Origin of the sequence: Corynebacterium lehmanniae (assembly GCF_043161975.1) — a bacterium.
Classification (GTDB): Bacteria; Actinomycetota; Actinomycetes; order Mycobacteriales; family Mycobacteriaceae; genus Corynebacterium; species Corynebacterium lehmanniae.
Genome location: NZ_CP170998.1, coordinates 966,710 through 1,023,483, shown reverse-complemented (window position 1 = coordinate 1,023,483; position 56,774 = coordinate 966,710). Strand labels below are relative to the sequence as shown.

At 65.7% G+C, this 56,774-nt stretch carries 49 protein-coding genes, 3 tRNA genes and 3 pseudogenes (2 of these 55 running past the window's edge); 37 read left to right on the top strand and 18 right to left on the bottom strand.

Annotation, left to right across the window (positions count from 1 at the left end; genetic code table 11):
* From ACF3NP_RS04875 to ilvC, 3 genes are all read left to right on the top strand, one after another.
* On the top strand, positions 1–1,722 hold the 3' portion of the coding sequence (locus tag ACF3NP_RS04875; protein ID WP_236883469.1) for an acetolactate synthase large subunit. The gene continues 72 nt to the left of window position 1, outside the view; 1,722 of the gene's 1,794 nt are visible here — the last part of the coding sequence; its start codon lies beyond the left edge, outside the window; its stop codon occupies positions 1,720–1,722.
* A 2-nt stretch (positions 1,723–1,724) separates the two neighbouring features.
* Positions 1,725–2,243 carry an acetolactate synthase small subunit gene (ilvN, locus tag ACF3NP_RS04870; RefSeq protein WP_181888292.1) on the top strand — a complete coding sequence of 173 codons (519 nt, stop codon included), beginning with the start codon at positions 1,725–1,727 and terminating at the stop codon, positions 2,241–2,243.
* A gap of 73 nt (positions 2,244–2,316) precedes the next feature.
* Complete coding sequence (gene ilvC, locus ACF3NP_RS04865; protein ID WP_181888293.1) at positions 2,317–3,333, top strand: ketol-acid reductoisomerase; 1,017 nt, start codon at positions 2,317–2,319, stop codon at positions 3,331–3,333.
* Positions 3,334–3,396: 63 nt separating this feature from the next.
* Here ilvC and ACF3NP_RS04860 read toward each other — a convergent pair whose 3' ends face one another.
* Entirely contained in the window at positions 3,397–3,993 is a 597-nt protein-coding gene (locus ACF3NP_RS04860; RefSeq protein WP_181888294.1) for a hypothetical protein, read from the bottom strand.
* A 278-nt stretch (positions 3,994–4,271) separates the two neighbouring features.
* On the opposite strand from ACF3NP_RS04860, the gene ACF3NP_RS04855 reads away from it, so the two are divergent.
* From ACF3NP_RS04855 to ACF3NP_RS04820, 8 genes are read left to right on the top strand one after another with little or no spacing between them, the layout of a single operon-like run.
* On the top strand, positions 4,272–5,168 hold the full coding sequence (locus tag ACF3NP_RS04855; RefSeq protein WP_181888295.1) for a cation diffusion facilitator family transporter: 897 nt from the start codon (positions 4,272–4,274) through the stop codon (positions 5,166–5,168).
* Between the two features lie 22 nt (positions 5,169–5,190).
* Positions 5,191–6,960, top strand: a complete 1,770-nt coding sequence (locus ACF3NP_RS04850) for a DUF262 domain-containing protein (RefSeq protein WP_070474891.1) — start codon at positions 5,191–5,193, stop codon at positions 6,958–6,960.
* Positions 6,961–6,987: 27 nt separating this feature from the next.
* Positions 6,988–7,818, top strand: a complete 831-nt coding sequence (locus ACF3NP_RS04845) for a hypothetical protein (RefSeq protein ID WP_338026566.1) — start codon at positions 6,988–6,990, stop codon at positions 7,816–7,818.
* Between the two features lie 60 nt (positions 7,819–7,878).
* On the top strand, positions 7,879–8,895 hold the full coding sequence (locus ACF3NP_RS04840) for a 3-isopropylmalate dehydrogenase (protein ID WP_181888296.1): 1,017 nt from the start codon (positions 7,879–7,881) through the stop codon (positions 8,893–8,895).
* A gap of 10 nt (positions 8,896–8,905) precedes the next feature.
* Positions 8,906–10,354: a cell wall-binding repeat-containing protein gene (locus ACF3NP_RS04835; protein WP_181888297.1), complete on the top strand. Its 1,449-nt coding sequence runs from the start codon at positions 8,906–8,908 to the stop codon at positions 10,352–10,354.
* A 42-nt stretch (positions 10,355–10,396) separates the two neighbouring features.
* A complete protein-coding gene (locus ACF3NP_RS04830; protein ID WP_181888298.1) occupies positions 10,397–12,262 on the top strand; it encodes a DUF294 nucleotidyltransferase-like domain-containing protein in 1,866 nt (621 codons plus the stop codon).
* 1 nt (position 12,263) lies between these two features.
* On the top strand, positions 12,264–12,821 hold the full coding sequence (locus ACF3NP_RS04825) for a 3'-5' exonuclease (RefSeq protein ID WP_181888299.1): 558 nt from the start codon (positions 12,264–12,266) through the stop codon (positions 12,819–12,821).
* Between the two features lie 34 nt (positions 12,822–12,855).
* Positions 12,856–13,647, top strand: coding sequence for a fumarylacetoacetate hydrolase family protein (locus ACF3NP_RS04820; protein WP_181888300.1), 792 nt, complete (start codon positions 12,856–12,858; stop codon positions 13,645–13,647).
* On the opposite strand, the pseudogene ACF3NP_RS04815 reads toward ACF3NP_RS04820, so the two are convergent.
* Positions 13,648–14,762, bottom strand: a pseudogene (locus ACF3NP_RS04815) (isochorismate synthase). It lies immediately after the preceding gene.
* Between the two features lie 85 nt (positions 14,763–14,847).
* On the opposite strand from ACF3NP_RS04815, the gene ACF3NP_RS04810 reads away from it, so the two are divergent.
* Positions 14,848–15,906: a CE1 family esterase gene (locus ACF3NP_RS04810; protein ID WP_392399009.1), complete on the top strand. Its 1,059-nt coding sequence runs from the start codon at positions 14,848–14,850 to the stop codon at positions 15,904–15,906.
* A gap of 498 nt (positions 15,907–16,404) precedes the next feature.
* On the opposite strand, the gene ACF3NP_RS04805 is transcribed toward ACF3NP_RS04810, so the two are convergent.
* Positions 16,405–16,833 (bottom strand): hypothetical protein, encoded by a 429-nt coding sequence (locus tag ACF3NP_RS04805; RefSeq protein WP_083290308.1) that lies wholly within the window; start codon positions 16,831–16,833, stop codon positions 16,405–16,407.
* A 748-nt stretch (positions 16,834–17,581) separates the two neighbouring features.
* Here ACF3NP_RS04805 and gltX point away from each other — a divergent pair.
* From gltX to ACF3NP_RS04750, 11 genes are all read left to right on the top strand, one after another.
* Entirely contained in the window at positions 17,582–19,069 is a 1,488-nt protein-coding gene (gltX, locus tag ACF3NP_RS04800) for a glutamate--tRNA ligase (protein WP_181888304.1), read from the top strand.
* A 157-nt stretch (positions 19,070–19,226) separates the two neighbouring features.
* A tRNA-Gln gene (locus ACF3NP_RS04795) sits at positions 19,227–19,298 on the top strand.
* Positions 19,299–19,327: 29 nt separating this feature from the next.
* Positions 19,328–19,400: transfer RNA gene (locus tag ACF3NP_RS04790), tRNA-Glu, on the top strand.
* A gap of 63 nt (positions 19,401–19,463) precedes the next feature.
* On the top strand, positions 19,464–20,696 hold the full coding sequence (locus tag ACF3NP_RS04785; protein WP_181888305.1) for an alpha/beta hydrolase: 1,233 nt from the start codon (positions 19,464–19,466) through the stop codon (positions 20,694–20,696).
* A 201-nt stretch (positions 20,697–20,897) separates the two neighbouring features.
* A complete protein-coding gene (locus ACF3NP_RS04780) occupies positions 20,898–21,959 on the top strand; it encodes an ABC transporter substrate-binding protein (protein WP_181888306.1) in 1,062 nt (353 codons plus the stop codon).
* Positions 21,960–21,965: 6 nt separating this feature from the next.
* Positions 21,966–23,576, top strand: a complete 1,611-nt coding sequence (locus ACF3NP_RS04775; protein WP_181888307.1) for an ABC transporter permease — start codon at positions 21,966–21,968, stop codon at positions 23,574–23,576.
* The gene (locus ACF3NP_RS04770; RefSeq protein ID WP_181888308.1) at positions 23,576–24,625 is read left to right on the top strand and encodes an ABC transporter ATP-binding protein; all 1,050 of its coding nucleotides are present in this window, start codon (positions 23,576–23,578) and stop codon (positions 24,623–24,625) included. The genes ACF3NP_RS04775 and ACF3NP_RS04770 overlap by 1 nt, the downstream gene beginning before the upstream one ends.
* A gap of 76 nt (positions 24,626–24,701) precedes the next feature.
* A tRNA-Glu gene (locus ACF3NP_RS04765) sits at positions 24,702–24,774 on the top strand.
* 62 nt (positions 24,775–24,836) lie between these two features.
* Positions 24,837–25,658, top strand: a complete 822-nt coding sequence (locus ACF3NP_RS04760) for a PhzF family phenazine biosynthesis protein (RefSeq protein ID WP_338026568.1) — start codon at positions 24,837–24,839, stop codon at positions 25,656–25,658.
* A gap of 79 nt (positions 25,659–25,737) precedes the next feature.
* A complete protein-coding gene (locus tag ACF3NP_RS04755) occupies positions 25,738–26,313 on the top strand; it encodes an HD domain-containing protein (protein ID WP_181888309.1) in 576 nt (191 codons plus the stop codon).
* Between the two features lie 10 nt (positions 26,314–26,323).
* Positions 26,324–27,766, top strand: a complete 1,443-nt coding sequence (locus tag ACF3NP_RS04750) for an FAD/NAD(P)-binding protein (RefSeq protein ID WP_181888310.1) — start codon at positions 26,324–26,326, stop codon at positions 27,764–27,766.
* A gap of 72 nt (positions 27,767–27,838) precedes the next feature.
* Here the strand turns inward: ACF3NP_RS04750 and ACF3NP_RS04745 are convergent, their stop codons facing one another.
* Positions 27,839–29,830 (bottom strand): fibronectin type III domain-containing protein, encoded by a 1,992-nt coding sequence (locus tag ACF3NP_RS04745; protein ID WP_181888311.1) that lies wholly within the window; start codon positions 29,828–29,830, stop codon positions 27,839–27,841.
* Positions 29,831–29,966: 136 nt separating this feature from the next.
* Here ACF3NP_RS04745 and ACF3NP_RS04740 point away from each other — a divergent pair, with 136 nt between their 5' ends.
* Entirely contained in the window at positions 29,967–31,661 is a 1,695-nt protein-coding gene (locus tag ACF3NP_RS04740) for an alkaline phosphatase D family protein (protein WP_181888312.1), read from the top strand.
* Positions 31,662–31,749: 88 nt separating this feature from the next.
* Here the strand turns inward: ACF3NP_RS04740 and ACF3NP_RS04735 are convergent, their stop codons facing one another.
* A complete protein-coding gene (locus tag ACF3NP_RS04735; RefSeq protein WP_392399008.1) occupies positions 31,750–32,877 on the bottom strand; it encodes a YhgE/Pip family protein in 1,128 nt (375 codons plus the stop codon).
* Between the two features lie 150 nt (positions 32,878–33,027).
* Between ACF3NP_RS04735 and ACF3NP_RS04730 the strand changes: the two genes are divergently transcribed.
* Positions 33,028–33,390 carry a hypothetical protein gene (locus tag ACF3NP_RS04730; RefSeq protein WP_392399152.1) on the top strand — a complete coding sequence of 121 codons (363 nt, stop codon included), beginning with the start codon at positions 33,028–33,030 and terminating at the stop codon, positions 33,388–33,390.
* Between the two features lie 95 nt (positions 33,391–33,485).
* Here the strand turns inward: ACF3NP_RS04730 and ACF3NP_RS04725 are convergent.
* The 3 genes and pseudogenes from ACF3NP_RS04725 to ACF3NP_RS04715 form a co-directional block, all read right to left on the bottom strand.
* Positions 33,486–33,866 (bottom strand): annotated as a pseudogene (locus ACF3NP_RS04725) (YhgE/Pip domain-containing protein); the annotation flags it as partial.
* 68 nt (positions 33,867–33,934) lie between these two features.
* A complete protein-coding gene (locus ACF3NP_RS04720; RefSeq protein WP_181888314.1) occupies positions 33,935–36,526 on the bottom strand; it encodes a YhgE/Pip family protein in 2,592 nt (863 codons plus the stop codon).
* A 27-nt stretch (positions 36,527–36,553) separates the two neighbouring features.
* Positions 36,554–36,709, bottom strand: coding sequence for a hypothetical protein (locus ACF3NP_RS04715; protein ID WP_181888315.1), 156 nt, complete (start codon positions 36,707–36,709; stop codon positions 36,554–36,556).
* Here ACF3NP_RS04715 and ACF3NP_RS04710 point away from each other — a divergent pair.
* A pseudogene (locus ACF3NP_RS04710) lies at positions 36,678–37,172 on the top strand (hypothetical protein); the annotation flags it as partial. The gene ACF3NP_RS04715 and the pseudogene ACF3NP_RS04710 overlap by 32 nt on opposite strands.
* 37 nt (positions 37,173–37,209) lie before the next feature.
* Here ACF3NP_RS04710 and ACF3NP_RS04705 read toward each other — a convergent pair.
* Positions 37,210–37,863, bottom strand: coding sequence for an IclR family transcriptional regulator (locus ACF3NP_RS04705; protein WP_338026570.1), 654 nt, complete (start codon positions 37,861–37,863; stop codon positions 37,210–37,212).
* A 94-nt stretch (positions 37,864–37,957) separates the two neighbouring features.
* On the opposite strand from ACF3NP_RS04705, the gene leuC reads away from it, so the two are divergent.
* Both leuC and leuD read left to right on the top strand, forming a co-directional pair.
* Positions 37,958–39,379, top strand: a complete 1,422-nt coding sequence (leuC, locus tag ACF3NP_RS04700) for a 3-isopropylmalate dehydratase large subunit (RefSeq protein ID WP_181888317.1) — start codon at positions 37,958–37,960, stop codon at positions 39,377–39,379.
* 12 nt (positions 39,380–39,391) lie between these two features.
* Entirely contained in the window at positions 39,392–39,982 is a 591-nt protein-coding gene (leuD, locus tag ACF3NP_RS04695) for a 3-isopropylmalate dehydratase small subunit (protein ID WP_181888318.1), read from the top strand.
* Positions 39,983–39,985: 3 nt separating this feature from the next.
* Here the strand turns inward: leuD and ACF3NP_RS04690 are convergent, their stop codons facing one another.
* From ACF3NP_RS04690 to ACF3NP_RS04680, 3 genes are read right to left on the bottom strand one after another with little or no spacing between them, the layout of a single operon-like run.
* Positions 39,986–40,447, bottom strand: coding sequence for a hypothetical protein (locus tag ACF3NP_RS04690; protein WP_181888319.1), 462 nt, complete (start codon positions 40,445–40,447; stop codon positions 39,986–39,988).
* A 5-nt stretch (positions 40,448–40,452) separates the two neighbouring features.
* A complete protein-coding gene (locus tag ACF3NP_RS04685) occupies positions 40,453–40,917 on the bottom strand; it encodes a YbjN domain-containing protein (protein WP_181888320.1) in 465 nt (154 codons plus the stop codon).
* Positions 40,918–40,945: 28 nt separating this feature from the next.
* Positions 40,946–41,956 carry an NUDIX hydrolase gene (locus tag ACF3NP_RS04680; RefSeq protein WP_181888321.1) on the bottom strand — a complete coding sequence of 337 codons (1,011 nt, stop codon included), beginning with the start codon at positions 41,954–41,956 and terminating at the stop codon, positions 40,946–40,948.
* Positions 41,957–42,058: 102 nt separating this feature from the next.
* Between ACF3NP_RS04680 and ACF3NP_RS04675 the strand changes: the two genes are divergently transcribed.
* Positions 42,059–43,057 carry an NAD(P)H-dependent glycerol-3-phosphate dehydrogenase gene (locus ACF3NP_RS04675; RefSeq protein WP_181888322.1) on the top strand — a complete coding sequence of 333 codons (999 nt, stop codon included), beginning with the start codon at positions 42,059–42,061 and terminating at the stop codon, positions 43,055–43,057.
* A 51-nt stretch (positions 43,058–43,108) separates the two neighbouring features.
* Complete coding sequence (locus ACF3NP_RS04670; RefSeq protein ID WP_202032137.1) at positions 43,109–44,119, top strand: D-alanine--D-alanine ligase family protein; 1,011 nt, start codon at positions 43,109–43,111, stop codon at positions 44,117–44,119.
* Between the two features lie 11 nt (positions 44,120–44,130).
* Here the strand turns inward: ACF3NP_RS04670 and ACF3NP_RS04665 are convergent, their stop codons facing one another.
* Positions 44,131–45,066, bottom strand: coding sequence for a DUF3515 domain-containing protein (locus ACF3NP_RS04665; RefSeq protein ID WP_181888324.1), 936 nt, complete (start codon positions 45,064–45,066; stop codon positions 44,131–44,133).
* Between ACF3NP_RS04665 and ACF3NP_RS04660 the strand changes: the two genes are divergently transcribed.
* The 7 genes from ACF3NP_RS04660 to ACF3NP_RS04630 are packed head-to-tail and all read left to right on the top strand — an operon-like array spanning position 45,065 to position 52,181.
* Positions 45,065–46,063 carry a thiamine-phosphate kinase gene (locus ACF3NP_RS04660; protein ID WP_181888325.1) on the top strand — a complete coding sequence of 333 codons (999 nt, stop codon included), beginning with the start codon at positions 45,065–45,067 and terminating at the stop codon, positions 46,061–46,063. The two genes, ACF3NP_RS04665 and ACF3NP_RS04660, sit on opposite strands and share 2 nt — an antisense overlap.
* On the top strand, positions 46,063–46,704 hold the full coding sequence (locus tag ACF3NP_RS04655; protein WP_236883399.1) for a uracil-DNA glycosylase: 642 nt from the start codon (positions 46,063–46,065) through the stop codon (positions 46,702–46,704). The genes ACF3NP_RS04660 and ACF3NP_RS04655 overlap by 1 nt, the downstream gene beginning before the upstream one ends.
* 24 nt (positions 46,705–46,728) lie before the next feature.
* Entirely contained in the window at positions 46,729–48,261 is a 1,533-nt protein-coding gene (locus tag ACF3NP_RS04650; protein WP_181888327.1) for a DAK2 domain-containing protein, read from the top strand.
* Positions 48,262–50,364 carry an ATP-dependent DNA helicase RecG gene (locus ACF3NP_RS04645; RefSeq protein WP_181888328.1) on the top strand — a complete coding sequence of 701 codons (2,103 nt, stop codon included), beginning with the start codon at positions 48,262–48,264 and terminating at the stop codon, positions 50,362–50,364.
* A gap of 18 nt (positions 50,365–50,382) precedes the next feature.
* Positions 50,383–50,967 (top strand): 16S rRNA (guanine(966)-N(2))-methyltransferase RsmD, encoded by a 585-nt coding sequence (gene rsmD, locus ACF3NP_RS04640; protein WP_181888329.1) that lies wholly within the window; start codon positions 50,383–50,385, stop codon positions 50,965–50,967.
* Positions 50,968–51,444 (top strand): pantetheine-phosphate adenylyltransferase, encoded by a 477-nt coding sequence (coaD, locus tag ACF3NP_RS04635; RefSeq protein ID WP_181888330.1) that lies wholly within the window; start codon positions 50,968–50,970, stop codon positions 51,442–51,444.
* Positions 51,444–52,181, top strand: a complete 738-nt coding sequence (locus ACF3NP_RS04630; RefSeq protein WP_181888331.1) for a TSUP family transporter — start codon at positions 51,444–51,446, stop codon at positions 52,179–52,181. The genes coaD and ACF3NP_RS04630 overlap by 1 nt, the downstream gene beginning before the upstream one ends.
* 90 nt (positions 52,182–52,271) lie before the next feature.
* Here ACF3NP_RS04630 and ACF3NP_RS04625 read toward each other — a convergent pair whose 3' ends face one another.
* The 5 genes from ACF3NP_RS04625 to ACF3NP_RS04605 form a co-directional block, all read right to left on the bottom strand.
* Positions 52,272–53,045, bottom strand: a complete 774-nt coding sequence (locus ACF3NP_RS04625) for an amino acid ABC transporter ATP-binding protein (RefSeq protein WP_272899111.1) — start codon at positions 53,043–53,045, stop codon at positions 52,272–52,274.
* Positions 53,045–54,010: an amino acid ABC transporter permease gene (locus ACF3NP_RS04620; RefSeq protein ID WP_181888332.1), complete on the bottom strand. Its 966-nt coding sequence runs from the start codon at positions 54,008–54,010 to the stop codon at positions 53,045–53,047. Before ACF3NP_RS04620 ends, ACF3NP_RS04625 begins: the two co-directional genes overlap by 1 nt.
* Before the next feature lie 2 nt (positions 54,011–54,012).
* Positions 54,013–54,912, bottom strand: coding sequence for an ABC transporter substrate-binding protein (locus ACF3NP_RS04615; protein WP_181888333.1), 900 nt, complete (start codon positions 54,910–54,912; stop codon positions 54,013–54,015).
* A 115-nt stretch (positions 54,913–55,027) separates the two neighbouring features.
* A complete protein-coding gene (locus ACF3NP_RS04610) occupies positions 55,028–55,663 on the bottom strand; it encodes a hypothetical protein (RefSeq protein ID WP_181888334.1) in 636 nt (211 codons plus the stop codon).
* Positions 55,664–55,685: 22 nt separating this feature from the next.
* Positions 55,686–56,774, bottom strand: the 3' portion of a protein-coding gene (locus tag ACF3NP_RS04605) for an MFS transporter (RefSeq protein ID WP_202032078.1). The gene runs 81 nt beyond the window's last position; only the last 1,089 of its 1,170 coding nucleotides appear in the window; the start codon falls outside the window, past its right edge; its stop codon occupies positions 55,686–55,688.

The window sequence follows — 56,774 nt, the reverse complement described above, 5'->3', positions numbered from 1 at the left end:
GGTGCAGTGCTCCCGCTTTACGACGCGCTGTTCCGCGCCGAGAAACTGCGCCACGTGCTGGTGCGCCACGAGCAAGGCGCAGGACACGCCGCGGAAGGCTACGCGGTGGCCTCCGGCAATGTGGGCGTGTGCATCGCCACCTCCGGTCCGGGCGCGACCAACCTGGTCACCCCGATTGCGGATGCCTACCTTGATTCGGTGCCGATGGTGGCCATCACCGGCCAGGTCGGCTCGCCGCTTTTGGGTACCGACGCGTTCCAGGAGGCGGACATCCGCGGCGTGACCATGCCGATTACCAAGCACAACCTCATGGTGTCCAAGGCGGAGGAGATCCCCAGCGCAATCGCCGCGGCCTTTCATATCGCCTCCACCGGCCGCCCCGGCCCGGTGCTGGTGGACATCCCGAAAGACGTGCAAAACGCCGAGATCGAATTCGCGTGGCCGCCGAAGGTGGACCTGCCGGGCTACAAGCCGAACACGAAGCCGCACAACCGTCAGATCGCGCAGGCGGCGAAGATGATTGCCAAGGCGAAGCGCCCCGTGCTCTACATCGGCGGCGGCGTGGTCAAGGCGAACGCGCACAAGCAGCTGGCCAAGTTCGTGGAAGCCACCGGCATCCCGGTGGTGACCACCCTGATGGCGCTCGGGGCGTTCCCGCACGACCACCCGCTCTACCTGGGCATGCCCGGCATGCACGGCACCGTGCCCGCGGTGGGCGCGTTCCAAGAGTCCGACCTGCTCATCGCGATCGGCGCGCGTTTCGACGACCGCGTCACCGGCGACACCGACACCTTCGCGCCGCACGCGAAGGTCATCCACGCCGACATCGACCCGGCAGAGGTGGGCAAGATCCGCCCGGTTGATGTGCCGATCGTCGGCGACGCCAAGCGGGTGCTGTCCGAGCTCACCGACTACTTCGACGACAAAGGCAAAGTCAAGGCGCCCAGCATCGAGCCGTGGATCGACCGCCTGGCGGACTTGAAGAAGCGCTTCCCGCGCGGCTACGAAGAGCACACCGACGGCACCCTTGCACCCCAGTTCGTCCTGGAGACGCTGTCGAAGACCGCAGGCCCGGACGCGATCTACGTCTCGGGCGTGGGCCAGCACCAGATGTGGGCCGCCCAGTTCATCGACTACGACAAGCCGCGGCACTGGATCAACTCCGGCGGCGCCGGCACCATGGGCTTTTCCATCCCCGCCGCGCTGGGGGCGAAGGCCGCGATGCCGGACAAAGAGGTGTGGGCCATTGACGGCGACGGCTGCTTCCAGATGACCAACCAGGAGCTCACCACCGCCGCCCTCGAGGGGTTCCCGATCAAGGTGGCCCTGATCAACAACGGCAACCTGGGCATGGTGCGCCAGTGGCAGACCTTGTTCTACGACGGGCACTACTCGCACACCAAGCTCGGCGGCGAGGTCTACGTCCCCGACTTTGTGAAGTTGTCCGAGGCGCTCGGCGCGGTGTCGTTCCGCGTCACGTCCGCCGACGAGGTGGAAGAGGCGATCCAGCGCGCCCACGAGATCAACGACCGCCCGGTGGTGGTCGAGTTCGTTGTCGGCGAGGACGCGCAGGTGTGGCCGATGATCGCGGCGGGCACCTCCAACTCCGACATCGAGTACGCGCGCGGCATGCGCCCGTTCTTCGGCGAGGAGGAGTCTGCGGCGGAGTCGCCGGAGACCATCAACGACACCATCGAAGCGCTCGACCAGGAGGGAAACTAACCATGGCACAGCCCGAACCGATCACCCGCCACACGCTGTCGGTGCTCGTCGACGACGTCGACGGCATCATCACCCGCGTCACCGCGCTGTTTACCCGCCGCGGCTACAACCTGGTCTCCCTCGTCTCCGCAAAGACGGCGAAGGAGGGCATCAACCGCCTCACCGTCGTCGTCGACGCCACGCCGCACTCCGTCGAGCAGATCACCAAGCAGCTGTACAAGCTCATCCAGGTGCATAAGGTGCTCGAGCTTGACGACGCCACGTCTGTCGGCCGCCAGCTGCTCCTGGTGAAGGTCAACGCGGACAACCTGACCCGCCCGCAGGTGGTGGACGCCGCCAACCTGTTCCGCGCCCGCGTGATCGACGTGGCGGTGGACTCCGTGATCATCGAGGCCACGGGCAATTCCGCCAAGCTCAAAGCGTTTCTTGAGGTGATGGACTCCTTCGGCATCCGCGAATTGGCGCGCTCGGGCTCGGTGGCGCTCTCGCGCGGCGCAAAAACGATGGCAAAGTCCGAGTAAATCTTAAAAACCCGGGACGGTTGTGTCATAATGTGAAATGACCGTCTCACAGAATGAAGGAAGTGACGTACACATGGCAATCGACGTGCTCTACGACAACGACGCAGACCTGTCCCTGATCCAGGCGAAGAAGGTCGCCATCATCGGCTACGGCTCCCAGGGCCACGCGCACGCGCAGAACCTGCGCGAGTCCGGTGTCGAGGTGGTCGTCGGCCTGCGCGAAGGCTCCAAGTCCGCCGACAAGGCGCGCGAAGCCGGCTTCGAGGTCAAGACCAACGCGGAGGCCGCCGAGTGGGCCGACGTGATCATGCTGCTGGCCCCGGACACCTCCCAGGCCAAGATCTTCACCGAAGACATCGAGCCGAATCTCAAGGCTGGCGATGCGCTGTTCTTCGGCCACGGCCTGAACATCCACTTCGAACTGATCAAGCCGGCGGACAACATCACCGTCGTCATGGTCGCGCCGAAGGGCCCGGGCCACCTGGTCCGCCGCACGTTCGTCGACGGCAAGGGCGTGCCGGCGCTGATCGCTGTGGAGCAGGACCCGCAGGGCAACGGCAAGGAGCTCGCGCTGTCATACGCCGCGGCAATCGGCGGCGCCCGCGCGGGCGTCATCCCGACCACCTTCGAAGCGGAGACCGTTACCGACCTGTTCGGCGAGCAGGCCGTGCTCTGCGGCGGCCTGGAGAGCCTGATTATGTCGGGCTTCGAGGTGCTCACCGAGGCCGGCTACGAGCCCGAGATGGCCTACTTCGAGTGCCTGCACGAGATGAAGCTGATCGTGGATCTGATCTACGAAGGCGGCCTGGCCAACATGAACTACTCCATCTCCGACACTGCGGAGTTTGGCGGCTACCTGTCTGGCCCGCGCATCATCGACGAAGGTGCGAAGGACCGCATGCGCGAGGTGCTCAAGGACATTCAGTCCGGCAGCTTCACCAAGCGCCTCGTCGACAACGTCGAAGGCGGCAACAAGGAGTTGGAGGACCTGCGGGCGAAGGTCTCCGAGCACCCGATTGAAAAGACGGGCGCAGAGCTGCGCGACATGATGAGCTGGGTGAGAAATCCGCTCACCGACACCGCCCGATAGCTTGTAGGCAGCAAAAACCCCGCGCTCCCGATTGGGAGACGCGGGGTGAAGCTTTTTTGGCGACTAGTTGGTAGCCGCAGCACCCTCCGGAGCTTCCTCCGGTGCGAGGGTCTCGGTGGTCTCGTCAACGATGTTGGTCTCGGTGACCGTCTCGTCTGCCGGCTCAGCGGCGGACTCCTCGGCGCCCGCAGCAGCGGACTCCTCGGCGCCCTCGACGGTGGTGGTCTCGGAGACAACCTCGGTTGCGGCGGTGGTGGTGGAGGTAACGGTCTCGCCCTCGTCATTGTCGCCGGAGAACAGGGACCACAGCAGCCACAGCAGCAGCAGCGCGACGAACAGGCCGAGCAGCCACTTCCACCAGCCGCCACCAGAGTTGCCCTCTTCGGTCACAGCCGTGGAGCCAGAGGTGGAACGAGCCGGGGTGGATGCAGTGCCCTCAGTGGTGGTGCGCTCAACGCGGACATCCTTGTTCGGCTCAACGTTGGTGCGGTCGGTGTTGACGTCCTTAACGCGGTCGGCGCCTTCGCCGCCGCGGCCACGCAGGTCGTCCAGCTTGTCCTTGCCGAGATCCTTCGCGTCGCCGAGTTTGTCCTGGCCGAAGTCCTTAGCGTCCTTGGCGACGTCCTTCGGGTTGCGCTTCGGGTCGATGGGGTTGCTCATTGTAAATTCCTTTCGTGCTAACACAAGTGCTGGCATAACGTCTCCGTCGGACGCATGGCTGAACCAGCATCCGTGGCGAACGAACGCCCACTGTAACAAAACTTCCGCAAGCGGTGCCGCGAGATCCGTGCCACACGTCTCAACGTATTCGGCGTTTTCCCTGCGCTCCCAGGGTGGCCGCTGCCATATGGAACGATTTTCAATTAGTTGTCATTAAGGAATGCAGCGAGTACCGTAGGTCGTCGATAGGCAATGTGCAGAATGTGAAAGGGACCGAAATGCACGATCACCACAACCACAACCACGACCACGCCCACGGCGCTCCGAGACGCGCGCTCGCAGTCGCACTGGCGATCACCGGCACGGTTTTCGTCGCGGAAGTTGTCGGCGGATGGCTCTCTGGGTCGATGGCTCTACTCGCGGACGCGATGCACATGCTTTCCGACGCCGCGGGGCTGATCATCTCCCTTCTTGCCATCATCGTCGGACAAAAGGCCGCTTCCGCAACCGCGACGTACGGCTACCGGCGCGTGGAAGTGCTCGCTGCACTGATCAACGCGGCCACTGTGCTGGCAATTTCCATCTGGATCGTGGTCGAGGCGGTGCGCAGGTTGCGCGACCCGCAACCGGTGGAAACAGGACCGATGATGGTCATCGCGATGATTGGCCTGATCGCGAACGCTGCTTCGGCATGGGTGCTCTCGCGCCACCGGGAGGGCTCGATCAACGTGCAGGGCGCGTACTTACACGTGCTGGTGGATATGTTCGGCTCCGTCGCAGTGCTGGTGGCTGGCGCGGTGATTGCGTGGACCGGGTTTACCGGTGCTGACGTGGTTGCCTCCCTGGTTATTGCGGCACTGGTGCTGCCGCGGGCTTGGCAGCTGATGGTGCGCTCGGCCCGGGTGATGCTCGAACACGTCCCTGCGGGGTTCGATGCGGACGAAGTGGAGCGCGCACTACGGCAGGTCGAAGGGGCGACGGATACGCACGACCTGCACCTGTGGTCGCTGGACGGGGTGAGCGTATTAGCCACGGTGCACGTGGTGGCGGGCCCCGGGGTGGACCGCGACCAGCTGCTGGACCGGGTGCAGGACACGCTGGCGCACCTTGGGGTGGAGCACGCGACGGTGCAGATTGAACCTCCTGAGCACATCGGTCACGAGAAGGTGTGCTGAAACTGCACTACGCTTGGGAGACATGGGTTTCACCACGCCGAGCTACTCACTCAAAGACCTGTTTTCCCGCGCGGGGCGGGGAGAGCTGCAGCTGCCTGACTTTCAGCGGGAGTACCTATGGGACGTCGACAGGGTTCGCACCCTGGTGACTTCCGTGCTGCGCGGCTACCCGGTGGGCTCGTTCCTCGCCCTGGATACGCGCAACACGGAGCAGCGTTTCAAGCCGCGCCCGCTCGAAGGTGTAGTGGTGGAAGGCGTCGCCCCCGGGCTGTTGCTTCTGGACGGACAGCAGCGCCTGACCTCGCTCTACCAGGCGTTCAAGAACGACGGCGAGGTCCACACCGTGGACTACCTGGGCCGGCCGATCCGCCGGCGCTTCATGGTGGACGTGCGCGTAGCAGTGTCCGCAGACCCAATGCCAGTGGAGGCACTATTCGCGGTGGATGAGCAGGGCCAGGTGCGCTCCCACTTCGGGCCGGACGTCGACGGTGCGCTGAATTCGCGCGAGGCCTATATAAATAACGGTGTCATCCCGGTAAGCATGCTGCTGTGGACCGAGGGCAACGACTTGCTTGTGGACATGGCCGCGAGCACCGAAGACGAGCAGCTGCGCGACGCGGTCAAGCACTTTGTCAACCAAGTGATGCGTGGGCTTCCGGCGTACGACGTGCCGGTGATCCGCGTGGACCGCGAAACCACGCAGGCGGGCGTTGGTCAGATCTTCGCGTTCGCCAACTCTGCCGGCGTGCAGATGGACGTCTTCGAGCTGCTCACGGCGGTGTTCGCCTCCGAGGACCCGTCGTTTGTGCTGGCGGAGAACTGGCGGGATACGGAGCACAAGCTGCGCGAGCACCCCGTGCTGGACAGCGTGGGGCGAGTGGAGTTTCTGCGCGCGCTGTCGCTGCTGCTGACCAGCAGGAGGGGCTCCGCGCGGGGCCACCGCGGCGACATCCTGGACATTTCGCTGGAGCAGTACCGGACGCACGCAGGCGAAATGCTGGACGGTTTCCTCGCCGCCGCGAGGTTTTTGGAGGAGCGCCGCGTCGTTTACGCGGACCAGGTGCCGTATCCAGCCCAGCTGATCCCGCTCGCGGTGATCCTGGCGCGCCTGGCTGAGGATTCGGGCGCACTCGAGCGCGAAGGTGCGGCCGACCGGCTCAACCGCTGGTTCTGGTGCGGTGTGTTCGGCGAACTGTACGGTGCTCACGCGCCCACCATCCGGATTGGCTTGGACGTGACTGAGGTGACGCCGTGGGTGCGTGGAGATACAGACGAGCTGCCCCGCACGGTGGCCGAGGCGCGATTTTTTGAGTCCCGCCTGCGCACAGCCGGCCCGGACAGCGGCATCTACCGCGGCCTGTACTCGCTGCTCATGGCCCGCGGCGCACGTGATTGGCGCACCGCGGAACTGTTTACCGCGGAAACGGTGGAGCAGCTGCAGCCCCGCTTCCGCCAGGTGTTCCCGGCGGAATACCTGGCCGTCACCGGTGCGCTGGAGAAGGATCCGCAGCTGGTTGATTCGGTACTGAACCGCACGCCGATGGGCCGGCGCACTGACGTGGTCATTGAGCGCAACGAGCCGAAGCGCTACCTGCCCCGGCTGCAGTCGAAGTCCCTGCTGGAAGACGACGAGTTCGACGCCATGCTTGACGGCCACGAGATGGATCCAGAACTACTTCTGGCCTCTGACTGGGAGGGCTTCGTGGCTGACAGGCGCGAGCGTTTCGTGGGCATAATCGAGTACGCCATGGACCGTGCCGCCGAGCGCGACTGGGAGCCGGGCGAGGCGTAAGTGGCAAAAGCGACAATAATCACGGGGGTGGCAACCGTCGTCGTTGCCTCCGCGATGCTGACGTCCTGTGCTCCCGAGGCGCAGTTGAGTCCGCTCGAGCGTGCCCGCGGCGTGAACCAATCCAAGCACGTGGGGAAGCTGTTCGCGGGCGAGCCGGAGGTCGTCGATGACGTCCTCGGCATCAAAACCACCAAGCTGTTCTTCCCGACGTCTGAGACGCTTGTGCTCAGCGACACCTCCGTCGAAGCGCAGCTGCGCGCGGCGTCCATCGCGGTCACCACGAACGCGCCGATGATGGTGTACGACCCCACCCGTCACGCCGAGTACGTGCAGATGATTGCGGATATGCGCACTGTGAACGTGCTCACTGTGGGAGACGTGGCCATTGCGCCGTCGAAAGGTGCGGTGAGCGTGCAGCGCGACCCTGGCGGGCTGCGGGCATTAGAACAGATGACTGCGCTGCGCTACCGGGAGCACACCGTCGCCACGCCGCAGGAGGCGGTGCGTGAGGTTTCCAGCCTGCACCAGCGCGAGCCGATGTGGCTGCGTGCTCAATGGGCGGACCCGTCGGTGTTGCCCGCGGCGAATCCGGAACCCTTCCCCATTCAGTCCCGCCGCGATGCCAATATGGCACCGCGGGTGGTTGCCACCTGGGAGTCGTCCATCCCGTCAGTGGCAAACGCGCGTAGTTACGGCGCGGATGTGACCGTTGTGCCGTTGGCGGATCCGCGCAAGAGCGAGCAGACCCTGTTCGCCATGGCTGGGCTGGCTGAGCGCCCATTGGTCGCGCTGGGGAGCCAGTTCGGCACCTCCGCTCAGTTGATCGACCGGATCTGGGAGGCGGAAGCGGCCTACTAGCGTGGCGCGAGGTGATAGTCTGAGGCTGTTTTCTACTATGTGAGAAGAGGGTTTCAGAATATGAAAATTGCAGTGCTCGCTGGCGACGGTATCGGACAGGAAGTCATGGCGGAGGGGCTCAAGGTCCTGCGCACCGTGCGCGACGACGTGGAGACCACCGATTTCGACCTCGGCGCCCGACGCTACCTGCGAAACGGCGAGCTGCTCACGGATGCGGACCTTGACTCGCTGAAGGAACACGACGCAATCCTGCTCGGCGCCATCGGTGACCCGGAGCGCGTGCCGGCCGGCGTACTCGAGCGCGGCCTGCTGCTGCCGCTGCGTTTCAAGCTGGACCACTACGTCAACCTGCGCCCGTCGCGGCTGTACCCGTCGTCGGTGAGCCCGCTGGCCAACCCCGGCGACATCGACTTCGTGGTGGTGCGCGAGGGCACCGAGGGACTCTACGCCGGAAACGGCGGCACCTTGCGCCAGGGCACCGAACACGAGGTGGCCTCCGAGGTCTCCCAAAACACCTACCACGGCGTTTCGCGCGTGGTGCGCTACGCCTTCGAGCTGGCCATGACGCGCCGTAAGAAGCTCACACTGGTGCACAAGACCAACGTGCTGGTCAACGCAGGTGGGCTGTGGCAGCGCGCCGTCGACGAAATTGCGGCCGAGTTCCCAGAGGTTGAGGTGGACTACAACCACATCGACGCCGCGACGATTTACATGGTCCAGGACCCACAGCGCTACGACGTCATCGTCACCGACAACCTCTTTGGCGACATCCTCACTGACCTCGCTGGTGCCGTCGCCGGAGGTGTGGGCCTTGCAAACTCCGGCAACATCAACGCCGCCAAGGAGTTCCCCTCCATGTTCGAGCCGGTGCACGGCTCCGCACCGGACATCGCTGGCCAGGGCATTGCGGATCCCACCGCGATGATCTTGTCGGTGGCGATGATGCTTCGCTTCCTCGGCGACGAGGACAACGCCGCACGCATCGAAGAGGCCGTCGAGCGCGATGTAGCTGAGCGCGGCGACGCAAAGGTGCGAACCGCCGAAGTGGGTGACAGGATCGCCGCCGCCCTGAAGTAGGGTTGTGCGCATGCATGTGACCCGCACGATCCCCGCCGTTTTGACCGCAACCGCACTGGTGCTCACCAGCTGCAGCAGTACAGAAGGCGGGGTCGGCGCCCCGGCCGCGCTCGAAACTCACGGTGACGAGGTCATCCAGGACACAGACGGCACCGGTGTGGAGGTCTCCCAGCGCCTCTTCGATTCCTCGGAGACCGTTGTGGTCTCCGCCAAGGACCGCGACCAGCAGCTCAAGGCAGCGGCCATCGCGGTCAAGCTTGGGGCGCCGATGCTTGTGCGTCTCGACGGCACCGATTCCGCCGTCGACGCCGAAGTCGAGCGCCTGGGCGCCACGCGCGTGATCAACGTGCCGGGCGACGAGGAAGACACCGAGGCGGTCGCCTCCGCCGAGCCGGCTGGGGATGCCGCAGCCATCGCCGCGCTGGAGCCGGAGCACCCGAGCGAGCTGACCATGCCGCCGGTGTTCGCCACCGCGCTGTCCTCGCGCGCTTCCGTGGCCACCGCGCGGGCCGCCGGTGCGGACGTGCAGGTGCTGGCGGCACCGGACCCGCGCGCGACGGCGGACAGCATGCGCACGGTCACCGATCAGGACACCCTCGCGCTGGGCCGCCAGTGGGGAGACACCGAAAACTTCCAGGCGCGTGCGGCACTCGCGGAGGGCGGCGAGCTGCCGGGCGGCGGCGGCCTGGTCTTCCCGGGCCGCCGCATGGTGGCGCTGTACGGCCACCCCTACGGCCCAGACCTGGGCGTGATGGGGGAGCAGGACCCGGCGGCCGCGGTGGAGCTGGCGAAGAAGTACGCCGAGGACTACCAGCCGTTTAGCGATGCCCCTGTCATCCCCGCGTTCGAGGTCATCGCCACCGTTGCCTCCGGCGGCCCGGGCGACGACGGTAACTTCTCCAACGAGACGCCGATGGAAGACCTCGTGCCCTACGTCGACGCGATCGTGGACGCAGGCGGCTACGCCGTGATCGACCTGCAGCCCGGCCAGGGCAGCTTCGTCGAGCAGGCCAAGCTTTATGAGGAGCTGCTCAAGCGCCCGAACGTTGGCCTAGCGCTGGACGCCGAGTGGAAGCTCAACCCGGGCGAGCAGCCGCTGTCGCGCATCGGCAGCGCCACCTCGGGCGAGATCAACGAGGTCGCTGACTGGCTCGCGCAGCTCGTCCGCGACAACAACCTGCCGCAAAAGGCGATGATTTTGCACCAGTTCAACGTGGCTATGTACCCGGACCGCGAAAACATTGTCACCGGCCAGCCAGAGCTCGCCTGGGTCCTGCACGCCGACGGCCACGGCGGCCCGGACCAGAAGTTCGATACCTGGAACGTGCTGCGCGAAGGTCTGGACCCGAACTACTTCATGGCGTGGAAGAACTTCTTCGACGAGGATTTCCCGACCTTTACCCCGGAGCAGACCTACCGCGACGTCAACCCGCGTCCATGGTTTGTCAGCTACCAGTAAAAACTGCCGGTATCGGGCGCAGCCGCACGATACTCTTGCTCTATGAGTGTGGAGCTTGATGAGGTCTACGGTTTCCTCGCCCAGCACGAGCCCTTCTCGACGCTTCCCGAGGACACGCTGCGCGCACTGCCGGCGCAGATGGGCATCACTTATGTCCGCCGCGGCCAGACCGTGGTGGAGGTGGGCCAGCCCAACGACACGCTCTACGTCATCCGCTCCGGCGCGGTGGACATCGTCAGCGCGGACAACCTGCTGCTGGACCGGCGTGAGGCCGGGCTGAACTTCGGCTACTCCACGCTGGTGGGCGAGCGTGAGTCCGCCTACCTCATGCAGGCGGTGGAAGACAGCATCCTGCTCTTGCTACCGCGCGAGGCGTTCCTCGAGCTGCTTGCGCAATTCCCCGACATGGGCCGTTTCTTCCAAACCGCCTCGCGCCGCGTGCGTGCCGCCGCCGAGGAGGTGCGCGATGGCGGCGCCACCGACGTGCTGCGCACCCCGCTGCGCGAGATTTTCGCCGGCCGCGGGCCGGTCACCCGGGACAAGCACGTGAGTATCGCCGAGGCCGCTCGCGCGATGGGCGAAGAGGACATCAGCAGCCTGATCATCACCGACGGGCACGAGGTCGCCGGCATCATCACCGACGCCGACATGCGCTCGCGGGTGGTCGCAGGAGGGGTGGACACGTCCAGGCCCGTGGCGGATGTGATGACCAGCCCAGTGCGCACCATCGCTCCCAACGCGCTCGTGTTCGAGGCGATGCTGACCATGAGCGAGCTTGGCATCCACCACCTGCCGGTCGCCGGCCAAGGCCAGGTGGTTGGTGTGGTCACTGCCGCGGACATCATGCGCCAGCTGCAGGCGGACCCGATCTACCTCGCGGCGGACGTGGCGCGGGCGTCGCTGGAGGAGCTGGAGGGCGCCTACCGGGACGCGGCACGCGTCGCGGTACGGTTTTTCGAGCGCGGCGCCTCGGCGGCCGAGACGCAGCGGTTGCTCACCTCGATCGCGGATGCGGTGGCGAAGAGGTTGGGCACTTTAGCCGTCGAGAAGCTTGGGCTCCCGCCTGTGCGGTTCGCGTTTGTGGCGGTGGGCTCGCAGGCGCGCGGGGAGATGGGCCCGGCCAGCGACCAGGACAACGCGCTCGTGCTCGCCGATGACTACGACGCCGCGCGGCACGGCGAGTACTTCGCCGAGCTCAGCGCGTTCGTCTGCGAGGGGCTCGCCCGTGCCGGCCAGGCGTTGTGCCCGGGCGAGATGATGGCGTCTTCGCCGCAATGGCGGATGACGGAAAGCGATTGGGGCCGCACGTTCCATGGCTGGGTCACGGCACCGAAGCCGGACGCGCTGCTTCACGCGCAGGTCTTTTTCGATTTCCGCGCCGTCTTCGGCTTCGGCGAGGGCTGGCAGGACATGGCCGCGCGGGTGCGCTCTGGCGCGCTGGCGTCTGCGCACGGCTCGCGCCGCCTGCACACGCACCTGGCCGCGCTGGCCACGTTCCGCGAGCCGCCGGTGGGCTTCTTCCGCGGATTCGTGCTCGAGCGCAGCGGCGAGTACGCCCACACGCTGGACATCAAGCGCGGCGGCACCGCGGCGGTGGTGCAGATGGCGCGCCTGTACGCCATCGCGGCCGGGGTGGATGGCGTGGACACCATCGCGCGGCTGCGCGGCGCCGCCGGTGGGCCGGTTTCCGCGAAGGGGGCGGCGGATCTTCTGGACGCCTACGAGTACCTCGCCGACCTTGCCATGCGCCACCAGTGCGCCCAGGTGCGCGCGGGCGAGGCGCCGAACTACCGCATCGACCCGAAGCAGCTGCCGGAGCGCGACCGCGCGGCACTCCGCGACGCGTTCGGGGTGATCAAGTCCCTGCAGAACGCGCTGTCCACCGCGTATCCGACCAGGGCGGTGTGAGATGTTCGGGCCGAAGAAACGCCAGCTTATCGACGGCGCCCTGCTCGCCGTGGACGTCGAAACCACGGGGCTCAAGCCCGCACGCTCGCAGCTGGTGTCCGTGGGGTGGGTGCCGGTCAACGGCCGGGTGATCGACCTCTCCGGCGCGGAGTACTTCGTGCTGCGGGGCGCGGACGTGGGGGAGTCCGCCACCCTGCACGGGGTGACGGACGACGAGGTGGCGTCGCTGGGCCGGGAGCCCGCAGAGGTGCTCGAGGCGTTTCTGGCTGCGCTCGACGGGCGGAATTTGCTCGCGCACTTCGCGCAGATGGAAACCGGGTTTCTGGGTAAGCTGCACCAGGATGTGCGCGGGAGCAAGTGGCGGCTGCACGACAGCGAGGTGGTTGACACTTTCGCCATGGAGCGGCGCCACATGGAGCGCATGGGCACCTACCCGCGCGGGGAGGACCTGCGTTTGCCCAGGGTGCGGCAGCGTTATAACCTGCCGGCGTACGCGAACCACAACGCGTTGACCGACGCGGTGGCGTGCGCGGAGCTCTATCTCGCTCTAACCGGGTAACGCCACTTTTGTAATTGGTTGTATGCTCTGTCACATGCGTTTTGGACGAATTGCAACACCTGAAGGAATGACGTTCGCCGTCATCGACGACGAGGGCAAGACCGCGAAAGCCATCGCCGGCACCCCGTTCACCGACCCCGAATACACGGGCAAAGAGTACGCGCTCGAGGACGTCCGCCTGCTTGCCCCGACCCTGCCGTCGAAGGTGGTGGCCGTGGGCCGCAACTACGCCGACCACGTGGCGGAGGTGTTCAAGAAGTCCGCGGAGCACCTGCCGCCGACGATCTTTATCAAGCCGTCCACGGCAGTTGTGGGTCCCGGCGCCGCCATCAAGATCCCGGAGTACGCCACCGGCGTGGAGTTTGAGGGCGAGCTCGCGCTCGTTGTCGGCGTACCGTGCAAGAACGTCAAGGCTGCAGACTGGAAGTCCGTCATCCGCGGCGTGACCATCATCAACGACGTGTCCTCGCGCGACCTGCAGTTCGCCGACGGCCAGTGGGCCCGTGCCAAGGGCATCGACACCTTCGGCCCAATCGGCCCGTGGATTGAGACGGACCTGGAGAAGTTCGACTTTGCCAACCTCCCCATCAAGGCGCACCACACCCACAACGGCGTGACCGAGACCAAGCAGGACTCCAACTCCAACCAGATGATCAAGTCCGTCGGCGAGATGGTGGAGTGGGTCTCCGAGTCCTTCACGCTGCTGCCTGGCGACGTCATCGCCACCGGCTCGCCCGCCGGCACCGCAGAGATGGTGCCGGGCGACTACATCGAGGTGGAGATCCCAGGCATCGGCAAGCTGGGCAACCCGGTCGAGCGGGCGTAACTACAGGCCGAGCGCGCGCATGATGGTGCGCAGCTTGGCCGAGGTTTCGTCGAGCTCGGCCTGCGGGTCCGAGTAGGCGGTAAGGCCCCCGCCAGCCCAGGCGCGGGCCCGGGTGCCGTCCGCGTTGACCTCGGCGCAGCGGATGGCCACCATGTATTCGCCGTCGCCGGCGGCATCCGTGTAGCCCACCGCGCCGGCGTAGAAGCCGCGGTCCGATTCCGCGGTAGTGATCAACGCTTCCGCCGCCGCCTGCGGGGTGCCGCAGACCGCCGGGGTGGGGTACAGGCTCAGCGCGAGGTCGAGCGCGCTGGGGCGGGATCCTTCAGCACGCCCTCGATCGGTGTGGCCAGGTGCCACATCTCGCTGGTCTTTTCCAGCCGCGGGCGTTCCGGGACAGTGAGCTCGCTGCACAGAGGCGCGAGGATGCGCCGGATGTGGTCGACCACGAAGCGGTGCTCGTCCAAGTCTTTCGCAGAATCGCGCAGTGAGTTGGCCGCCGCCTGGTCTGCGTCCTGGTCGCCGGGGACGCGGGCGTCGGAACCTGCGAGGGGAAACGACCAGACGCGCCTGCCGCGCCGGCGCACCAGCACCTCTGGCGAGGACCCGACGAGGAAATGCCCCGAGCGCCCCGAGGGGGTGAGGTCCGCGATGAACCCGTCGTGCGTGTACGACAGGTCGATCAGCCGCGCTGCGACCAAGCGGGGGTCCACCGGCGGGTCAAAGGCGATGTCTACGGCACGCGCCAGCACTACTTTGTCCAGGGCGGAGCTTTGGATTGTCGAGATGGCGGCTTCGACTCGGCGCAGGTGTTCGGCCGGGGACGGGTCAACGTCGATAAGCATTGCGTTGAGCTTGGAACCCTCGCCGACGCGGTAGTACGGGTGCGGCTCGAGCGCACCCGGCTCCCGGATGATGTGCTCGGGGACCGTGAGTGCCGCTGGGCAGTCGTGATCGAAGGGGAGGGCGCCGACAACCATTTCTTCCTCGCCGCGCGCGATCGCGTCCGCAGCCTCCCACGCATCGTCGAAGGTGCGGAGTGCACCTTGGGTGCGCACGGAGCCGTCGCCACGCGAGAGCAGAAAGTCTGGGGCGCTATCGGGTCTGGAAGTGGGCATGTGACGATACTTTAACGAACCTCCATTTGTGCACGCACGTCTGTATTGCTTGCCGCTACATAAAAGTGGGGTTAGTGTGGCCGGTGTGAAAATTGTGAAAAGCCTTGCAGGTGGTCTCGCTGCCTTGCTCATCGCAGGTAGTGCGGTCGCCCCGGTGCAGGCTGGGGCCCAAGATATGTCGTCCCAAATCAACGGACAGGTAAACCGCGCGATCAACGACGCTAACCGCGCCGCCACCGACGCTGTGAACCAGGCCAACGCCGAGTGGAACAAGTTCGTCAAAATGGCCAACGACACCATCCCCGGCAGCTCGGCTCTTCCGCGCAATCCGCTGCCCGCGCCTGCGCCGGTGCCTGCCCCCGCGCCCTGGGCGCCCCAGGCCCCCGCGCCGGTGGCAAACGGCACCAACGGCGAGATCCATGCCGCCGGCCGCAGCTACCTGGTTTGGGTGCCGCGAGGCTACAACCCGGCGAACCCGACGCCGGTGATGGTGGGCTACTCCGCCTACCAAGATTCCACCGAAAACTTCCGCAACTACTCCCGCCTGCGCGAATCCTCTGTCGGGCGCGACGCCATCATCGTCTACCCCCGAGCCATCGGCGCATCCTGGGAAGGCTCGCCGACCGCCTCCACCCGGCCCGGCCAGGACATTGCCTTCGTGCGCGCGATGATCGACGACGTGCAGCGCTACTACAACATCGACCGCCGCCGCATCTACGCCACCGGCATGTCCACCGGCGGCGGCATGGCAGCAGTCTCCGCCTGCCACATGGCGGACCTCTTCGCCGGCGTCGCGGGTGTATCCGGTGCCTACTACGCGCCGGTGAACCGCGGCTGCCAGAACCTGCCCATCGCGTTTATGGCACTGCACGGCATGAACGACACGCTCACTCCGTACTACGGCACCACCCGCCGCGGCGAGCGCGTCCTGCCGGTGCCGGAAATGTTCGGCTCCTACGCCGCCCGCAACGGTTGCGGACCCGGCCTCGACCGCGCCCCGCTGTATAGCGCCACCCGCGTCTCCGCCCGCGGTTGCCGCAAGGGCGTCGAAGTGATCCAGGTGCACGGCTCCAACCATTACTGGTGGTACTCGCCGTCCGCCGCCGACGAAATGTGGGCGTTCCTCTCCCGCCACTCCAAATAGCGCACCACCTCATCGCCTCCCGGGGCGCGACCCGGGGCGCCTGTCAAGGCGCAGTTTTGTAAAACTCGGCCACAGTGGGGTGGAGGGAGCTGGGGGTATTGGGTTTTGGCCTTTGTTCTAGGCCGAGTTTTACAAAACCATGTTGTGCCGGTTCTGCGGTCGCAGAATGTTGTGCCGGTTCTGCGGTCGCAGAATGTTGTGCCGGTTCTGCGGTCGCAGAATGTTGTGCCGGTTCTGCGGTCGCAGAATGTTGTGCCGGTTCTGCGGTCGCAGAATGTTGTGCCGGTTCTGCGGTCGCAGAATGTTGTGCCGGTTCTGCGGTCGCAGAATGTTGTGCCGGTTCTGCGGTCGCAGAATGTTGTGCCGGTTCTGCGGTCGCAGAATGTTGTGCCGGTTCTGTCCCGGGGTGGTGTTTCTGCTTCTTACTTTCGACTCGGTGTAAAGCAGACGCAAAGTCTAGGGTGGCCAGCTTAGCAAGGTGAATAGGGGTGACTATCCCTATTGGTAGATGCACTGCTCAATTTCATGACCGGTTTCGCTGACACGAATACCGCGTGTGCGGCTTGGGAACTTCGCAGGGATCCCTGACTCGAAATCAATTTCAAGTTTTGCTGATAATAGTCGCACCGCATCATCGACTTCATTGGGATCACAGGGAACATCAGCAACAGTTACGAAGAAGAATACTGAGTACTCCGCTTCCTCTTCCGGGCTTAGCTTCTCGCTCGGTGGGATGATCTCTGACAGGAGGAGTTCAAAAGTTGGTTCACTGTGTCCAGCTTGGTATGCCTGTTCAGACGAGAAGTGCACTCTGTTTTTCTCGCGCACTACATCGACGCATCTTTGGTGCCTTGCTTTTGCTTCATCAAGTTGGTCGTACCGACACACGAATTTTGTGAAAAAACACCACGTAGATGTCTCATTCATAAAGTTTCCTTATCTGTACGTCGATTTATTTCGTGGCGTGGTCGTCTCTATCCGGCCACCTGAACTAGAAGCGTGTCCGAGGGTAACGTAGAGGGGGGATAAATAAATGTAGACAATGTATGTTTCATTGCTCGCCACTTTTCCGGAGGGTCTCCCTCGTTATATCCAATTGCAACTCGTGCTGGCACCATTCCCATCTCAGGTTTGTACAGGAAAGAGATTGACTCCAGCGACAACTATCGGGTCGCCCGCGCCTATTTCAAGCTGAGCATGTTACGGGACAGGTAGCCGAAACCGTAGATATCGAGCGGGCGTTTTTCGAAACGGTGACCATCTCGTCGAGTTCTTTCGGCATTCGCAGGGCTTTGGATTCTGACAGGCTGGCCGCCGAATCGGAATCGATTGCGTGCTCTTTGCGCGTGATCGGCGCTCGAGTAGTAAGGGAAGGATGGGCCGTGACGGAGTTTCGGCACCGCCACATCGATCGTCCGTGACAGGCTCTTGCGGTTGCGGTGGGGCACGCCCTAGAGAATGAGGCGTCGCCGTATTGGGCGTCGTTGGCAGGGTCAGTTTGGACGCAAGAGGATCTAGTTGAGTTGACTTGTCCAATCGGGGGGTCTCGAGCCAGTTGAACTTTCAAATACGTTGCCGGGAGGATAGGCGGCGCAGCGGTTATTGCCATGCTCCTTTCGGTGGTGCACCGGAGGACGTCGATAGGCGAGGGGCTCTGCGCGCTACGATTGCGCACATGACTGACTCTTCAATGCGCGTACGTTTTTGCCCGTCACCAACCGGAACCCCGCACGTGGGCATGGTGCGCACGGCACTGTTCAACTGGGCGCAGGCGCGCCACTCCGGCGGCACGTTTGTGTTCCGCATCGAGGACACGGATGCCGCGCGTGACTCGGAGGAGAGCTACCAGGCGATCATCGAGTCGCTGGAGTGGCTGGGCCTGACCTGGGACGAAGGTATCAACGTGGGTGGCCCGCACGAGCCGTACCGCCAGTCTCAGCGCTCCGAGATCTACACGGACGTGCTGAACAAACTCATCGAGGCTGGCGAGGTGTACCCGGCGTACTCCACGAACGAAGAGGTCCAGGAGCGCCACAAGGCTGCTGGCCGCGACCCGCAGCTGGGCTACGACAACTTCGACCGCGACCTGACGCAGGAGCAGATCGACGCGTTCGAGGCGGAAGGCCGCAAGCCGGTGTGGCGCCTGCGCATGCCGGACCAGGACTGGACCTGGAACGACTTGGTGCGTGGCGAGGTGACGTTCAAGTCCGAGACGCAGCCGGACTTCGTGGTCGCCCGCTCCAACGGCGCGCCGCTGTACACGCTGGTCAACCCTGTCGACGACGCGCTGATGGGCATTACCCACGTCCTGCGCGGCGAGGACCTGCTGTCGTCCACCCCACGCCAGATGGCGCTGTACGAGGCGCTCAAGCGCGTCGGCGTCGCAGAGTTCACCCCCGAGTTCGGCCACCTGCCGTTCGTGATGGGCCAGGGCAACAAGAAGCTGTCCAAGCGCGACCCGGAGTCCAACCTGTTCAACCACCGGGACAACGGCATTATCCCGGAGGGCATGATCAACTACCTGGCGCTTTTGGGATGGTCGCTGTCCGCGGACCAGGACATCTTCAGCGTCGACGAGTTTGTCAAGGCCTTCGACGTCAACGACGTGCTGGGCAACCCGGCCCGCTTCGACCAGAAGAAGCTTGAGGCCATCAACGCCGACCACATCCGCCTGCTGGAACCGGAGGACTTCCGCGACCGTCTGCGTGCCTACCTGACCGAGCACACCGACTTTCCGGAGGATTATCCGGCGGACAAGTTCGCCGTCGCTGCGGACCTGGTGCAGACGCGCATCAAGGTGCTGTCTGAGGGCTACAACCTGCTGAAGTTCCTCGTCACCGCAGACGAGGACCTGGAACTGGACGAGAAGAGCGCGAAGAAGAACCTCAAGGACACCGCCATCGAGCCGCTGGACGCCGGCATCGCCGCGCTGGAAGCGGTGGAGGAGTGGACCACCCCGAACATCGAGGCGGCGTTGAACAAGGCGCTTATCGACGACCTCGGCTTGAAGCCCCGCGTCGCGTTCGGTGCCCTGCGTGTCGGCGCGACCGGCGCAGCAGTGTCCCCGCCACTGTTCGAGTCTATGGAGTTGCTCGGCCGCGAATCCACGCTGAAGCGTCTGCGCGCGGCACGCGAGGTCACTCCGTACCAGGCAGCAGCGTAGTTACAACGCTGTTGTTATAACGCAACAAAGGCCGCCGCGATTTGCGCGGTGGCCTGCGGATTTGGTTGCTTTAGCTATCCATGGTTATAGTAATCCACGTTGTTCAGCAGACAGGCGCAACACCGAAAGGGAAAGCGCAGGTCAGACTGGAAAACGATGGCCTATGGTGTAATTGGCAACACTACGGTTTCTGGTACCGTCATTCTAGGTTCGAGTCCTGGTAGGCCAGCTGCAGAGCTTTAAGTTCTGTGTCCTAATGCCCCGTTCGTCTAGCGGCCTAGGACGTCGCCCTCTCACGGCGGTAACACGGGTTCAAATCCCGTACGGGGTACAACGCAAAACCTCCGGTCCAGTTTTTGGGTCGGAGGTTTTTCGCGTCCGGTACTGTGAGCGCATGGTGTGGAAGTTGTCGTCGCTGTTCAGCGGTGAAATTCGTCAAAGTGGATCCAGTCTCATCGACGCGTTTAGTGTGCCGGCGGCAGCGTCGAGCCTGTCGTCTTCGATTCCACTGCTCGCAGTGCCGGCGCTGTTCCTCGCGACGCTGGGCGGGGGTGTCTTCGGCGCGCCGCTCTATGAGGAGTCGACGGCAAGCGGGTCGTCGATAGGCGATGGCTCCAGCAACGTCGCCGAGACGTTCCCGGAACCGGACGCCAAGCCCGCGACCCTGAAATCAGTGACGCACATTGAAAACGACGTCTACGAGGTCGTCGTGTACTCGCCATCGATGGATAGAGAGGTCAAAAACGAGGTAATCCTGCCCGGCGGGCCGGATAACGACACTCCGCGGCCCACGTTTTACCTGCTGATGGGTGCGGACGGTGCCGCCAACGGCTGGTCCTGGCGCAACTCGTCCGATTATCAGGAGTTCTTCCAGGACAAACTGGTCAATGTGGTCACTCCGATCGGCTCAGTCTCCTCAATGCAGGCTGATTGGTACCGCGAGGACGATGCGACGGGGCGCAACAAGTGGCTCACGTACTTCACCAAAGAGCTGCCTCCGCTTATGGACGAGCAGTTCCACGACACCGGCACCGACGCCATCGCGGGCATTTCCATGTCTGGCGGGCCGGCACTCAATATTGCGTCGTTGGAACCGGAGCGGTTTGCCGCCGCGGCGTCGTACTCCGGGTGCCCGGCCACCTCCGGTGTTCTCGGCGACACATACGTGCGCCAGGCCTTGAAGCTCAACGGGGCGGATCCCCGCAAGATGTGGGGCATGTCCTCCAACCCGGCGTGGATGGCGCACTCACCCGTGCTGCACCTCGATGCGCTGGAAAACACGAAGTTGTTCATTTCCGCCGCGCAGGGAGTGCCCGGTGCGATCGACGACACAAAGACGTCCTCCGAACGCATAGGTCCGCCCGTGGCGATTGAGTCGGCGTCGTACGCGTGCTCTGAATACTTCGTGGAGAGGGCGCAGCGCGCCGGCTTGGACGTGCAGTGGTACCCGCAGGTGGAAGGCACGCACAGCTGGGGCCTGTTTGAGAAGTCCATGCGCAAAAGTTGGGACGTGATCGGGCCGGCAATCGACGCGCAACCTTTTGAACGCGGGGCGCCGGTGACGAAGGCGCCGCTTCCGGACGAGGCGCCGCAGCCCGTCGGCGGGTCTGCAGGGTCGAGCAAGTGATGGGTGTTCAGCTACAGTTTCGGATGTGAAAGTTTGATCGCCTCGCGCGGACTGCCGTCAAAGTAGGACGTGCTGGTAGAAGATTTTGGGCAACGTTGGGCCCGGCGCTGGGCGCAGAATAGAGCAATTTCATCGGCGAGCGGGCACGCAAATCTGGTGTTAAGGTGAGCCAGGTTTTTACCTTGCATAAAGGAGTCGCTCATGAAACTCACAAAGAAGTCCCTTTCAGTTGTTGCAGCAGCAGGCGTTGCAATGCTCGCTCTTGCGGGTTGCTCCGAACCCTCCGAGAACGCTGGCTCCAACACCGCGTCGTCTGGTGTTAAAGACGGCGCGACGGACTCTGCCGCCGGTTCTCTGACTCTCTACACCTCGGAGCCAGAGGACAAGGTTGACCAGGTTGTCGCGGCCTTCAACGAGGAACACCCGGATGTCGACGTGGAAGTGTACCGAGCTGGCACCGGCGATCTGAAGGCTCGAATTGAGGCTGAAAAGACCTCCGGAGCAGTGGAGGCAGACCTGATTTGGGCAGCGGACGCTCCGACGTTTGAGGACTTCAAGTCCGATGATCTCCTGGCGAAACTGGAGAACGTCGAAACCGGTGATGTGATGGACGGTGCCGTTGATTCTGAGGGCTACTACGTCGGGACCCGAATTATTCCCACTGTCATCGCTTACAACACTTCCGTGATCGATGAATCTGAAGCACCGAAGTCTTGGACTGACCTGACGGATGCACGCTTCCGCGACAAGATTGTCATGCCGGACCCGGCAGTTTCCGGGGCAGCCGCATACAACGCGACAGTGTGGATGAACAACGAGCAGCTGGGTGAGGATTGGATGACCGCTCTCGGTGAGAACGCTCCGATGATTGCCGCATCCAATGGCCCCACCTCGCAGGAAATTGCTGGCGGCGGCCACCCAGTTGGTGTGGTTGTGGATTATCTCGTTCGCGACCTCGCCGCGCAGGGTTCTCCGATTAAGGAGGTGTACGCCACCGAAGGTTCGCCGTACATTACCGAGCCGATCGCGGTGTTTGGGGATTCCAAGAACCCGACTGCAGCAGAGTTGTTCATTACTTTCCTGTTGTCCAAGAAGGGGCAAGAGCTCGCCGTGGAACAAAACTACCTGCCCGTCATCGACGGGGTAGGCACCCCTGGCGATGCCCCGGCACTCGATGACATTGCCCTGATGGATGCAGACCTGAAGACTCTCACCGATGATCGCGCACGTTCCGTAGAGTTCTTCCAGAGCGCGATGAACTAGGTGGCAATGCAACGCGTTTCTTCGCCGGGGCTCAACCTCGCTCGCCTAGGGGTGTGGTTGGTTGCCGCGGCGATTTTCATTGTTCCTCTCGCGATGGTGGTCTCACTCGCGCTCGGGGGAAATCAGTTTCCGGTACTTGTGGAACAAGGCTTGGCGCGCGCCACTTGGAATTCCGTGATTACCACCGTGCTGTCTTCTATGGGCGCGGTACTAATCGGTGGCACGATTGCGATTGTTTTGGAGCGCACCGATGTTGGTGGAGCAACGGGATTACGCTTATTTCTGCTCTCGCCGCTGTTAGTCCCACCGTTCGTCGGTGCCATTTCCTGGCTGCAGCTGTTTGGCCGAAACCAGGGGCTCAATGCGCTGTTCGACCGGCCGCTGTGGGACCTGTACGGAGCCGACGGCATTGTCTTTCTGATGACGTTGCACTCGTACCCGGTTGTGTACGTCATTGTGGCCGCAGCGTTGCGCCAGATCCCCTCTGATCTCGAACTGGCTGCACGCGTTAGTGGCGCGGGCAGTGGCACGGTGCTGCGCACTGTGACCATCCCGCTGTTGGGGCCCGCATTCTTGAGCGCCTTCACCCTGACGGCAGTGTCGAACCTCGCCGACTTCGGTATTCCATCGATTCTGGGGTCGCCGGTGCAGTTCGAGACATTAGCGACAATGTGTTACCGGTTTATGGAATCAGGCACGGTAAGCAACCCGCTGCAGGTCGTGTCCACAGTTGGAGCAGTGTTGATGCTGCTGGGCATTATCGCCGTGGTGGCAGATTACGCGGTGTCGCGCCGAGCCTCCTCGCAAGTCAGTGGTGCCAGCACGATGAAACTTTCACTCGGTGTGGCGAGAGTTCCTGTCACCGTGGTGTCCTGGGTCCTTGCACTCGCGGTTACCCTCGGTCCGATCTTAGGGCTCGCTCACCGTGCGTTGCTTCCGGCCCCGGGTGTGCCGTTTACGTTGGAGACCATCTCGCTGTCGAATTTTCAGCGCACCCTGAGTAACCCGCGGGTGGTTGATGGTTTCACTAACTCGGTCGCTCTCGCAGGCGGTGCCGCACTACTGTGCGGTCTGCTGGGTTGGGCGATCGGCATTTTGGTCACCCGCACCCGCGCGCGTACTAACACGCCGCTATCTCTGGCTACATTGCTTCCGGCTGCACTCCCTGGGCTGATCATTGGCGTCGGATGGCTCATTGTGGGCAGGTACACGGGGCTCTACAACACCCGTTGGGTGATCCTGTTGGCATACGTCTGCGCCTTCACAGCCTTGGTGCTGCAGGCTGTGCGCGCACCGATGAGCAAGATTCCGGTTGCAGTGGAAGAAGCGGCACGAATTTCTGGCGCGGGTAGGGTGCGCTCAATCGTGGATACCTCGGGGCGAATGGCTGTACCAGCGGCGTTCTCCGGGGCAGTTCTCGTTGCAGTCACCGCGGTGCGCGAGCTCACCGTGTCAATTCTGCTCGTTGCTCCGGGCACCACAACAATTGGTGTGCAACTATTCAACCTCCAACAGTCCGGAAACTACAACCAAGCTTCAGCGCTTGCATTGATGTTTGCAGTAATCGGTATTGCCGCCCTGGCACTGACCGTGCGCACCCCTGACAAGGAGTCCTGATGAGTGACATTGCGATTGACGGCCTCAGCGTCGTATTCCCAGACGGTGCCGTTGGGTTGGACGACATCAACCTACGCGTTGGTAGCGGCGAGTTCGTAGCGCTAGTCGGCCCGTCCGGCTCGGGCAAAACCACGCTGCTGCGCACTCTCGCCGGGTTTGTGCAGCCCTCCACAGGCACGGTCTCCCTCGACGGCACAAACGTGACTCGCACACCGCCAGAAAAGCGGCGGATGGGCATGGTGTTTCAGCAGCACGCAGTCTGGCCGCACATGAGTGTTGCGGATAATGTCGCCTACCCGCTCAAACGCGCAGGTACGAGCAAGAAGCAACAACAACAGCTCGTCGAATCGACGTTGCGCACCGTTGGGTTGGAGAGCTACGGAGACCGGAAACCTTCAACGTTGTCTGGCGGTCAGCGGCAGCGAGTCGCACTCGCGCGCGCGATTGTGGCCAAGCCTCAAGTGCTGCTTCTCGACGAAGCTTTGTCGGCTCTCGACGAACCACTGCGAGACAGTCTTCGCCGAGAGCTTGTTGCACTGACTAAGCGGTCTTCCCTAACTACAGTGCACGTGACCCACGACCGCAAGGAAGCGATTGCCATCGCCGATCGCATCGCATTGCTGCGAGACGGAAAGCTCGAGCAGTTTGCCTCGCCGAGGGATATCGTCGCTCAACCAGCTTCGCCGTGGGTGGCCTCCTTTATCGCTGACGCGACGCTGTTAGAGGGACAAATTGTCGACGGCCGCGTGGTCGTCACAGCGCCTGCCATGGAATGGCCGGCTGCGCATGTGGAGATGGTTGGCGCATCAGGCCATAGAGGTGCTGTCACCGTTGCGGTGTTGCCTGAGGCGGTAGAAGTGGCAGCGCCAGGGGAGCGGGACGTACTAAACGGCCGGGTCACCTCCTCGCTTTTTGAGGTGTCCGGCTACTCGCTCACCATCGATGTGGACGGTGTGGAGTTTCGCGCACGCACTTCGGCCCGCACCACCCCAGAAGTTGGCGAAACGGTCGGCGTCAACGTCCACGCCCCGTTGGTCTACACCACATAAAAACGACCCTAACCTGCCGATTTGTTGGTGGACAATAGCGTCCTTTATTGTTAACAAGTCGCAAACAAGCGAGCGCGCCCCGTTCGTCTAGCGGCCTAGGACGTCGCCCTCTCACGGCGGTAACACGGGTTCAAATCCCGTACGGGGTACAAAGTACAACTCCCGATCCGGACTCCGGGTCGGGAGTTTTCGCATTGGTAGCCTTGGCCGGGTGACTACCCTGGAATACTTTGAAATCGACGTCTTCGCCACCGGCGCGTTCACCGGCAACCCACTCGCCGTTGTTTGCGGCGCCGACAACCTCAGCGACGAGCAGATGCAGCAGATTGCGTCCTGGACCAACTTCTCGGAAACCACGTTTCTGCTCGAGCCGACCAGCGAAGAGGCGGACTACCGCGTGCGCATCTTCACGCCGGTGGAGGAATACGCCTTCGCCGGGCACCCCACCCTCGGCACGGCGCGTGCGTGGCTGGAGCTCGGCAACACGCCGCGCAACCAGGGCTGCGTGGTTCAGGAGTGCGGGGTTGGCAACGTCGAAGTGCGTATCCAGGGCGACTCGCTCGCGTTCGCCACCCCGCCACTCAAGCGCGACGGCCAGCTCTCGCCGGAGGAAAAGGATGAGGTGTGCGAGACCTTTGGCGTCGAGAAGCAATTGCTTGTCAGCGCCGCCTTCGGTGACAACGGCCCCGGCTGGAAGCTGGCGCTCCTGGATGGCCTGGATGCGTTGTGGGCGCTTAAGAAGCCGGCGGGCAGCGGCCTGAAGGTGGCGTTTGCAGCGCTGACAGGTGGGTCCGATCCGGCCTATGAGCTGCGCGCATTCACACCGACGTTCGAGGACCCGGTGACCGGCAGCGCGAACGGCGCGATGGCGCAGTGGCTGCGAGGGAGGGGAGATGTACCTGCGCAGTACACGGTCTCGCAGGGCACGGCGCTCGGGCGCGACGGACGGGTGGAGATCACCGACGACGGGGAGAACATCTGGGTCGGTGGTCGCGCGCGGGTGCGGGTGCGGGGGACGCTGGACATGGGATAGAATAGGTGTGCGAATAGCGGGATGGTGATGTCGGCGGCGCTCGTATCGTGTGAAGCGTTCCCGACAGAAAGGGGCTGGCATGACCAATGCTCCCGTCGCGTCCCCGCGACTTATCCAAGCAATCAACACCGCAGCGTGGGCGCACCGCGACCACGTCCGTAAAGGCACCGACATCCCGTACGTTTCCCACGTATTCGGCGTGATGCACCTCGTCTCCCAGGTCACCGATGATGAAGATGTGCTCGTCGCGGCGCTATTCCACGACATTTTGGAGGACGTGCCCGAGGAATACAGCCCCGAGCGTATGGCCGAGGAGTTCGGCGACCGGGTGGTGGAGCTGGTGCGCGGGGTGACCAAGGACAGCACGCTTTCCAGCTGGCAGGACCGCTCGGACGCCTACCTGGCGCATCTGCGGGAGGCGGACGACGGCAGCGTGCTCATCTCCGCGGCCGACAAGCTGCACAACCTGTTGTCCATCCACGCGGACCTGGACCAGTTGGGCGATGAGCTGTGGGGCCGCTTCAACTCCGGCAAGGAGCGCCAGCTGTGGTGGTACCGCTCCGTGGCGGACCTGGTGCAGGAACGGCTACCGGGAAATCCGCTGGGTGAGGAGCTGGCCCGCCAGGTTGAGCGGCTGGAGGCACGCGGCGCATAAGCTGGAGCGCATGCAAAATTCGGTGATGAAGGTAGCGATTATCGGCGCCGGCCCGCGCGGCCTGTGGGCGTCAGAAGAGCTCATGGAACAAGCACGGGAGCGCGGCGCGGCTATCGACGTGACGGTGTTCGACGCCAAACCGTTGGAGGAGTCCTCCGCACCCGGGGCGTTTCGAGCTTCGGTGCCGGAAGAGTTCATCCTCAACGCACCCAAGTCCATCGTGGAGACGAAACTCGGGCCGCTCGACCCGGACGATGAGCTTCCGGACGATTTTCCCAGCCGCCGGCACGTCGGCGAGCACCTGGATAAGTCGTGGCGCGCGCTCGAGGAGAACCTGCCGGAGCGCTGCAGCCTCACCCACCGGGTGGAAAACATTGAGATGGTCGAGCCCACCGACAGCGGGGTGGACGTGCTCGGCGAGCACTTCGACGAGGTGCTCATGGTCACCGGGCATGCGCATGACTGGCCCGGCTCGCTCGCGCACGCGGACCTCGGCGACCTCAAGGTGGTCGCCCCCGCCTATCCGGCGTCGAACCTGGACGCAGTGAGCCCGGACGATGTGGCGTTGGTCCGCGGCGCCGCGTTGACCTTCATTGACGTGGTGAAGTACGCGGACGCGAAAGTGTTCTACCCCGTGACCCGGTCGGGGCGGTTCATGGAGGTCAAGGCGTACTTCGAAGGCAAGGCGAAGGAGGCGGCGCAGCCGCACATCGAGGAGGCCTCGCAGAAGATCCTCGACTGCGAAGGCCTCGAGGAGTTGGAAGACATCCTTGCGGACTGCGCCACGGAGATCCTCCGCATCGCCGGCGGCGACGGCGGGGAAGACGACATCCGGAAGGTGTTGCGCGGCGAGGACTTCACCGGCGATCCGGTAGCGGAGCTCCGCGCTTCCGTTGCGGCGGCGCGCGGGGAGCGCCCCTGGACGCCGGCGCTCGCCGTGGCGCTTGCATTCCGCGACACCTACGACGCGGTGATCGACCGCGCCTCCTACGGCGGCCGCCACACCTTGGGTGGGAAGGACTTCGACGCTTTCGTGTCCACGCTGGAGCGCGTCGGCTTCGGCCCTCCGGTGGAGTCCGCGCAGACCATGCTCGAGCTTATCGACGAAGGCCGGATCCGCATCGAGCTCATCGCCCGCGGCGAGGAGGACCTCCGCGACTTGGCCGAGGAGGTCAGCGCGACCGTCGTCATCGACGCGGTGCAGGCGCCGCCCGGGATTGTCGAAGGCACGCTGGTGGGCAACTTGGTGGACGCCGGAATCGGCCTGCGCTACGCCGACACGAATGCGCTGCACGTGAAGCCGGACGCCACGCTCGTGGGGCAGGAGCACCTCGCCGCGGCCGGCCGCATGAACGAAGGGCTGGTGCTCGGCCACGACACGCTGAAGCGCACCAAGCAGCACGGCATCGAACGCTGGGCTGACCGCGTGACCGCAGCTGCGGCAGAGCGCTAGAAACGGCTGCTTAAAACACAGAACCCGCCACTGCGACCTGGGGGATCGCGGTGGCGGGTTGTGCGTTTGGCGCTAGATGTTGAACTGCTTGCGGATGTCCTGAATCCACTGCGGGTGGACGTACGACAGTGCCGCGAAGATCGCGCCCAGCACCGCGATCAGGATTGCCAGGACCGTGAGGATGATGCCGCCGGTGCTGCTGCCGGACACGCTGCCCGCGGCGTCCTTGCCTGCGTCCTGATCCTCAGCCGGCTCCTGCGGCTCGGCGTTCTTGGTGATGGTCTCCTTGATCGTGGTCGGCACCGTCTTGGTCTTTTCCACGATCTTGGTTTCCGGCGAGGTCTGCGTGGACGTCTCGGTCACCGTGGCGGTGGCGACGGAAGTCTTGGTGGTGACCTCCGGCTCAGCGCCCTTGGTGATGGTGGTCGGCACCTCAACCGTCTCGGTCTTCGTCACGGTTTCCTTCACCGTGGTCGGCACCGCCTTGGTCTTCTCCACGACCTTGGTTTCCGGCGAAGTCTGCGTGGACGTCTCCGTCACGGTCGCGGTGCCAACAGAGGTATTCGTGGTGGTGACCAGCTTCTCGGAGGTCTGCGTCGTCGTGATTGTCTCCGGAGCAGGCTTCTGCTCGGTGATTGCCTGTTCAGAGGTCGGCTTCTGCTCGGTCGTCGGCTTCTGCTCGGTGGTCGGTTTCTGCTCGGTCGTCGGCTTCTCCGCGTCCTTCTTCTGCAGCGTGACCTGGTCCACCACGTACGGGGTGTTGATGTTGTAGGTGGTGAGCTTCAGCTCGGTCGGGGAGACGCTGATGTTGGTGTAGTCCGGGTTGTAGTCCTGACGCCAGCGGGCGGTGGAGTCGTGCGCCAGGTCGCGGGCACGCTCTTCGCGAATGTTGGGGTGCGTGTCGCCGAACTTGTCATGGAAGTCGTAGTACTTGCCGCCGGTTGCGGTGGTGGAGGTGAGGTAGAGCACCTCGCCATCCTCCGGGATGAGCACGTCGCCGGACTTGGCCGCGCCTTCGGGGATGACCGGGTCGAAGCCGTTCATCAGGTGGGAGCGGGTGTAGATGTGGTCGTGGCCGCTTAAGACCAGATCCACGCCAGCCTCGGACAGCTTCGGGGTGAGCTGCTCGCGCAGGCGCACCACATCCGAGTCGGTGTAGTGGGTGCCCTGAGAGAACGGTGCCTGGTGGATGCCAACGATGACCCAGTCCGCGTCCGCGCCGTTGGTGGCGATGGCGTCGTTAACAAACTGCGCGTGCGTCTCAATATCGGCCGCGTCCGAGCGGTTGCCGTCGAGGCCGATGAACAACACGTTGTTGTAGTTGAAGAAGTAGTTCGCGGTTGTGCCAACCTCGTTGGGCAGGAAGTAGGTGTCCTGGAAGTGGCGGTCCGGCGCGTAGGTCTCGTGGTTGCCCTTCAGCACAGCGAGGCGGTAGTTCTGCAGTTTCTCGGGCGCGGTAAACGCCTCGAGCTGCGCCACCGGTGCACCCCATCCCTCGGCTTGGTCGCCGAGGAGCATGAGGAATGCGGAATCCGGGTGCTCGCCGGTGGCGACGTCGACGGCCTTGTTCCATGCTGCGGACTGCTCGGCGATCTTGGCGCCCACGCCGATCTGCGCGTCGGCCATGGCCAGGAAGTTCCAGGTGTCGGAATCGGTGCCGGTGGTGAAGGTGCGCTGCTCGCTCCAGCCGCGGTCGTCGTTGCCGACGCGGTAGACGTACTCGGTGTCCGGCTCCAGGCCCGTCATCGTGGCCTCGTGCGGGTAGAAGATCGCGGCGTTATAAGGGCCGCGCGGGGATTCGACGCTGGTGACGTCGCCCGGGTTGTCCGCCGGCCAGTACTCCAGGTACTGCAGCTCGTTGGTCTTGGACTGCCACGCCAGGTTGGCCTCGGTGGCGTCCGAACCGATGCCGAGCACGATGCGGCTGATCTTAGAGTTGACGGCCTCTTCCTGAGCGGAGGCGTCAACGGCGACGGTAAACGGTGCAAACAAAGAAACAACCACCGCGGCGGCAACAGCGCTGCGGCGGTGGGAACGGTGGGGCTGGGATCGCAGAACAGTCATGTGCCCCTACATAAGTCACGCGGTTTTAACAGCCGGTTACAAGAATCTCGTCACCTCGGTGAATTTGAAGTGAACATTAGGCAACTCCGCGCAGTTGTAATGGCGCGGCACTGATAGCTCGTTGAAAGTAAGCTGCATGAGCTCAAAGTTCCGTGTGAATCGTCGTGTGTTCCTGCAAACTGTCGCAGCGACCGCTGCCGCAACCGCTATCGGCACCGGCGGCGCTTACGCCGCGCGGCGCGGCACGGTGTCCACCCCGGAAGAACCGGCCCCGGCAAGCGAGTGGGACCTGCCGTTCCTCCACGGCGTCGCATCCGGCGACCCGCTGCCGGACCGCGTGGTGCTGTGGACCCGCGTGACCCCGTCGCGTGAGGCGCTGCCGGGCTCCGGCCTGGGTGAGGGCGTGGAGCTGGAGTGGCAGATCGACACCTCGGAGGACTTTGGTAACCCGCAGACGGGCACCGTGACCACCTCGGCGGACTCGGACCACACTGTCCACGTCGACCCGGACGGCCTGGAACCGGCGACGGAGTACTTCTACCGTTTCATCGTAAAAAGCGGAGAGTTCGAGGGCGCGACCTCCCCGGTCGGCCGAGCGCTTACGGCGCCGGAGGCTGACGCGAGCGTGGACAACCTCAACCTGGCCATCGCCTCTTGCGCGAACTGGGAGTCCGGCTTTTTCGCCGCGTACGGCGACATGGCGCAGCGCGCCCGCGCAGGCGAGATCGACCACGTGGTCTTCCTCGGCGATTACATCTACGAGTACCCGACCGGCGAGTACGCAGGTAAGAGCGGTGTCGCGCGAATGCACCACCCGGAGTGGGAGATCACCACGCTGGAGGATTACCGCCAGCGCCACGGCCGCTACCGCACGGACCTCAACCTGCAGGCCGCGCACGCGGCGTGCCCGTGGATTGTCGTCTGGGACGACCACGAAACGGCAAACAACAGCTGGCTCAACGGTGCGGAGAACCACACCGACGGCCGCGTGGAGGGCGAGTGGCCGGAACGCTTGAGCGCTGCGAAGCAGGCCTACTTTGAGTGGCTGCCGGTGCGCGCGCAGTCCGCGGGTGAGGAGCAGCTGCTCTACCGCAGCTTCAAGTTCGGCGACCTGGCGCAGCTGACCATGATGGATCTTCGCACCTACCGCGACGCGGAGACCTCCGGCGCGAACTTCGCCAACGACGACCGCACGATGCTGGGCAAGGCTCAGTTCGATTGGGTGGCACAGCAGCTGCAGGAGTCCACGGCCCGCTGGGATGTGCTGGGCAACTCGGTGATGGTCTCGCCGATGCGATTTGTCACCATCCCGGACGACGAGAAGGCCAACATCGCTGCAGGTTATATGAAGGAGCGCGCAACGGGCATCGCGGTGAACTCGGATCAGTGGGACGGCTACGCCGCGGAGCGCGACCGCCTGCTCACCATGTTGGATGAGCAGGAGTCGAACGCACTGTTCCTCACCGGCGATATTCACTCGGAGTGGGCGAACTCGATCGCCTCGCCGTCCGGCTTCGGCGAGATCGGCTGCGAGATGGTCACCACTTCCATCTCTGCGCCGAATGTGGACGAGATCCTGACCACCGCGTTCGGCACTTACCACAAGGAAGACAACTCCACCTCGCTGCTGGTGGAGAAGGTTATCCGGGACTACAACCCGTGGGTCAACCACATCGACTTTGACGCGCACGGCTACGGCATCGCCAGCATCCACTACGACTACGTGGACATGCTGTACTACCGCGTCTCGGACGTGGAGGACCCGGACGCCGCGGTCAGCCTCGGCACGAAGCGCCAGTGGCGCATCGGCGAGGGGTTCGTCGAAGCATAAGCTGCTTATCGACGACGGTCGCGAAATCTGGGTGGGCGGGCTGGTCACCGCGCGCGTGCGTGGCACCATCGAGCTGTAGGCGGGCGGCCTACGTCATCATCACCTTGGTCTGGGCGACCGCCTCGTCCATGCGGCCGATCGCGTGGTGCAGCCGGTGACGCAGCCAGAGGCCGAGGAAGAGGAAAGGCAGCACGAAGAGGACGAGGCAACCGAGGGCTCGCCAGAAGTCCCAGCCGTAGGTGCCGAAGACCGCGGCGCGCATAGCGCGGATCGAGTAGGTCGCGGGCAGCCAGGGGCTGATCGCCTGCGTCCAGCCCGGCAGCAGCTGCAGCGGGTAGGCTCCGCCCGCAGCCGAGACCTGGAGCACCAGGATGAGCACGCCCACGGCTTTGCCGGCGTTGCTCAGGGAGAGCACCAGCGTGTAGCAGATCAGGTGGAAGACCAGGCTCGAGACCCACCCCGCCATGTAGAGGAGGAAGGGGTGCGCGGGCTCGATGCCCACGTAGACGATGAGCCCCGCCATGAGGAGCGTGGATTGGGCCAGGCCGGTGGTCACGAACGTCAGGTAGCGGCCAAAGTACTTCTGGCCCGCGGTGAGGCGGTCGGGATCGACCACGTTCTGTTCGATGGAGCGATCGTCCGTGCGCACGGCCACCGACGTCAACAGGGCGCCCACCCACAGGGCGAGCACCGTGTAGAGCGGGGCCATGCCGGCGCCGAAGCTGACGCGGGGGAAGACCTCCTTGCGCTCCACCTTGACTGGGTCGACGAGGGCGTCGGCGAGCACTTCCGGGTGGCTGGAGACGAGGTCGGCCAGCTTCGTCAGGTCCCCGCTCGAGCGCGCCTGCGCGATCGACTGCTTCGCCTCCTGCATCCTCGCCGCGTTGGCGCGCAGAGATTCCGCCGTGTCGCGCAGGTCCGCGCCGGAGGCTGCGAGGGTGTCGCGAAGCGAGCCGGGCCGGTTGGCCAGGGCAGAGGAGACGCCGTCCATGTCCGAGCGGGCCTTGTCGACGTTCGCGCGGACGTTGTCCAGCGAGCCCGACAGCGCCTCGAGGCGCGGGCGGATCCCGGTGTCGTAGGAATTCTTGGCCGAGTCCATCGCCTCGCGGGCCCGGGCGATCGAGTCCTCGATCTCCTGCCGGTCTGCGTTCTTCCCGTCCCGGCCGCCCTGCCCGGCGGTGAGGTGCGCGGCGGCGTCGTTGAGTCGGTCGCGCACGGCCGTCTGGCGGGCGATGGCGTCGTTGAGGTGGCCGACCACCGCGCGCACCCCCGGCTGGGCGTCGGGGGGAAGCGCCGGGCGACTTGGCCGTTGATGGTGTCGCGCAGGGCCGTGTACTGCTTCACCTGGACATCGATGCGCGCGGCGATGTCCGTCAGGCTCGCGGCGGTGGCCTGGGAGGTGGCGGAGGAGTCCGCCAGCAGCTGGTCGACACGTTCGCTCACGGCGGCGAAGCTTACCGACGTCGCCCCCAGCGCCGCCGCAAGCGCCGCGCCGTCTCCGCCGAGGCTCGCCCCGGTGACCCCGAGGTCGACGGGGTGGACCTGCCCGAGAGAGTCGCCCAGCGCCCCGGAGATCCGCTCGGCGCTGTCGACGAGCGGCACGCTCGACTCTGTGAGCGAGGCGAGCGCGTCGACGGTGTTGGCGCTGGAGAGCAGCTGGTCGCGGGCGTTGGCGGTGCGGGTCGCGATGGAGTCGAGCGCCTGCTTGGTCTCCGCCTCGTTGAAGTAGTCCGAGGTCGTCTCGATCAACCCGAATGACACCTCGGAGAGGGCCCTGGTGAACGACGCGCTGATCTGGGCGCTGACGCCCTGCGTGCCGCTGGAGATGAGCAGCGGGGAGATGGGGTTCTTCTTCTCGTTGATGTAGAGGTCGATCCGGCTGGGTTCGGCGTCGTCGGCGTAGAAGGTGAACATGTCGTCGCTCAGCGTGGGAGGCAGGACGATGGCGGCGTAGTACTCGCCGGATTTCGCGCCCTCGATGGCGTCGTCGACGTCGGTGATGACCCAGTCCATCGAGTCGTCGCGGTAGAGCTGGGAGAGCACCATGTCGCCGACGTTGACGGCCAGCGGGGTGAGGTCGCTCGTGTGGCCGCGGTCGGTGTTGGCCACCGCGACCTCGAGGCGATCGGTGTTGCCGAATGGGTCCCACGCGGCCAGCACGTTGAACCAGGCGAAGAGGCAGGGGATGGCGATGAGGCCGACCATGACGATGCCCGCCATGACGTTGGTGTAGAGCCGGCGCAGGTCGTTGTAGGCGATGGAGAAGACGGTTCTCACTTGGTGTCCTCGCTTTCGGCGTCCGCGGGCCCGATGGTGACGCTGGTGCCGGCGGAGTCGTGGCGGTGGATCACGGCGTCGCGCAGCTCGGCCTCGCCGAGGCGTGAGACCTGTTCGGCGTCGACGAGGCTCTGCGTGAAGTACTCCACCGCGCCGAGGTAGAGGGTGACCAGCAGCGACCAGGCGACGACGATGGCCAGCATGATCGTCTTGTCGGTGGGCAGGAGCATGGTGAGCAGGGTGATGATGGCGATGCCGACAACGCCCACGACGATCCCGCCGAAGATGAGGGTGCGGTAGTTCTCCCGCAGCATCCGCGCCCGCTTCTCGACGCCACCGCGGAACTCATCCCGGTCCGACAGGGCGGCCATGATGTCGGACGCGCGGTAGGGCGAGCCCATGACCTCCACCTTCTCGTTGGTGATCAGGTTCGTGCGCGCGAGCTGGCGGTTGAACAGGAGGTTGGCGTGCGAGGAGGTGAGTCGGAACAGCCACCCCAGGGCGAAGGCCGCGGCGGACATGGCGAGAAGCGCCGCCATGAAGCGGAGGTAGTGGTGGTCGTAGAACCCGGCGATGGTCTCGCGCATCGCGTCGATGCCGTAGCGGAAGGGGAGGAAGGGGTAGATGTGGCGGAAGAAGTCGGGCATGAGCTCGATGGGGTAGAGGCCCGACGCGCCCGGGATCTGGATGACGACGAGGAAGACGGCGATGCCGCGGCCAATGTGGCCGAGCGCGGAGACGATGGAGTAGATGATCGCCGTGTAGGCGACCCCGATGGCGATTGCGGTGGCGAGAAAGGCCGTGACGGACTGCATCTGCACCCCGAAGGCCACGTTGCCGAGCGTCACCACGACGGCCTGGAGCACCGAGAGCGTGGCGAAGAGGAGGAAGCGGCCGAGGTAGGCCTGGCCGACGGTGAGGCGGCGGAAGCCCTCGGTGTCGACCTCGACGCGGAAGATGATCGTCAGCACGAACGCGCCGATCCACAGGGCCAGGTTGGTGAAGAAGGAGGCCATGGAGCTGCCGTAGTTCTCCGTGGGGAAGACGGCCTGCTGCTCGACGGTGACGGGCGAGGAGATGTACTCGCCGATCTTCGCGGAGTTGAGGTTCGTGACAGTGTTGAGGGCCTTCGAGTCGGAGGTGGCCAGGAGGGCGTTGATGTCGGACTGGGCGGAGCGGGCGCCGTCGGCAAGCGTGCCGAGGTTGCCCGAGACCTCGTCGAGGATGCCGAGGCTGGCCGCGAGCTGGTTGTCCACCCCGGCGAGCAGGGAGGTCGTTTCCTCGCGCAGGGCACGCTGGCTGCTCAGCGCGCCGCGCACGGAGGCGACGCTGCCGGAGGCCTGCGCGAGCGAGGCGTTGATCGCGGGCACGGACTCGCCGAGCTGCTTGCTCGCGTCGCGCGCTGCGGCGTTGGAGTCGGCGGTCGCGGCCTCGAGGGAGTCGCCGAGCTCGCCTATCGACGCCAGCGCGGCGCCCGCGCTGCGGTCCACGTTGTTCAGGCCGTCGAGGACGGCGCGGGAGGCGGCGGTACGCTCCTCCAGCGCGCTGGCCGCGGCGTCGAGCTGAGCGCGGACCTCGGGCGATAGGGCCGCCCCGGCCGACATGGCACGCAGCTGCGCGGCGGCGGATTCGCCCTGCTTGACCACGCCGTTGACTTCGCCGACGGCCGAGCGCACCCGCCCCTGGGCGGTGCCGAGCTGGCCCGTCGCCTCCGCGATGGAGGCGCTGGCGGAGGCGGCGCCGAGGCTGAGTGCGTTGGTGGACTCGACGAGCGCGGCCGACGTGTCGGCGCTGAAACCGGCGGAGGACTTCTGCAGCTCGGCGATGATCCCCTCGGCCTCGCCGAGGGAGGAGTCCACGGACCGGAGGGTGTCGTCGACGGAGCCGACGAGGGTGTTCAGCTCGGCGACGACCGGGCGCGCCCCGATGATGCTCTGCTTCATCGTGGCCACCCGCCCCTGGGAGGCGTCGAGGTCGGCGGCGATCTGGCCGAAGCTCCCGGAGGCCTTGCCTCGGGCCTCCTCGGCGTTAGCGCGCGTCGCGAATCCTTTGTTGCGCAGCTCGGTCGCCGCGGCCTCGCCGACCTTCTTCTTGAAGGCCTCGGACACGGCCGTGTCGACGGCGGAGGCGCCGGCGTCGGTGATCGAGGGGGCGACGCCGTTGCTCTTCTCGTTGACGTAGTACTCCAGCACCGGCTGCGTGTAGGTGCCGCTGACCAGGCTCAGCAGGTCCTCGCTGAACTCCGGCGGGATGAGGAACATGGCGTAGTAGTCGCCGCGCATGAGCCCGTCGCGGGCCTCGTCCTCGGGGAGGAACACCCACCCGATCTTGTCGTTGCCCTTGAGCTGCTCGGTGATCTGCTCGCCGACGTCGACCTCGCCGACGCGTTCGGCGGAGGCGCCACGGTCGTTGTTGACCACCGCGATGCGGATGTTCTGGGTGTGGTTGTAGGGGTCCCAGAAGGCGTTGATGTTGAACCACGCGTAGAGCGCGGGGATGATGAGCACGCCGACGATGATGATGAAGGCCCGGGGAACGCGCAGTAGACGACGAATGTCCCGTACAAGAATCTGCCCGCTCTTTCTCACGTGGCGAGCGTACCCTCAAATAGAGCGTTAGGGGAAACGCCCCGGGTCTGGGCCAAACTCGAGTCCTTCAACCCCGGCGGCAGCGCCAAGGACCGCAGAGCCCGCGCCCTCGTCGCCGACGCCCTCGAGCGCGGCGTGCTCGGCCCGGGACTGGCAGGAGCCGACGCGCGGCGCGTGGCTCACCGAGGTACTCTCCGGTGGCGTCGCAGAGGCGCTGCGCGAGCGCGGGTTGCGTCTGTATCTTGAGCCGGGGCGCTCGCTTGTCGACGGCTGCGGGCTAACCCTTGCCGAAGTCGCCTTCACCAAGACCCGTTCCGACGGCGTGCCCCTGGTGGGCCTAACCATGAACCGCATCCAGTGCCGCACGGCCTCGGATAGCTTCCTCATCGACCCCTACCTGGTCAAGCGGACCCCGCCGAGTGAGGAGATCGAGGTGTTCTTGGTCGGCGCCTACTGCATCGAGGACGAACTGATCCTGCGGCGGAAGATCCGCTTCCCCCGCGGTGTGGCGGCGGGGGACCTCGTCGCGATCCCGAACACCGCTGGTTACTTCATGCGCATCCTGGCGAGCGCGTCGCACCAGATCCCGCTGGCGAAGAACGTGGTGTGGCCCGCGGGGCGCTTGGACGACATCGACGTTCGCTGAGGCCCGTTGGCGCCCCCAGTACCAGGCCGGAGCTCGGCTAGAGCTCGGCGCTCAGCCGAGCGGTGGCGTCCTTGAGCGCGGCGCCCCACTTGGCTGTGGGGCTCGGTCCGAGCCGCTCGGCCGGGCCGGAAATAGACAGCACGGCCACCAGCGCACCGTCCGGTTGGAACACCGGCGTGGACACCGATGCGAGCCCGACTTCGCGCTCGGCCACGGATTCAGCGAAGCCGTCGTCACGGACTTGCTGCAGGTCAGCGGCGTCGAAAGGCGCGTCGACGGGGGCAAAAGCCGCGAACACGCGGGCGGCGGAGCCGGCGGATAAGGTCAGGTGGGAGCCGACCGGGACCACGTTGTGCAGTCCGCTTTCGGGTTCCGCGGCGGCGATGCAGGTGCGCGTGGTGCCGGTGAGCTGGTAGAGCTGGGCGGACTCGCCAGTGGTCTCGACGAGATCTCGAAGCACCGGGGCCGCGGCCGCGAGCAGTCTCGGCGACGGCCCACCGGTGTAGCTGGGCAACGCGGGCCCAAGCGACCATTCGCCGCGTTCGTTGCGGGCGAGCACATGGTGCACCTCGAGTGCCGTGGCGATGCGGTGTGCGGTGGCCCGGGGCAGCTCGGTGGCGTCGCTGAGCTCTGCGAGCGATTTGTCGCCGCTGGCTACGGCCGCCACGATGGCGACTGCGCGGTCGAGCACTTTGATGCCTGATCCTTCGTTATACTGTCTCACAGTTCGAATCCTATCATCTCATTATGTGGGAAGGTGGGGAGGAAACGCGAAGGAGTTTGCTATGGCGGATACACCGTTGACGTTGGCGGAGAAGGTGTGGCGCGACCACGTGGTCAAGCAGGGCGAAAACGGCGAGCCCGACCTCATCTTCATCGATTTCCAGCTTCTGCACGAGGTCACCTCGCCGCAGGCGTTCGAGGGGCTGCGCTTGGCCGGGCGCACGATGCGCCACCCGGAGCTGCACCTGGCCACCGAGGACCACAACGTGCCCACCGAGGGGATCGTCTCCGGCCAACTGCTCGAGATCGCGGAGCCGACCTCGCGCACCCAGGTTGCCACGCTGCGCGAGAACTGCGAGGAGTTCGGCGTAACCCTGCACCCGATGGGCGACGTCAAGCAGGGCATCGTGCACACCGTCGGCCCGCAGCTGGGCATCACCCAGCCGGGCATGACCATCGTCTGCGGCGACTCGCACACCTCCACCCACGGCGCGTTCGGCTCGATTGCCATGGGCATCGGCACCTCCGAGGTGGAGCACGTCATGGCCACCCAGACCCTGCCGCTGAAACCCTTCAAGACCATGGCCATCGAGGTCACCGGCGAGCTGCAGGAGGGCGTGACCGCGAAGGATCTGATCCTGGCGATTATCGCCAAGATCGGCACCGGCGGCGGCCAGGGCCACATCATCGAGTACCGCGGCGAGGCCATCGAGAAGATGTCCATGGAAGCGCGCATGACCATCTGCAACATGTCCATCGAGGCAGGCGCGCGCGCCGGCATGGTCGCACCCGACCAGAAGACCTTCGATTACGTCGAAGGCCGCGAGTACGCACCAAAGGGCGCGGACTGGGACGCCGCGGTGGAGTACTGGAAGACACTGCCCACCGACGCGGGTGCCACATTCGACACCGTGGTGGAGATCGACGGCGCGTCGCTTACCCCGTTTGTCACCTGGGGCACCAACCCCGGCCAGGGCCTGCCGTTGGGCGAAAACGTGCCGGACCCGGAGGACTTCACCGACGAGACCTCCAAGCAGGCCGCCGCCAAGGCCCTGAACTACATGGACCTCACCCCAGGCACGCCGCTGCGCGACATCGCCATCGACACCGTATTCCTGGGCTCGTGCACCAACGCCCGCATAGAGGACCTGCGCGCCGCCGCCGAGGTGGTCAAGGGCCGCACTATCGCGGGCAACACCCGCATGCTGGTCGTGCCCAGCTCCACGTTGGTCAAGCAGCAGGCGGAGGAGGAAGGCCTGGACAAGATCTTCACGGACTTCGGCGCCGAGTGGCGCACTGCCGGGTGCTCGATGTGCCTGGGCATGAACCCGGATCAACTGAAACCGGGGGAGCGGAGTGCGTCGACAAGCAACCGCAACTTCGAGGGACGGCAAGGCCCCGGCGGGCGCACCCACCTTGTCTCCCCGCTGGTCGCTGCGGCGACCGCTGTCACCGGCCACCTCGCAAGCCCCACAGACCTGTAAAGGAGCACCCCGATGGAGAAATTCACCACCCACACCGGTGTCGCCGTGCCGCTGACGCGCTCGAACGTGGACACCGACCAGATCATTCCGGCGCGCTACCTCAAGCGCGTCTCCCGCACCGGCTTCGAGGACGGCCTGTTTTCCAACTGGCGCGAAAGCGAACCCGGGTTCGTGCTCAACCAGGACGCTTACGCCAACGGCTCCGTGTTGTTCGCAGGGCCCGATTTCGGCACCGGCTCCTCGCGCGAGCACGCCGTGTGGGCGCTGATGGACTACGGCTTCCGCGTCGTGTTCAGCCCGCGCTTCGCCGACATCTTCCGCGGCAACTCCGGCAAGGCCGGGCTGTTGGCCGCGAACCTGCCGGAAAGCGACATCGAGCTGATCTGGAAGCACTTGGAACAGCACCCGGGTGAGACCGCCACCGTGTCGCTGGAAGACCGCACGGTCACCGTCGGCGACAACACGTTCGTCTTCGAGGTGGACGACTACACCCGTTGGCGCCTCATGGAAGGCCTCGATGACATCGGGCTGACGCTTCGCGACGAAGACGCGATCGAGGCCTTCGAAGCGAAACGGCCGGCGTTCAAGCCGGCCGTGCGGTAAGCGCTAGTCCTGCGCCGCTTCCTCGTCGAGGCGCTGGGTGACCTCCGGCGCGAACTCGGTGAGGAAGTCGCGCGAGGCGGCCACCACGCCCTGGATGCCGGTGAGGATGTGGGACTCGAACTGGTTGTCCGTGTACTCCCAGTGGCCGGGCAGGCTGTAGGCCACGCCTAGGGCAGTCACCCCGCGCTCCTCGTCTTTGAGCGCGGTGACGGTGGGGTAGGCCTTGGTGTAGTTGTACTGCTCGGCCCAGTTGCGGATGTCCTCGTAGCGATCCGCGCCGATGGAATCCACCGCGACCGAAGAAATCACGTTGATGTTCGGGGCGATGTGCGCGATTTCCAGGCCGATGCGCGCGAAGCCGGTGCGGATGGCAAACTCGCTCGCCTCGTCGTACTGCCAGCCCTGCTTGGCAAAGACGTCCTTGACGCGCTGGATGGACAGGGGCTTCAGGGTGTCGTTGCTCATGGGTGTTACGCCTCCTTAGCGCCGTCGTTGAAGGATTCTTCGCGGCCCGGGAAGGTCGCGCGCAGCTCGCCGGCCACGTGGTGGATGGCGGAGAAGAAGTACTCGCACATCTCGCGCAGCTGGGAGTCGGCGAAGCCGTCGCCGGAGAAGAACGGCGCCTCCATGATCGCGATGGCGGTGCCGTCCTCGCGCTGCACCGGGTGCACGCGCACCAGCGGCAGGGTGCGGTTCATCACGTTCGCGAACTCGCGAAGCTTCTCGACGTCCTCCGGTTGATCCACAACCGCCATCCACCTAGACGTTGCCTTGAATCCCTCGCGTTCGACCTCGAAGAAGACCACCAGGCCGGGAAACGCGGTGCGGACCTCGCCGCCGTCTTCGCGGAAGTACTTCAGGTCCATGCCTTCCAGCGTGGAGGCGATGCGTTCCTGCGTCACCGGCGGGAATGCGGTGGGGGTGGGGGAAGTCATAAGTAGAATCCGTTCCTTTCTTTTTCAGCTACAGCACCGGCAGTGCGGACGGGACGTAGTCGGCTCCGGTGAGCTGGCCGCCGTGGAAGCTCAACACCCACACGGAGCCCTTCTTCGCGTGGATCTCCGTGTCGATGGGCAGAGTGCCCTGCGCAGACAGCCAGGCGATCATGCCGGGGATGACATCGCCCTGGGCGCAGACCACGGAGGTGCCGCCCTGCTCGATCACCTCGGTGAAGGCACGCTGCGCGCCGACCATGTCGGACAGCCACGCCCCGTCGCCGAAGCGCTCGTCTACGGCCACGTCGATGCCTAGCTCGTCCGCAAGCGGGGCGACGGTGGTCTGGCAGCGCTCCGGTGCGGCGGAGTAGATCCGCTCAGGAGAAAACGCGCTGAGCAGCGGGACCAGCATCTCGGACTGGCGGCGGCCCTTCTTGTCCAGCGGGCGCAAGTTGTCGTCGCCGGACCACTTCTCGCGCTCGTGCGCGTGGGCGTGGCGCACGTACAAAACGCGCGCGTCCGCCGGGGTGCCGAAGCGCTTCTGTGCCTTGCGCAGCACCTGGCGGTCCAGGTCGTAGGTCATCAGCGCGCAGGCGTCGTCGATAGACAGCCAGCGGATCTCGTCCACCTCGTCGTTGGGCTCGAACTCGCCTTCGGTGACCTCACCGGTCCAGTAGTAGACCACCTTGGTGGTCTTCTTCACCGGGTAGACGGTCTTGCCCAAAAGCTTGCCCAGGCGCACGTCGAAGCCGGTTTCTTCCTTGATCTCGCGCACCGCGGTCTGCACCAGGGACTCGTCCGGGTCCAGCTTGCCCTTGGCCAAAGACCAGTCGTCGTAGTGCGGGCGGTGGATGCACGCCACCTCCAGCGAGTCGGGGTTGTTCAGGTCGCCGCGCCACAGCACCGCTCCGGCGGCAAGCGTGGTGCGCTTGAACTCGCTTTGCGGGTGGTTGGGGATTTGCTGCAGGCGCCCGGTGAGGAACATTTCACCGCGCGTGTCCTTGTCCTGCTCGTGCAGTTGGCGGTCGTCATTTGGCATACGTTCCATTGTGTCGCAGACTCGGCGGGCGCGCTAGGTCCGGTCAGGGTCCGGGAGGGGTGGTACGTTGAAGCGGTTGAAAAACGCTGGGAGGACGCACTGATGGTCAACGTGGCAGTACTGGGCGCCGGTTCCTGGGGGACCACCCTCGCCAAGGTGTTCGCGGACGGGGGCAACCCCGTGAGCCTGTGGGCGCGGCGCGAAGAGCTCGCCCGCACAATCCAAAACACGCGGGAAAACCCCGAGTACCTGCCCGGAATCGAGCTGCCGGCGGCCATCCAGGCCACCTCGAACGCCGCCGAAGCCCTAGAGAACGCGGCGATCGCCGTCTTCGGCGTGCCCAGCCAGACCATGCGCGACAACCTCACCCGCTGGGCGCCGGACTTGCCCGGCGACGCCACCTTGGTCTCCATCTCCAAAGGCGTGGAATCCGGCACGCACATGCGCATGAGCGAGATCATCGCGGAAGTCACCGGGGCGGAAAGCGAACGCATCGCGGTGCTGTCCGGGCCGAACCTCTCGCGCGAGGTCGCCGAGGAACAGCCGGCCGCCACCGTGATCGCCTGCGCCGACGAAAACCGCGCCAAGCTCGTCCAAGCCGCGTGCGCCACCACCTACCTGCGGCCGTACACCAACACCGACGTGGTGGGCTGCGAGATCGGCGGCGCGACCAAAAACGTCATCGCACTCGCCTGCGGCATGGCGGCCGGGCAAGGCCTGGGGGACAACACCTTGGCCACCCTGATCACCCGCGGCCTGGCGGAAATCACCCGATTGGGCGCGGCGCTTGGCGCGGACGCGCGCACCTTCGCCGGCCTTGCGGGCATGGGCGATTTGGTGGCCACCTGCGCCTCGCCGCTGTCGCGCAACCGCACCTTCGGCGCCGCGCTCGGGGAAGGTGCGAGCATGGACGAGGCCCGCGCCGCCACCAAGGGCCAGGTCGCGGAGGGGGTGGTGTCCTCGCGCAGCATCTTCCAGCTCGCGGAGAAGCACTCCGTGGAGATGCCGATCACCCAGGGCGTGTACTCGGTATGCCACGAAGGCATGAAAGTCGCCGACGTCATCGCCGCGCTGATGGGTCGCAGCAAGAAAGCGGAGTAGCGCCCGGTAGGCTAGCTCCCCGTGATCCGCATAGCTGTTTTGTACGGTGGCATGTCCACCGAGCACTCGATTTCCTGCATCTCCGCCGACTCGGTCATGTCCCACATGCCCGCAGACTACGAGGTGTTTCCCATCGGCATCACGCAGGAAGGCGTGTGGGTTGAGGGTGTGACGAATCCGGCGGAGGGGGCGGAGCTTCCCGTCGTCAAGCATGGGCGCGAAGTTGCGCTCTCCTTGAACCCGCAGCGCAAGGGATTGCTTTACGATGTCACCTCCGGCGAGCCCATCACCACCGTCGATGCCGTCTTCCCGGTGCTCCACGGCAAGTATGGCGAGGACGGCACAGTCCAAGGCCTGCTCGAGCTGGCCGGGGTGCCGTACGTCGGCCCGGGCGTGCTGGCGTCCGCGTGCGGGATGGACAAGGAGTACACCAAAAAGTTGGTGGTGGCTGCCGGGATCCCGGTCACGCGCGAGGTGATCTTGGACGGCGCGCGCGAGCTCACCGAGGCAGAGCGTTCGCACCTGGGGTTGCCGGTGTTTGTGAAGCCGGCCAACGGCGGGTCCTCCATCGGCGTGTCCAAGGTGACCAGCTGGGAGGCGCTGCCGGCGGCGGTGTCGCTGGCGCTGGAGTCCGACGGCAAGGTCATCGTCGAGGCTGAGCTGGTCGGCGACGAGGTGGAAGTCGGGGTGCTGGAGCGCCCCGACGGCACCGTCGCCGCGTCCGTGCCTGCCAAGCTCAACGGCACCGAGGACTCCGCGGAGGGCTTCTACGGCTTTGAGACCAAGTACCTCGAAGAAGGTGTGACTGCCACCATCCCGGCGCCGTACTCGGACGAGCTGATCGCCCAGCTGCAGGACATGGCGGTGACCTGCTTTCGGGCGTTGGACTGCAAGTCGCTGGCGCGCGTGGACTTCTTCGTCACCGACAACGGGCCGGTGCTCAACGAGATCAACACCATGCCCGGCTTCACCGCCATCTCCATGTACCCGCAGGTGTGGGCCGCCACGGGCGTGGACTACCCGGAGCTGCTGAGCACGCTGATCCGCACCGCGCTGCGGTAGGGGGTGCGGGCCTAGGCCTGCCCGGTGTGCTCGGCGACGAGGTTGGTCAGGTTCGTGATCGCCTCGTTGCTCTCCGCCTGCGGCAGCGACGCGGCCACCTGGACGTCGCGGCCCATCGCGTACCAGGTGGAAGCGGTGGTGCCGTTGGCCAGCTTCACGTCCTCGAACCACGGCACGCCGTTGACCTGGTCCAGGCGCGCGCCCGGGCCGTAGTTCTCCGGGGCGGCGACGCCGCAGCGCAGCACGATCGCGTCTTGGCCTTCGGCGGACCAGGCCACGGTCTGCTCGCTCACGGCGTCGACGCGGGTGTAGCCGTCGGCGATGGAGTCGGGGGCCGCGGCGAGCAGGCTGTTGCAGGAAGCAGCGCCAGCGCCGCCACCAGCGGCGAGGTCCGCGAGCGGCGCGGGGTGCTGCTCAGGGGCTGGGCCGGTCAACGCGGAGGTGTCGATGCCGGCGACGGGGGCGGTGCCGTCGCGAAGCTGCTGCGTGTCGGCGGTGACGGCGAGGACGGGGGAGCGGTCCACCGTGAACCAGGTGGCAAGGGTGGATCCCGGGGTGGCGTCGTTGACGCGCAGCCAGCGCGCGCCGTCGACGTCCTCGGGCTGCGAATACGGGGTGTACTGCGCGGGCGCGTCCACGCCGCAGCGCAGGGTGATGCGCTCGGTGGAGGAGGCCTGCCACGCGGCGGCGCCTTCGGGGGCGGGCTCGGCCAGTTCGGCGCGTTTGAGGTCGGCGAGGGTGGACGGGAGGGCGTCGATAAGCGATGTGCACTCTGAGGAAGACGCCTCGGGCGCGGGAAGCTGCGTCATCGCCACCGGCTGCAACGCCACGCGGTTGAAGAACACGCGCGCGCCGACGAGCACGCCGAGCACCAGCGCCACCGCCAGCCCAAGACTGACGTAGATGGTGGTGCGGTTAAATTGAGCATCATGCGCCGTGGAACCCATGGCGGCTGAGTCTAGTGAAAGGGTGCGCGCAGACGTGATCGAGACAGACTTTCCCACCGATGGGCCGACACTGGGCGAGCTCGGCGAGCGCGAAGTCATCGCGCTGATCCGCGCCCAGGCGCCGTCCGCGCTCAACGGCGACGACGCCGCGGTGCTCACCCAAGCGGCGCCGAACTCCCGCGTGGTGGCCAGCACCGACATGCTCGTGCAGGGCCGCCACTTTACCGCCAAGACCACCACGCCCTACCTGCTGGGGCGCAAAGCGGCGCTGCAGAACTTCGCGGACATCGAGGCAATGGGCGCGCGTCCGATCGCGGCGTTGATGGCGGTCTCCGCGCACCCGGATACCCCGGCGAAAGTGCTGGAGGAGCTCGCGCGCGGGGTGGGCGACATGGCGTCGGACTACGCCTGCGAGCTCGTCGGCGGCGATGTCACGGGCGGCGACTACCTGGTCGTGTCCGTCACCGCCATGGGAGCGCTCGGCGGCAACCGCCCGCCGCTGACGCTGGACGGAGCTCGCCCGGGTCACCGCGTGATCGCGCACGGGCGCATCGGGTACTCCGCGGCGGGTCTGGCGCTGCTGCAGGCGGGCGTGGACGTCCCGGCGCAGCTCGAGCCACTGGTCGCCGCGCACCAGGTGCCGGAGCTGACCCCGGGCCGCGGCGTGGTGGCGCGCGCTGCGGGGGCGTGCTCGATGACGGATAACTCGGATGGGCTGATCCGGGACATCACCCAGCTTGCGGAGGCATCCGGAGTGGGTATCGACTTTGCGTCCAACGCTCTCGCCCCCGACCGGCTGCTGGTGGAGGCGGGCGAGCTGCTCGGCGTGGACCCGTGGGAGTGGGTGCTCGGCGGCGGCGAGGACCACACGCTCATCGGCACCATCGAAGGCTCCGCGCCGGTGGGCTTCCGCTCCATCGGTGCGGTATCCAGGAAACAAGGCGTGCGTATCGACGGCTCCGCGCCCGCCACCGACACAGGATGGGAGAGCTTCTGATGTTGCCCGTGCACGAATCCTGGCAAGCGCCGCTGGCGCCTGTGGAAGACCAGATCCACGCCATGGGCGACTTCCTGCGCGCAGAAGGCGAGTACCTGCCGCGCGGCAACGACATCCTGCGCGCGTTCGCGGACCCGTTTGAGGACGTGCGCGTGCTCATCCTGGGCCAGGATCCGTACCCGACGCCGGGGCACCCGATGGGTCTGGCGTTTTCCACCCAGCCCGGTGTCGCGGCGCCGCGTTCGCTGGTGAACATCTACAAGGAGCTTGAGGCCGATCTTGGCGTCCCGCCGCGCAAGGACGGGGACTTGAGCTCCTGGTCGAAGCAGGGGATTTTGCTGCTGAACAGGGTGCTCACCGTGCGCCCGGGCGCCCCGGCGTCGCACCGCGGCAAGGGCTGGGAGGCCGTGACGCAGGCGGCGGTTGAGGCGCTGGTGGCCCGCGGCACGCCGCTGGTGGCCATCCTGTGGGGCCGCGACGCGCAGACGGCCGCGAAGTGTCTGGGCGGCACCCCGCGCATCGAGTCGCCGCACCCCTCGCCGCTGTCCGCCTCCCGCGGTTTCTTCGGCTCCCGGCCGTTCTCGCGGGCGAATCAGGAGCTGGAGAAAATGGGTGCCCAGCCGGTCAACTGGGCACTCTAAGCAGAACCTGTAAACTCTCTCAGCATGTCTGCATCTCCGCTTTCTAACGGCGCACGCCTGCTCGCATGGTCCCGCCGCGCCTTAAGCGAGCTGGAGCGCAAGCGCGCGGAGATCAACGAGCTCAACGTGTTCCCGGTTCCGGACGGGGACACCGGCTCCAACATGGCGCACACGATGGCTGCTGCGGTCGAGGCCGCCTCGGAGCTGGAAGACGGCGCGGGCTTGACCGAGGTCGCCGAGGCGCTGGCCGTCGGCGCGGTGCGCGGTGCGCGCGGGAACTCCGGGGTCGTGCTCTCCCAGATCCTGCGTGGCCTCGCCCAGGCTGCCAGCTACGGGGCGACGGAAGGCGAGATGCTTGCCGTCGCGCTCACCAACGCCGTCGGGTTCGTGGACCGCGCTATCGCGGAGCCGGTCGAGGGCACCATCATCACGGTGCTGAGCGCCGCGGCCGACGCCGCACGACCCAACGCGCACCTCCCGCTTGCCGACGTCGCTGCCGCCGCCACCGCCGCCGCCGAAGACGCCCTGCAGCTCACGCAGAACCAGCTGCCGGCGCTGCGCGAGGCCGGAGTCGTCGACGCCGGTGGGGCGGGCCTGGTGGCGGTGCTGAACACGCTGACGGTTGAGGGGGAAGGTGAGCGGGAACCGGAGGACGTCGATAGGCAAAAGCCCGAAACCCACGGCACCCAGGGCGAGCTGGAAGTGATGTTCAGCTTCCGCGGGGACTTGGAGGCGCTGAAAGGCGAGCTGGCGGGGCTGGGCGACAGCCTGATTGTCGCGCCGCTGAACGACGGCGAGGCCACGGTGCACATCCACTCCCGCGACGCCGGCACGGTTATCGAGGCTGCATTTGCGTTAGGCGAGGTAGCTGACCTGCGCCTGGAGGTGCTCACGAGCGCCGTGGCGGCCGGCGCGCCGGAACGCCTGATCATCGCGGTGACCCCGCCGGGGTCTGTGACCAGCCTGTACGCCGCATCCGGCGCGGTGACGGTGGTGCCGGGGCCGAACGTGGCGGCGGACATGCTCGACGCAATCACCCGCTCCGGCAGCAACGAGGTGATCGTGCTGCCGAACGGGCAGCTGAGCAACAGCGAGCTCGCGGAAGTGGAGAACGCGGCGCGCGCGGTGGAGCAGTCCATCACCATCCTGCCCACGGTGCGGCTGGTCTCCGGTATCGCGGCGCTGTCCGTGCACGACCCGGCGCAGCCGTTGGCCACCGCCGCCTTCGCCATGTCCGAGGCGGCCGGCGAGATGCGCACGGCGCTCGCGTTCCGCGCCGAGAAGGGTGCGCTGACCTTGGGCGGGGCTGTTGCGAGGGGCGACGTGGTGGTCACCTCACGCGGCGAGCACATGCTCATTGCCGACGAGCCGATGGAGGCCGTGGAGCGCGCCTGCCGCCGCCTGCTCGAGCACGGCGGGGAACAGGTGAGCATCCTGTTCGACCCGAACGAGTTGCGCGCGGACGCGTTGGAGGAGCTCGCGGGCAAACTTGGTGTCGACGTGATGGTCTATCCTGCGGACGGACTGCAAGCCTGCGCGGAGATTGGGGTGGAGTAGATGCTGGGTTTCGAGGACACGCGCCCGCTCAACCTGGTCATTCCGCTGAAACAGGCCAAGGCGATAGGCAAGCACCTCGACATCCACACCTGCGGCGAGCTGCTGCGCTACTACCCGCGGCGCTACCTGCACTACGGCACCGGCGCCGACCTCGCCGGGGTGAAACCGGGCGACACGCTCAACGTCATCGGCACGGTCGTGGGCACCGAGCAGTTCACGTCCAAGAAACAGCCGAAGCGGCCCATTTACAAGGTGCACGTGGACGACGGGCGCCAGGTGTTTTTGGCCGCCTTCTTCGGCTCCCACTACGCCCAGCGCGTGCTCAAAGAAGGCCGGCGGGTGATGCTGACCGGCAAGTACGACGTGTTCCGCAACCAGCCGCAGCTGTCGCACCCGGACTTCGTGCTTCTGGACGGCCCCACGCAGGCCACCGGCGCGCTGAAACAGCTCGGCCACTTCGGCGACATCGAGCAAATCATGAGCGGGCGTGAGTGGCTGCCCATCTACCCGGCGGTGAAAAACGTCAGCACCTGGACCATCATGGGCGCGGTGCATGCGGTGCTCAAAGAACTTCCGCCTATCGACGAGCCTCTCGGCTTCACCCCAATAGGATTCTTGCCCCTGAACTCGGCTGTCCACCAGATCCACGAGCCGGGCCCGCCGGGACCCGCCCGTGCGCTGGAGCGGCTGAAGTACGACGAGGCGCTGTCCGTTGCCCTGGCCATGGGCGTGCGGCGCGCCGACGCGGAGGCCCGCAGCGCCGAAGCGCTGCCGCGGGTCGTGGGCCGCGATGAGGACCTGCTGGTGCAGCGCTTGCCGTTCCCGCTGACCTCCGGCCAGGACGAGGTGGTCGCGGAGATCACCCGCGATATGGCGCGCACCGTGCCCATGAGCCGGCTGCTGCAGGGAGAGGTCGGTTCCGGCAAGACCATTGTGGCGCTGATTGCCATGCTCCAGGCCGTGGACAACGGCGCGCAGTGCGCCTTCCTCGCGCCCACCGAAGTGCTGGTGCTGCAGCACGCCCGCTCCATGACGAAGGTGCTGATGAATGCGGGTCTGCCCACCCGCGTGGTGGCGCTGACCGGGTCCATGACGGCGGCGCAGAAGCAGGACGCGCTGCTGAAGATCGTCACCGGCGAGGCCGACATCGTGGTGGGCACCCACGCGCTGATCCAGGATGGGGTGGAGTTTTTCCGCCTCGGGCTTGTGGTGGTGGACGAGCAGCACCGCTTCGGGGTGGAGCAGCGCGACGCGTTGCGCGCCAAGGCGGGGGATGAAACCCCGCACCTGCTGGTGATGACGGCGACGCCGATCCCGCGCACCATCGCCATGACCGTCTTCGGCGACTTGACCGTGTCCACCCTGCGCGAGCTGCCCGGCGGGCGAAAACCCATCCAGTCCGCGGTGGTGCCACAGTTCAAGCCGCGCTGGGTGGCGCGCGCCTGGGAGAAGATCCGCGAGGAGGTCGCCGCCGGCCACCAGGCGTACGTGGTCTGCCCGCGCATCGACGGCGAAGGCGGCGTGCTCGAGGTCTTCGCCGAACTCGCGTCCACGGAGTTCGAGGGCTTGAACGTCGCGTTTTTGCACGGCCGGATGAAGGGCGAGGAGAAAGACACCGTCATGGCGGACTTCGCCGCCGGCGGGGTGGACGTGCTGGTGGCCACCACGGTAATCGAGGTCGGCGTGGACGTGCCCAACGCGACGGTGATGATGGTGCGCGAGTCCGAGCACTTCGGCGTCTCCCAGCTGCACCAGCTGCGCGGCCGCGTTGGCCGCGGCGGCAACCAGTCGCTGTGCCTGTTCCACACGCTGGCGAAGGAGGGGACCCCGTCGTTTGAGCGCGTGAGCCAGGTCGCGTCCACCACGGACGGCTTCGCGCTGGCGGAGCTGGACCTGCTCAACCGCCGCGAGGGCGACGTACTGGGCACCCAGCAGTCCGGCATGCACCGCACGCTGAAGCTGCTCAACCTGGTGGAGGACTTCGAGCTGGTGCGCCGCGCATACGACGACGCCGCGCGCCTGGTGGCGGACAACCTCGAGTTCGCCCGTGCCGCCACCGCGGATTTCATTCCGGAGGACTTCGAATACTTGGACAAGAGCTAGGGCGTTAGAGTTGTGGCCATGAACCGCATCATTTCCGGCGAGGCCCGCGGCCGCAAGATCAAGGTGCCGCCAGAGGGCACACGTCCCACCTCGGACCGGGCTCGCGAGGGCCTGTTTTCCTCCCTGCAGGTCCGCTTCGGGTTCGTGGACATGAACGTTCTCGACCTGTTCGCCGGCTCCGGCGCGCTGGGGTTGGAGGCTGCCTCGCGCGGCGCCGCCGAGGTGGTGCTGGTGGAAAACAACCCGGAGGCCGTGCGCGTCATCGAGTACAACGCCGGTGTGGTCGGCCACCCCAACGTGACCATCGAGCCGGTGAAAGCGTCGACCTACCTCGCCCGCGCGCCGCGCAACCACTTCGACATCGTGCTCGCGGACCCGCCGTACGAGCTCGCGGATGAAGCCGTCGCGGAGATGGTGGAGGCGCTGAAGCCAACGCTTCACGACGGCGCCGTGGTCGTCGTCGAGCGCCACCGCGAAAGCCCCGAAACGGCCTGGCCACAGGAGTTCACCCCGACCGGCCAGAAGCTGAAGAAGCGCCTGTACGGCATCGCGCGCATGGACATGGCCGTGTACACGGACCCGGAAGCAGAGGTGGAGGAATAAATGACTACCGCAGTGTGCCCAGGCTCGTTCGATCCGATCACGAACGGCCATCTGGACATTGTCACCCGCGCTTCGCGGCACTTCGACGAGGTGGTGGTCCTGGTCACCGGCAACCCGACAAAGACCTCGGGGCTGTTTTCCATCGACGAGCGCGTCGAGCTGATCCGCGAGGTGATCGCGCACCTGCCCAACGTCCGCGTGGACAGCTGGGGCGGGCTGCTTGTGGACTACACCTCCGCCCACCACATCACCGCCCTGGTTAAGGGCTTGCGTTCTTCGTTGGACTACGAGTACGAGCTGCCCATGGCGCAGATGAATCGCCGCCTGACCGGGGTGGACACTTACTTCCTGCTCACGGACGAAAAATACGGCTACATTTCGTCCTCGCTGACCAAGGAAGTAGCCAAGTACGGCGGCGACGTCACCGGCTTGGTGCCGGATTCTGTGCGCGAGGCGATGGCGGAGAAGTACCGCTAGTGCTTGTCGCTTTGGGCGTCGGCGTTGCCGTCGCGGTGGGCGCGTGCCTGCAGCGCATCTCCGGCATGGGCGTGGGGCTGATCGCCGCCCCTGTACTGTCGCTGTTGCTCGGGCCTGTCGACGGCATCCTGCTGGTCAACCTCCTCGCCGTCATCAACGCGGCGACCAACACCTGGGGCATGCGCGCAGACGTGGACTGGAAAAAGTTCGCCCCGATCGCGCTCGCGCTCGTCTTCGGCGTGGTCCCGGGGACTTGGGTGGTGGCGAACGCGCCGACCAACGTGCTGCTCGTGCTGGTCGGGGCGCTGCTGCTGCTCGCGCTCTCGGTGGTCACGCTGGGCAAGCGCTACGTGCCCCGGGTCGAAGGGGTGGTGCCAGCGGCCGCGTCCGGTGTGATCGGCGGGTTCATGAACACCCTGGCCGGGGTGGCAGGGCCTGCGATCACGGTGTACGCGGAAGCTGCCCGTTGGCCGCAGCGGGTCTACGCCGCCACGCTGCAGCCGATCTTTTTGGTTGCCGGCACGCTGTCCTTCACGGTGAAGGTGGTCGCCGGTGCCGCCGACGTGACGGGCATCGAGCCTGCGCTGTGGGTCGCCACGCTGGCCGCTTTGGCGGTAGGCATTGGCGCGGGCAAGCGGCTGGCGCCCCGGGTGCCGTCTACAACCGCGCACAAAATAGCGCTGGGTTTAGCTTTCGCCGGCGGGGTGACGGCCCTCGTGCGCGGGCTTTTGACCTAAGTTTTTGTACGAATCGACAGCTGATTTGCGTTTGCCCAGGTCAGTTTCCGACCAAATGGGCAAAATGTCGATTCGTACAAAAATGCGCGCCTAGAACAGGGTGGACACGAACGCCTTGGTGCGCTCGTGCTGCGGGTTGTCCAGCACCTGCTCCGGGGTGCCGTACTCGATGATCTGGCCGCCGTCCATGAACGCGACCTTGTCGGCCACCTCGCGGGCGAACGCCAGCTCGTGGGTCACCACCAGCATGGTCATGCCCTGCTCCGCCAGCTCGCGCATCACGCGCAGCACTTCGCCGACGAGTTCGGGGTCGAGGGCGGACGTGGGTTCGTCGAAAAGCATGAGCTTCGGATCCATGGCCACCGCGCGCGCGATGGCCACGCGCTGCTGCTGGCCGCCGGAGAGCTGGATGGGGTAGGCGTCGGCCTTGGTGCCCAGGCCGACCATCTCCAGCAGCTCCATCGCGCGGGCCTTTGCCTGGTCCGCCGGCTGGCCCTTGACGTGCACGGGGGCCTCGATGATGTTGTCCAGGACCGTGCGGTGACCGAAGAGGTTGAAGTTCTGGAACACCATGCCGATGTCGCGGCGCTGCTTGGCGGCGTCCTTCTCGCTCATCTCGTGCAGCACGCCGTCGCGATCGTGATAGCCGATCAGCTCGCCGTCGACGTAGAGGCGGCCGGCGTTTACCTTCTCCAGGTGGTTCACGCAGCGCAGCAGGGTGGACTTGCCGGAGCCGGACGGGCCGATCAGGCAGGCAACCTCACCGGGGTAGACCTCCAGGTCGATGCCCTTGAGCACGTCGAGGTTGCCGAAGGACTTCCACACGTCCACGGCCTGAATCATTGGCTTCTGTTTGACGGTCATTAGCGCTGCCCCTTCTTTTGCGGTTCTTCCACGATTTCAACGTTGTTGGGGATGGTGCCCTCGGCGTCGGCCAGGCTGGCCAGCTGGCGGGCGGTGAGCTGGCGGGTGGCACCCCGGTCGAAGTAGCGCTCCAGGTAGTGCTGCGCCACCATGAGCAGCGAGGTGATCACCAGGTACCAGGTGGCGGCGACCAAGAGCATCGGCACCGGCTCGAACAGGGCGGCGGCGATGTCCATGGAACGGCCGTAGAGCTCCAGCGAGTAGGGGATGGCCACCACGAGCGAGGAGGTCTTCAACAGTGAGATGAACTCGTTGCCGGTGGGCGGGATGATGATGCGCATGGCCTGCGGCAGCACCGTGCGTCGCATGGTCTGGCCCCAGCTCATGCCCAGCGCCTTGGAGGCCTCCACCTGGCCCTCCGGGACAGCGGAGATTCCGGAGCGGACGATCTCGGCCATGTACGCGGCCTCGTTCAGACCCAGGCCGACAACGGCGAGCGCGAAGGCCGACGAGGTGAACGGGTCCAGCGGGATCTCGGTGAAACCGAGGTTGATCGTGTCGTAGATCGCGCCGATCAGACCCCAGAACATCAGCTGGACGTAGACCGGGGTGCCGCGGAAGATCCAGAGGAAGATCCAGCCGACGGTCTTGAACACCGGGTTCGGGCTCATGCGCATCACGGCGAGCAGCACGCCGCCGACCACGCCGAGGAGCATGGCCAGCACCGTAATCGCGATGGTGTGCAGTGCCGCGGTGGCGATGCGGGTGTCCAGCAGGTAGGCGAAGTACGTGTCCCAGCCGTAGGCGTCGTTACGCGCGGCGCCGATGACGAACCAGAGCACCAGGACCACGAGTAGGGCGGCCAGCGCCCAGCGGCCCGGGTGGCGCAGCGGCTTGGCCTGGATGCGCTCGGGGCGGGTGCGCTCTTTCTGGCTCGCCGCGTACTTGGAATAGGGGGTGCTCATGCTCACTGTCCTCCCAGAGGTTGTTCGTTAATCAGGGCCTGGTCCAAAAGGCCGGTGTCGATGTTCCACTGCTTCAGAATCCGCTCGTAGTCGCCGGTGTCGATGAGGTGCTGCATCGCCGCCGCCATCGCGTCGGCCAGCGGCGAGCCCTTCGGCACCGCGAAGCCGTAGGGGGCTGCGTCGAACATCTCGCCGACCATCTCCAGCACGCCGTCGGAGCGCTCCACGGCCCAGGCAGTGACAGGGGAGTCCGCGCTGTACGCGTCGGCGCGACCCACCAGCGCCGCGAGGGCGGCGTTGTCTGCGGTGTCGAAGGCCAGCACCGTGATCGGGTCCTTGCCGGCGGCCACGCAGGCCTCGGACTTCGGGCGCACGTCGTCGGTGTCTGAAACAGTGGTGCGCTGCACCGAGACCGTCAGCCCGCAGGCGTTGCCCGGGTCCACGTCGTCGCCTGGTTGGGCGGCCCACTGCACGCCCGCGTAGAGGAAATTGACAAAGTCGAAAGACTGGCGGCGTTCCTCGTTGTCCGTGAAGCCCGACGCGCCAACGTCGAGGCTGCCCGAGGACACGGCGGGCAGGATCATGGCGAAGTCCATGTCGTCGGCCTGGAAATCCATGCCCATGACCGCTGCTGCGGCGCGGGCGAGGTCGAGTTCCACGCCGATGAGCTCGCCTTGCGAGTCTTTGAACTCGAAGGGGGCGAACGGCGGGTTCGTGCCCACGTTGAGCACGCCGTCAGCGGCGACCTCCGGCGGCACCATTGCCGCGATTTCGGGCACAGCGTCCGGGACAATCGGTTCCCAGCCGTCGGGGGTGCCGCCCTCCTCATTGGTCACGCAACCCGCGAGCAGCATCGTCGCGCTCAGACACGCGGCGACGCGCAGGGAGGTGGTGTGTTGCATACCGGCTCCAATACATGATGAATAATTACAATCCATCGTATATTACACCGGGCCGCAAATGCGTATCGACGGCCCCAGGTCACCCCTGTGGCCGTCGATAAGCAAATGCTTTTGGCTACTGCTGCGCCATGCGAATACCGCGCATAACCAGCTCAATCAGCGAGCCGATCACCAGCATCCCCAAGAACACGGGGATCAGCACCGAGGTGGCCTGGCTGGAACCTGCCGATGACTGCGCGAAATCGCCGGTGAAGAAACCGGAGGACATCATCGCGGAGCCTTGGGCCTCCTGCTTCCACAGCTCGACCGGGTTAGCGGTGTCCGGGACGGAGGAGTTGCGGGCCCACGCCTGGACGAATTCTTTGCCTTCGCCCTCTTCCATGCCGTCGGTCCACTCCAAGAACATGTCGGAAGAGGAGACCTCTTTGAGCGGGTTCTTCTCCGGGTCGATGTAGAGCGGATCGTTCTCCGGGTCCTGGTCCAGCCACTCCAGGTCCGGCGACGGGTCGCCCGGCTTCCGCGGGCCCTTCTTCTTATTGTCGGTCTTGCTGGAGGAGCCTTCCTCGCTGCTGGATGAGGTGCCCTCAGCCGAAAGTTTTTCAAACGCGTCCGCGGTGTTGCGGAGAACCTCGGCATCTTCTGCGGTGATGCCGGTGCCTTCCGGCTTGGTCTGCGAGGTGGCGGAAGGTGCGTTCAGGCCTGCAAGGACGAGTGCTCCGGCGGTGACGCCGGCGATGAGAGACTTGCGCATGGGGCGTATCTTAACCAATCCGTTAGAGAATGCGATGCAGAGTCTTTCGACCTGCGAAGAGGATCACCAGCGAGACCACGAGTGAAGCGGCGCCGAACCAGTACGGCACGCCAGCGCCCAGCGACGCGGCCAGCGGGCCGGATACAGCTGGCGCCACAGCGCCGCCGAGGAAGCGCATCCCCGAATAGCTCGACGACGCCACGTTGCGCGGCATCTCCGTCGCCTCCATGACGGCTTCAGTGAGCACGGTGTTGAAAACGCCACTGAAGAAACCCGCGAGAATGACCAGGACCACTACGACGCCCAACCGGTGAGCGCCAAAGCCGAGGCCGGCGAGAACTGCACTGAAACCGAGGAGCACGGTCACCACCACCGGAATCAGGCCGAAGGCGCGGGTCAGGCGAGGCGCGATGAACACCGAAGAGACAGCCAGCGCCAGGCCCCAGCCGAAGAAGACGTAGCCCAGCTCAGTCGCGCCGAAGTTGCGCCCGCTCAGCGCTGCAGCTTCCTCAATGGGGTAGGGCGAGTAGGCGAGCAGGGTGAAAAAACCGAAGTTGTAGAAAAACGCCACCAAACCGAGAGTGAGTAGGGCTGGGTCCTTGGCTGCTGCGAGCCCCGCCGTCAGCGCGACGGGCTCTGGTTTGCGCTGTGCCTTGGCCAGCAGCGTCGCAATCGCGATAAAGCCGGCCGCCATGAGCACTGCAGTGCCGTAGAAGGGTGCGCGCCAGCTGATCTCACCCAGCACGCCGCCGGCGAGGGGGCCGATGGCCATACCGACGCCGATCGCGGCCTCATACAGGATCACCGCCTGGCCCGCGTGCCCGGCCGCCGCGCCGACGATGGCCGCCAGCGCCGTAGAGATAAACAGTGCATTTCCTAGACCCCAGCCGGCGCGGAAGCCGATGATTGCGTCGACGGAGCCTGCGGCGCCAGAGAGCGCCGCGAACACGACGATCAGCGCTAGGCCAATCAGGAGCGTGGTCTTGACACCGATACGCGATGAGATGAACGCGCTGAAGAACATCGCCAGCGCCGTGATCAGGAGGTAGCTGGTAAACAGCAGCATCGTTTGCGTTGGCGAGGCATCCAGTTCGCGGCTGATGGCGGGAAG

Excerpts from the sequence above, each read along its gene's own strand:
- ilvN (WP_181888292.1), top strand. The coding sequence starts at position 1,725 with ATGGCACAGCCCGAACCGATCACCCGCCACACGCTGTCGGTGCTCGTC.
- ilvC (WP_181888293.1), top strand. The coding sequence starts at position 2,317 with ATGGCAATCGACGTGCTCTACGACAACGACGCAGACCTGTCCCTGATC.
- ACF3NP_RS04860 (WP_181888294.1), bottom strand. The coding sequence starts at position 3,993 with ATGAGCAACCCCATCGACCCGAAGCGCAACCCGAAGGACGTCGCCAAG.
- ACF3NP_RS04855 (WP_181888295.1), top strand. The coding sequence starts at position 4,272 with ATGCACGATCACCACAACCACAACCACGACCACGCCCACGGCGCTCCG.
- ACF3NP_RS04850 (WP_070474891.1), top strand. The coding sequence starts at position 5,191 with ATGGGTTTCACCACGCCGAGCTACTCACTCAAAGACCTGTTTTCCCGC.
- ACF3NP_RS04840 (WP_181888296.1), top strand. The coding sequence starts at position 7,879 with ATGAAAATTGCAGTGCTCGCTGGCGACGGTATCGGACAGGAAGTCATG.
- ACF3NP_RS04835 (WP_181888297.1), top strand. The coding sequence starts at position 8,906 with ATGCATGTGACCCGCACGATCCCCGCCGTTTTGACCGCAACCGCACTG.
- ACF3NP_RS04830 (WP_181888298.1), top strand. The coding sequence starts at position 10,397 with ATGAGTGTGGAGCTTGATGAGGTCTACGGTTTCCTCGCCCAGCACGAG.
- ACF3NP_RS04825 (WP_181888299.1), top strand. The coding sequence starts at position 12,264 with ATGTTCGGGCCGAAGAAACGCCAGCTTATCGACGGCGCCCTGCTCGCC.
- ACF3NP_RS04820 (WP_181888300.1), top strand. The coding sequence starts at position 12,856 with ATGCGTTTTGGACGAATTGCAACACCTGAAGGAATGACGTTCGCCGTC.
- ACF3NP_RS04805 (WP_083290308.1), bottom strand. The coding sequence starts at position 16,833 with ATGAATGAGACATCTACGTGGTGTTTTTTCACAAAATTCGTGTGTCGG.
- gltX (WP_181888304.1), top strand. The coding sequence starts at position 17,582 with ATGACTGACTCTTCAATGCGCGTACGTTTTTGCCCGTCACCAACCGGA.
- ACF3NP_RS04785 (WP_181888305.1), top strand. The coding sequence starts at position 19,464 with ATGGTGTGGAAGTTGTCGTCGCTGTTCAGCGGTGAAATTCGTCAAAGT.
- ACF3NP_RS04780 (WP_181888306.1), top strand. The coding sequence starts at position 20,898 with ATGAAACTCACAAAGAAGTCCCTTTCAGTTGTTGCAGCAGCAGGCGTT.
- ACF3NP_RS04775 (WP_181888307.1), top strand. The coding sequence starts at position 21,966 with ATGCAACGCGTTTCTTCGCCGGGGCTCAACCTCGCTCGCCTAGGGGTG.
- ACF3NP_RS04770 (WP_181888308.1), top strand. The coding sequence starts at position 23,576 with ATGAGTGACATTGCGATTGACGGCCTCAGCGTCGTATTCCCAGACGGT.
- ACF3NP_RS04755 (WP_181888309.1), top strand. The coding sequence starts at position 25,738 with ATGACCAATGCTCCCGTCGCGTCCCCGCGACTTATCCAAGCAATCAAC.
- ACF3NP_RS04750 (WP_181888310.1), top strand. The coding sequence starts at position 26,324 with ATGCAAAATTCGGTGATGAAGGTAGCGATTATCGGCGCCGGCCCGCGC.
- ACF3NP_RS04745 (WP_181888311.1), bottom strand. The coding sequence starts at position 29,830 with ATGACTGTTCTGCGATCCCAGCCCCACCGTTCCCACCGCCGCAGCGCT.
- ACF3NP_RS04740 (WP_181888312.1), top strand. The coding sequence starts at position 29,967 with ATGAGCTCAAAGTTCCGTGTGAATCGTCGTGTGTTCCTGCAAACTGTC.
- ACF3NP_RS04730 (WP_392399152.1), top strand. The coding sequence starts at position 33,028 with ATGTCCGTCAGGCTCGCGGCGGTGGCCTGGGAGGTGGCGGAGGAGTCC.
- leuC (WP_181888317.1), top strand. The coding sequence starts at position 37,958 with ATGGCGGATACACCGTTGACGTTGGCGGAGAAGGTGTGGCGCGACCAC.
- leuD (WP_181888318.1), top strand. The coding sequence starts at position 39,392 with ATGGAGAAATTCACCACCCACACCGGTGTCGCCGTGCCGCTGACGCGC.
- ACF3NP_RS04690 (WP_181888319.1), bottom strand. The coding sequence starts at position 40,447 with ATGAGCAACGACACCCTGAAGCCCCTGTCCATCCAGCGCGTCAAGGAC.
- ACF3NP_RS04685 (WP_181888320.1), bottom strand. The coding sequence starts at position 40,917 with ATGACTTCCCCCACCCCCACCGCATTCCCGCCGGTGACGCAGGAACGC.
- ACF3NP_RS04680 (WP_181888321.1), bottom strand. The coding sequence starts at position 41,956 with ATGCCAAATGACGACCGCCAACTGCACGAGCAGGACAAGGACACGCGC.
- ACF3NP_RS04675 (WP_181888322.1), top strand. The coding sequence starts at position 42,059 with ATGGTCAACGTGGCAGTACTGGGCGCCGGTTCCTGGGGGACCACCCTC.
- ACF3NP_RS04670 (WP_202032137.1), top strand. The coding sequence starts at position 43,109 with ATGTCCACCGAGCACTCGATTTCCTGCATCTCCGCCGACTCGGTCATG.
- ACF3NP_RS04660 (WP_181888325.1), top strand. The coding sequence starts at position 45,065 with ATGGCGGCTGAGTCTAGTGAAAGGGTGCGCGCAGACGTGATCGAGACA.
- ACF3NP_RS04665 (WP_181888324.1), bottom strand. The coding sequence starts at position 45,066 with ATGGGTTCCACGGCGCATGATGCTCAATTTAACCGCACCACCATCTAC.
- ACF3NP_RS04655 (WP_236883399.1), top strand. The coding sequence starts at position 46,063 with ATGTTGCCCGTGCACGAATCCTGGCAAGCGCCGCTGGCGCCTGTGGAA.
- ACF3NP_RS04650 (WP_181888327.1), top strand. The coding sequence starts at position 46,729 with ATGTCTGCATCTCCGCTTTCTAACGGCGCACGCCTGCTCGCATGGTCC.
- ACF3NP_RS04645 (WP_181888328.1), top strand. The coding sequence starts at position 48,262 with ATGCTGGGTTTCGAGGACACGCGCCCGCTCAACCTGGTCATTCCGCTG.
- rsmD (WP_181888329.1), top strand. The coding sequence starts at position 50,383 with ATGAACCGCATCATTTCCGGCGAGGCCCGCGGCCGCAAGATCAAGGTG.
- coaD (WP_181888330.1), top strand. The coding sequence starts at position 50,968 with ATGACTACCGCAGTGTGCCCAGGCTCGTTCGATCCGATCACGAACGGC.
- ACF3NP_RS04625 (WP_272899111.1), bottom strand. The coding sequence starts at position 53,045 with ATGACCGTCAAACAGAAGCCAATGATTCAGGCCGTGGACGTGTGGAAG.
- ACF3NP_RS04620 (WP_181888332.1), bottom strand. The coding sequence starts at position 54,010 with ATGAGCACCCCCTATTCCAAGTACGCGGCGAGCCAGAAAGAGCGCACC.
- ACF3NP_RS04615 (WP_181888333.1), bottom strand. The coding sequence starts at position 54,912 with ATGCAACACACCACCTCCCTGCGCGTCGCCGCGTGTCTGAGCGCGACG.
- ACF3NP_RS04610 (WP_181888334.1), bottom strand. The coding sequence starts at position 55,663 with ATGCGCAAGTCTCTCATCGCCGGCGTCACCGCCGGAGCACTCGTCCTT.